Source organism: Kribbella voronezhensis (assembly GCF_004365175.1).
In the GTDB taxonomy this organism is placed as follows: Bacteria; Actinomycetota; Actinomycetes; order Propionibacteriales; family Kribbellaceae; genus Kribbella; species Kribbella voronezhensis.
Map to the genome: position 1 here is coordinate 2,803,658 of NZ_SOCE01000001.1, position 54,775 is coordinate 2,858,432.

The window sequence follows — 54,775 nt, forward strand, 5'->3', positions numbered from 1 at the left end:
TAGCCCTTCTTCACCAGTCGCTGGATCTCGGCGGTGTTCGCCCCGCGCGGGTCGTTCACCTCGGTGATCGCCGCGTCCGGCTCGCCCTCGGGACCGCGAGTGAAGACGGCCCGGCCCTCCAGGTTCGGCCGGCCCTCGCGGTACAGGTCGCGGATCTCGCCCGCACCGCCGTTGTCGAAGTAGAACATCACCTTGCCGCGGGCACTGGCCAGGCTGGGCCAGCCCTTGGTCAGCACCGACTGCTCCAGCGTCAGACCGTTCTTGCGGACGTCGTCCGGCGTGATCAGGTCGTCCGCGGCGAAGACCGAGCGGATCTCGGTGTCGACGCTGTTCAGGTTGGTCAGGTCCCACGGCGGTGCCTTCACGCCGCCGGCCGCGACCACGTTCGGGTCGGACTGCTTCAGCTCGAGGTTGATCGAGATCGGCGCGGCGTTCGGGTGCTGGTCGGTCCAGGTCTTGACCTGCTGCAGGCAGATCACGAACGTGCGGCAGTTGGTGTTGTAGTCGAAGTCCGGGATGTGCATCACCTTGATGCCGGGCTGGGCCAGCGCGGGGTCGGTGAGCGGACCCTGGCCGGTCAGCTTGCGGATCAGCGGGTACGTGTAGAGGCCACCGGCCGGGTCCGGGAACAGGTCGAACTCGAGCGTCCGGACGCGCTGGTCCTGCAACTGCTGCTGGATCGGGGCATGCGAGTACCACAGGTCCACCGAGCCCGGGTTCTGCTGCTTCTGCACTGCCTGCTCGGCCGGGCTGAGCTCGCGGTGGTAGGAGTTGTGCGAACCGATCTGCTGGACCTGGTTGATCCGCAGCCCCGAACTACTCGCGGTCCGCAGGGTGTCGGGCGTCTGCTTGGCGGGTGCCAGGGCCGAGCCGGCCAGGCCTCCCAGGGCGACGGTCGCGGACGCGAGTCCCGCGACCATCTTGGTGCCGATCTGCATCTGGATCTCCTTTAAAGATCTGGCGGTGGATCTGGGGGAAGAGTCTGGTCCAGACCGGTGTCACTGAGCTGGACGAAAGCTGTCATGGCAGGGACCAGCGGAGTTACACACAGGTTGATGACATCACCCGGTGTTTTGGCAACGTTGTCGCTTCCGCGGGGCACAATGAGGCCATGGTCACCACTTCAGCGAGCGCGGACCAGGCCTCGGGCGGCGAAACGGCGTATCCGTTGCGCCGGACCCCGACCCAGGACCGGGCCAGCCGCCAGGTCGAGCGGATCCTGGACGCCGCCTGCGCCGAGGTGGTCGAGCGCGGGTACGACGCGGCGTCGACCAGCAGCATCGCCAAACGCGCCGAGATCGCGGTCGGCAGCGTCTACCGGTACTTCCCGGACAAGCGCACCCTGATCCAGGCGATCGAGCGCCGTAATCAGCACCGCTACACCGAGGCTGTCCGGGAGCGCCTGGCCGTCGTCGAGGACTGGCGGCAGGCCGTCGACGTCACCTTGGACACCTTCCGGGAGATGCACCGCACGGATCCAGGCTTCCGGGCTGTCGTGCTGAGCGGGCTGGGCGATCCGGAACTGGAGGCCACGCCTGGCGAGTTCGACGACCAGCACGCGGGCGAATTCGCCGAGCTGCTGAGCACGCGGTTCGGAGCCCGGGACAGTCACGAGTTCCGGCTCAGCGTGACGCTGACGATCGCGATGGGCGAGGCGCTGGCTCACCTGGCGGACCGGCTGCCGGCCGAAGCTTCGGAGTACGTGCTGTCCCAGGGACGCCCGGCGCTGCACCGGCTGCTGGAGCCACACCTCCCGTAGCCGCGCTGCTCGAGCCAGGGAGGTCGGCTCGAGCAGATGGAGAACTACCGGATCAAGAACTAAAAGGCCCCCGCCACTCGGGCGAGGGATCGGTTGCACCGGCTTGTCGGAGGCCGGTTCCTGGGGATCGTCCGTCCCAGCCAGGCTTGAGCTAGGGCTGTGGAACAGGGTCCGATGACCGCGGCCCGAGCTGCGGCCAGTGACTGACCCGGCCCGCGATCCTGGCGCGACGGGGCGACCGTACGTCGTAGCTCACGATCACCCGGTCGTTCTTGGTGTAGACGAGCCTGCTGTTCACCGGCACCTTGCGCTGGACCTCGAACGGTCCCTCGCCGTGCCGCGTGTAGTACTCGACGGTGACCTCGACGTACTCCGCCGGCGCCCCGCCGACCAACTGACCCCGGATCGGGCCCCGGACCCGCACGACCCGCCCCGCCGTCTTCTCCTCGCCCGGATCGCGACGCCTCGCTCCCGCGACCACATCTGCCACGATGCATGCTGCGACCAGCAGCACCAGGCCGAACCCACCGAATACAACGATAGTCAACATGGCACTCACCCCCGACGCGCCGCCCGCAGCGGCGCGGTCGTCGTTGTCGATACAGCTGTGCGGCCTTCCCGCACGTCGGTTCTGACGCGGCCCGGAAGTGGCCGGTTCCCACCTTCTGGGAAAAGACTTCCAGTCGTCACCGAAGACCAGGGCAGCAGGCGATGGCCGGAACGCTACGAATCGCCCAACATGCTGAACTCGTACTGCGCGGGAACGGGCCGGTCCGTGCCCAGGCGACTCTGGATCTCCCGCCACAGCCCGGCCAGATCGTTCTCGCCCTCGCGAAGTCCGGGCAGTTCGATCCCCTCGTCCAGCAGCGCCTCTGCTCCCGACGGATCGCCGCTGAGCAGAAGCAGCCGGACCCGGGCAAGGCGGACTCTCGGATCCGCTCCGACCTGATCGGCTTGCTCGAAAATGCGTCGGGCCCGGTCAGCCTGACCGGCAGCGAGACAGGCGTTCATCGCCTCGGCGATCAACTCGGCCCGCGGCGGCGAACAGAGTTCCACCGCGCGTTCGTAGTACGAGTCGTCGCCGGTGGCGATCGCCAGGTTCCGCAGGGCCCAGGGGTTGTCCTGGGACTTGCGCCATGCGGTGATCGCGCCGTCCCGCTCGCCCGCGTACCAACGGGCGACGCCGCGGTGGTACCAAGTCAGCCAGTTGTCGTCCTCGACTACTTCGAGAAGGTCACGCCAGCCGACCAAGGTTCCGTCCGGTGCTCCGTCGCGCAATGGCATCCGCCCTTCGAGCACAGGCAACCAGGCCCGCTCGCGGTCCGACATGGTGTCGTCGGCGAACGGCGTACCGCTCGACACCTTCCAACCGGTACGGCGTAACTCGAGTGCTCCCCAACCGGAGCCGGCGAACAAGGTCTCCACCGGAGCCGCGTCCGCGACCGTCAGCCACCGGTCTTCCAGCCGCGTCAATTCGGTTGCGCTGAGCAACGACTCGACAGCTTCACCGACGCCCGTGCGAGCGGTCGCCCAGTCCTCCGCATGCGCCGCCCCCGGATCGACATCGAGCCGACCGTACGCTTCCAGCCAGTGCCAGTTTGTTGCGCCAGGCAACTTCAAGTGCTCGAGCTGGGTCCGCGCCAGGCCGGCCTGGATCTCGCAGTACCCATCGCCTTGTTTGCCCGGTGACAGCCACTCCTGCCAGCGGTGACCGCCGCGACTCTCGCCCCAGACGAACATCTTGCGACCCTGGAGCCGAGCGGTCGAGGCCTGCACCAACCCGTTGCCTTCAGCATCGAGTGCGGTGATCCAGGGCTGCTGCTCGGGTACCGGTTCGAAGAAGAAGTCGATCGCGCGCTTGTGCCGCATCGGATAGCTGAGGTCCACACCGTCCTCCAGCGGCACGTCGACCAGGTCCAGCCGGTTGCCGTAGCCGTGCTGCCAGGCCTGATTCGCGGGCACCAGGACCCGGGTCCGCGGCGTCTGCTCGACGGCGATGTTCGACCACCAGTACGCCGGGGCCGGGTCGCTCGACGGATTCTGGATCCGCGCGCCGACGTACAGGAACTCCGAGTCCTCCGGGAGCCAGAAGTCGAGCTGGGTGACGAGGTTGCGGGTGCGTTCCCACTCCCAGAGTCGCAAGATCGGCGTACCGTCCGGGCCTTCGACGCGGGCCGCGTGCATCGGTGAGCACGTGCCGGTCCAGTGCCCGGTGCTGCCGAGGTTCCACTCGACCCCGCCGGCGAACCAGGCGTCGCGGAGGGCGAGGTTGGCGGGCTGGAGCACCGGGTTGCGGTAGAGCAGTTCCTGGTCGCTCGGCTTGTGCACGAGCGAGTAGAGGCGACCGCCCAGCGACGGCAGGATCGTCGCGCGCAGGTGGTCGTTCTCCAGTACGAGTGTGGGGATCGGCCGGTCGACCAGGCGCCGGTCGTAGTTGTCCTGGAGAAGGCAGGGCAGCGGGTTGCTCAGCCCGCCGTACTGCGCGTTCTGCTGCAGCTCGGCGGGCAGCTCGGCCAGGTTGTCGAGCGGAGGGCGGCCTACCTGCTGGATCGGCGGAAGCGGATTCTCCGGTCCGAACGCGGCGGCAGGCAGGACCAGATCTTGCGCAGAAAGGATCGTCACCGCACTCATTCTGGCAACTTCGCGCAGGTGTAGTCCAGGGGTAGGCGGGGTCCGCTATACATAGGGGCACTGCGCGGGTTGCCGAACTCCCGTGCTCGCTGAGGGGTGGCACGTGGACGCTGATGTGATCGTCGTCGGAGCGGGGCTGGCCGGGCTGGCCGCCACCGCGGAACTGGCCGACGCGGGCAAGAAGGTGTTGCTGCTCGACCAGGAACCGGAGGCGTCACTGGGCGGCCAGGCGTTCTGGTCGTTCGGCGGACTGCTGTTCGTCGACTCCCCCGAGCAGCGCCGGATGGGCATCAAGGACTCCCGCGACCTGGCCTGGCAGGACTGGCTCGGTTCGGCCGGGTTCGACCGGCTGGACGACGAGGACAAGTGGGCCCGGCAGTGGGCCGAGGCGTACGTCGACTTCGCGGCCGGCGAGAAGCGGGCCTGGCTGCACGCCCAGGGCGTCCGGTTCTTCCCGGTGGTCGGCTGGGCCGAGCGCGGTGGGTACAACGCCGACGGCCACGGCAACTCGGTACCGCGGTTCCACATCACCTGGGGCACCGGACCGGGCCTGGTCGCGCCGTTCGAGCGGCGAGTGCGGGAGGCGGTCGCGAAGGGCCTGGTGGAGTTCCGGTTCCGGCACCGCGTCGACGAGCTGACGCTGACCGGCGGAGTGGTGGACGGCGTGAGCGGGAAGGTGCTGGAGCCGAGCGAGGTGGCCCGGGGCGTTTCCAGTTCGCGGGTCGAGGTGGAGGACTTCGCTCTGCGCGCGCAGGCGGTGATCGTCACCTCCGGTGGGATCGGCGGCAACCACGATCTCGTCCGTGAGCAGTGGCCGGCCCGGATGGGGAAGCCACCGGAGACCATGATCTCCGGCGTACCGGCGCACGTCGACGGCCGGATGCTCGCGATCACCGAAAAGGCCGGCGGCCGGTACGTCAACCGCGACCGGATGTGGCACTACACCGAAGGCATCCAGAACTGGGACCCGATCTGGCCGATGCACGGCATCCGGATCCTGCCCGGCCCGTCGTCGCTCTGGTTCGACGCCACCGGCAAGCGACTGCCGGTGCCACTGTTCCCCGGCTTCGACACCCTCGGAACGCTCGAACACATCATGACCACCGGCTACGACTACACCTGGTTCGTGCTGACCCAGAAGATCATCGAGAAGGAGTTCGCGCTGTCGGGCCAGGAGCAGAATCCTGACCTGACCGGCAAAGACATCCGGGGCGTGCTCGGCCGCGCCCGTGGCGGCGCGACTGCTCCGGTGCAGGCGTTCATGGACAAGGGCGCTGACTTCATCGTTCGGGACAACCTGAGCGATCTGGTCCGCGGCATGAACGAGGTCGCCGGTTCGAACCTGATCGAGTACGCCGAACTCGAGCGCCAGATCGTCGCGCGGGACCGGGAACTGGACAACACCTTCACCAAGGACCTGCAGGTCACCGCACTCCGTGGCGCCCGGAACTACCGCGGCGACAAGCTGATCCGGGTCGCCCCACCGCACAAGATCCTCGACCCGAAAGCCGGCCCACTGATCGCGGTGAAGCTGAACATCCTCACCCGCAAGTCGCTCGGCGGCCTCCAGACCGACCTCGACAGCCGCGTACTCCGAGCCGACGGCACCCCCCTCCCCGGCGTCTACGCAGCCGGCGAAGTCGCCGGCTTCGGCGGCGGCGGCATCCACGGCTACCGCTCCCTCGAAGGCACCTTCGTAGGCGGCTGCCTCTTCACCGGCCGCACCGCGGGCCGCGCTGCTGCTAAGGCGATTTCGTAGGTACATCCGCCCACGCAGGCTCCTGCGTCGCCTGCTCCCCACCCCCCAGCACGGACGCTCCTCCGTCGCGTCCTCGCTGCCTTTGGAAAGCGTCGACGACCCGCAAGTTCCCGGCGAGTCCTCTCGGTGTGATCCGGCGAGGCAAGGTTTGCCCTCGCGGGTGATCAGAGTGTCGTGGGTCTGCGAAGTGTCAGGTGGTCTTTCGCTGGAGAATGCGCTTTGCGTCTCGCCTGGTCAAGCTGTCGGGGTACTGTTTGCTGATAAGCGTGAACGACCCGGCGTCGGCGGGCTGCCAGAACCTGGCCACAATCTTCATCGCTTCGACGAATCGGTAATCGGTCCAGCGCCCCAGGTCCTCTGTGACGATCTTGCGACAGAAGGCCTCAACGTCAGGATCCTTGAGTTTTGCCAGCGAGCTGAACCAGTAGACGCGAAGATCTTCGACGTCTGCTGATTTCTTGGGCGCGAGGGTTGGGTCGCTGCACATCTCGAGCACGAAATGGAGGTCTTCTGGCATTACGCCGTGCCGGTACACCTGACTCACGTGACGCAGCAGATCGCGGTTAGGGAAGGCGCGTTCGCCGCCACGCCAGTTCTTGATCGCGTCACCAGCGATCTGAGTCAGCAGCACGTGTACGCGCTTAAGGTGGTACGAAGTGCGCAGTGCAGCGATCAGGACCTCAAGGACAACAGGTCCCGGCGAGGAGTCGACGAGCCGTTGACACCCGGCGAGGATCTCGTCGTTCGGCGTGAGCACCCAGGGATTCCCGAAGTGTTCACCCCTGCCAAGCTCAAGGCCCAGCGTGTTGGCTATATGGGCTTCTGCCTCCACCCACGTCCGCTCGTAGTCGAGGCTCGCCAGGAAGGCCTCAGTATCGCGAGATGATGACAAGGCCTCGGATCACCAATCCTCGGAGTCGACCATTTAGCTTTACACCGTAATTGACTCTGATCACGAAACGATGCCATTGGAGAGCCGGGCACAAGCGGCCGATCGGTCAAGGACCGACCGCCGTGCCAAGTCTCCGGCGATTCCTCGCCATCCGTGGTGGCGAGGGCCAGGGGTGGGACCTCGATCCGTCCATGGCAGTTGCTCGCTGATGGGTTGAATTCCGATGAGGGCGACAGGCGGAGTAGTCCGACTGCAGTTCCTTCCAGTTCGGCCAAGGCAGCAAAGGGTGCGACGGAGGAGCGACCGTCGCTGGGGGGTGGGGAGCAGGCGAGGAACGAGCCTGCGTGGGCGGGGTTCCTTTGCTCAGAAGACCATCGTCAGGAGGTCGGCGAAGAGTTCGTGTTCGTCTACTTCCAGGCCGCGGTTGGTGAACCAGGTGGACATGTTGTGGCAGTCGCGCATCAGGAAGTCCATGCCCTTGGGGTTGCCGACGATGTCGACGACCTGGGGGAGGTCGATCATGACGATGCGATCGCCTTGGGCCAGCACGTTGTAGGGCGAGAGGTCGCCGTGGGCGAGACCGGCTCGGGCCAGCTCGCGCATGCCGTCGCGGACTTGTTCGTAGTACGACGCGAGCAGGTCGCCTTTGGGGCGGACCTGGGCGAGCCGGGGTGCGGCGCCGCCGTTGCCGTCGTCGATGAACTCCATCAGGAGTTCGGTGCCGTCGACCTGCACCGGGTACGGCACCGGGACGCCGGCTTTCCAGAGCCGGCAGAGCGCGTCCCATTCGGCGTAGGCCCATTGACCGGCGGCGACACTTCGGCCGTGCGCGGTCTTCTTGGCCATGGCGCGGGTGTCACGGCTGTTCCTGGTCCGACGGCCTTCGACGTACGACGTACTTCGGTGGAAGGACCGGTGTTCTTCGGACCGGTACCGTTTGGCGGCCAGCAGGGACCGCTTCGCGGGGTTGTCGCCGATGGCCTGGACGGCCCGTTCGAGCAGGAAGACGTCGGCTTCCTTGCCGGTTTTGAGGATGCCGAGCTCGGTGTCGATCGCGGCCTGTTCCGTCACCACCCAGTCGGGTCGTGGATCCGGGCCGCGAGAACCGCGCTCGACATCCAGCCAGGTCGACCAGCGTTGATCGGGATCGAGCTGTTCGTCGACCGCGGCGAAGCGGAAGACGAACGCGTCGGCGACATCGGGTTCGGAGTCGTCGGCGGTCAGCGCGGCCCAGCGCGAGTCGAGGTCGGCGAAGTCGGAGTGGTCCTGCTCAGCGAATTCGGGAGTGGAGTCAGTGAATTCGGGGTTCGTGCGAAAGACGTCGGAAGACATCGGGTGTGCTCCTGAAGGAAGAGGTGAGGCTGACGCGGGCATGCCGCAGCACAGTGATGGACATCCGTTCAGCCCTCCTTCGATTCAGGCAGCACTCTTAGCTGCACAGGCGAGACCAGAATGCAGGCTCCTCCCGGACCCCGCAACCGAATTAATCTCGACTACTCAGCGGAACTGGGAGCGGGCGGTCGGGCGGAGCCGGAGCAACTGGGGCGCAGTGGTGCTCCGGCAGGTGAGTTCGGGCAGGAGTTTGGTCTGCCAGACGCGAGATCCGGCCAGCAGGCGACGATGTTCGGCGTACGCGCTGTCGCTCGGGAAGGTGGCGAGCCAGACGAAGACGGTTTCGTCTCGTAAGGGCAGCGCGGGGAAGTTGTTCTCCGCGTCGAGGGTCTCGAAGGTCGCGGTGAGGACGGCCCCGGTCCCGGCCAGGGCCGGCGCGAGCTGGTCGGTGAAGAACTCCACGAAGCCGTCGTCCACCGTACGGCGGTGGTACACGGCTCCGGCGACCACGGAGCCGGGGACCTCGGTCGCGCCGATCGGCGGGCGGGGTGCGTCGAGAGCCGGGAAGCCGGGACCGAGTTCGATCGGCTTCAGCAGCAGCGCGTTGTCCGAGTCGAGCATAGTCGCGTTTGCCTCGCCACCTCGTGCCTTCCAGACCGGGCCGTAATAGAAGCCGTTGAGCGCTTTCGCCCGGGCTTCGAGGTCGGTGAAGCCGCGTAACCAGACGAACCGGTCAGGGTCGTCGAGATCGCGGAACTGACCGCAGATGTGCATTCCCTCGACCTCCTGCCCTTCGACGAAGGCCTCGTCGAAGAGGTCGACCAAGGCATCCCGCTGCCCGGGCAGCAGCGTGTACTGCCGCAGGTCGAGCACCGCACAACATTCCGTCATCCGAACCTCCGCATCGCTGGTACGCCGTCAGTCAACCGGCGAAGGCTGACAACACCCGTCAGTCTTTGCCGCCGAGCCGGTCTGAAATCGCAGTCGTTGGGTACGGGGAAGTACTGCAGTCCGATCCAACGTGCGGGAGTGACGGATGATCGACGAAGGACGGCTCGGAAGCTATCTGCAGGACCACTACGCAGGATCGTCGGCGGGAATCGAGTTGTTCCGGCGGGCGGCCGATCAGCAGACCGATCCGGTAGCCCGGACGGCCCTGGCCACCATGGTCGAGCGGATCGAGGCCGAACAGACCGCGCTCGAACGGTATCTCGCCGCGGTCGGGTCGAAACCCGACCCGGTCAAGAACGCGGGGGCCTGGGTGGCCGAGAAACTCGGCCGGTTCAAACCGAACGGTGAACTGATCCGGCGGTCGCCGCTCAGCGATGTGGTCGAGCTGGAGGCGCTGCGGGTCGCGACAGAAGGCAAGGCGGCCGGCTGGCGGGTGCTGCGGAAGCTCGCCGAGGACGAGGACCGGTTCGAGGTCGCCGAGTTCGACGAGTTGCTGAAGGAGGCCGACAGTCAGCTCGACGAACTGGAACGCCTCCGAATGGCCGCAGCCCTACGGGTCTTCCGCCGACCAGGCTGATCGGAACGGCCGGGCTGAGGGAGCGACCGGGCTGACCAAAAGCTAGGTCCGCCAGACGCCACCGTGGGTGGCAGCCGTTGCCGGCTACCACCCACGGTTCGGTCTTTCAGGTCAGGTGAAAATGCTGACGCCACCGGGGCCGACCAAGAGGCCGACGACGATGAGTGCCGCGCCCATCAAGAGTTGGCCGCGGACGAGGGAGACAATCCCCGAGATGACGAGGATCGCCGCGATGATCCAGAGCACTAGGCCCATGGTCGTTTCCTTTCTCGACACACCGGACCGGCCAGCGGCCCGGCGATTGATTCCCCGTGTTCTCTGTGGCCCCTCTGGTGCCCGCTGCCCAAGACCCACAAACGGGGTCCGTCGCCGAAACTTCCGGCGCGGGCATTCAGCCGAGCATCGCGACGGCAGCGCGAAGGTCGTCCACGAACAGCCCGAAGTCCCGCCGATACTCTCGGGAACGGACCACGGCCGAAGGATGGACCGTCGCCATCGCCGGCGTCCCGTCCGCCAGTTCGACCGGCTGGCCCCGCTGCGCGGTGACCTTGAAGCCGGTTCCCAGTAAGGCCCGGGCCGCGGTCGCCCCGAGGACCACCACCAGTTCGGGCTTCACGATCGCCAGTTCCCGCGCCAGCCAGGGCTGACAGGCGACGATGTGGCCGACCGCCGGGGTCTTGTGGATCCGGCGCTTACCCCGCTCCTCGAAGCGGAAATGCTTGACCGCGTTGGTCAGATACACGTCCGCGCGATCGATCCCGGCCTCCACCAGCGCCTTGTCCAGCAACCGGCCGGCCGGTCCGACGAACGCCTTCCCGCGCTGGTCCTCGACGTCGCCCGGTTGTTCGCCGACCAGCATCATCCGCGCTTCCGCCGGGCCGTCACCAGGCACCACCTGATCGGCGTACTCCCAAAGGTCGCAGCCACGACAGTCGGGCAGGGCGTTGCGCACTCTGGGGAGGCCGCCGGTGTCCGGAACCCACTCTGCGGCGCCGGGGTAATGCTCCATGCGGGCCCGGTGCCCAGTGAGCGTGCTCACAACACATTCAAACGGTTGCAACACTCCAAAGGTTGATTCCGTGGCTTGGATTTGATCTGGTGGAAGCCAAGTGGTTCAGCCGTGACGCCACTCAGCGCAGGAACGAGCACGACGAGGTTTCTCACCGTGACCATCGCACCTGTTCAGACCCACGCCGACCCCCACGACGGGGTTGCCGAGGCCACCGAAAAGCTGCTCGCCGAGGCCGCTCAGGCGCCCGCATCGCGCCGCCGGGAACTCCTCGACGAGGTGATCATCCTCAACACGCCGGTCGCCCGCTCGATGGCGTCGCGTTATCGCCGCAAGGGCGTGGACGCCGACGACCTCGAACAGGTCGCCTATCTCGGCCTGGTCAAAGCCGTCAACGGATACCGAGCCGATGCGGCGACCGCCTTCCTTGCGTACGCCGTACCGACGATCCGGGGTGAGCTCAAGCGGTACTTCCGCGACTGTGCGTGGACCGTGCGGCCGCCGCGGCGGGTCCAGGAGATGCAGGGCAACATCGCGGCCGCTGAGCCCGAGCTGACTCAGCGGTTAGGTCATCTGCCTACCGATGAGGAGACTGCCGAGGCGCTGGGAACCGCTGCGACAGAGGTCGCCGAGGCGGCTTCCGTCCGAGGGTGTTTCAACACCTTGTCGCTGGATGCGCCCAGCGGGCTGGACAACGGCGCCAGCCTGATCGAGGCCGTGCCCGCCGACGAGGACGGCTACGAGTTGGTCGAGAACGTACAAACGCTGACTCCGGCGGTCGAAGGGCTCGGCGATCGCGACCGGCGCATTCTGGAACTGCGGTTCTGCTCCGGCTTCACCCAGGAGGAGATCGGCAACGAACTCGGCGTCAGCCAGATGCAGGTCTCCCGGCTGCTCCGCAACATCCTCGACCGCCTCCGCACCGAACTCACCAAGGGCGGCGGCGGTATCCCCCAACCCACCTGAGCCCCAGCGGTGCCGGACGCGCAAGCACGGGCACTCCCGCGGCGCCTGACCCGCAGGGACGGGCAGCGCGTCTGATTCGCAGCCGTTGGCCCACGGGTTCGGTGTAGCGTCGGGCGGGTGGACTTCGAAGAAGCAGCGAGCCGGTTGTACGCCGCGCCCGCGGCCGACTTCATTGCTACTCGCAACGAGCTGGCCAAGGAGCTCAAGACGGCCGGCGACCAGCTCGGATCGACCCGGCTGAAAGCGCTCCGGAAGCCGACCGTCGCCGCCTGGCTGGCCAACCTGGTCGCGCGCGAACTTCCCGACGACATCGACGACCTGCTTGCTCTCGGCGACGAGTTCCGCGAAGCGACGACCGATCTCGACGGCGAGCGGCTGCGCGATCTGACACCCCGGCGGCACAAGCTGATCGACCAGCTGACGAAGGCGGCGGCCAGGTTGTCGGAGCGCGAGGGTCAGAAGGTCAGCGCGGATGTCGGGCAGAAGCTGCGCGAGACTCTCGATGCCGCACTGGTGGATCCGGCCGCTGGGGAAGCGGTTCGCGAAGGCCGGCTGAGTAGTGCGCTGCGGCATGTCGGGTTCGGCGTCGTCGACGAGAGCGGCGAGCCCTCCAACGTGACAGCGTTGACCGATGAACGCCGGCAGCGCGCCGAGGAACGCCGCGCGAAGAAGGCCACCAAGGCCGAGCCCGAGCAGGCGGAGCCGGAGGTCGAGGAGACCGCGGCCGAGAAGAAGCAACGGGAGAAGGCCGAGCGGGAACGGGAAAAGGCAGAACGCGAGCAGGAAGAGCGTGAAGCCGCCGAGAAGGCCGCGGCCAAGAAGGAGTTCGAGGACGCGGTGGCTGCCGCCGAGTCGGCCGAAGCTGCGGTCGCCGATCTCGCCGGCCAGTTGGAGGCCGCACGCGAGGCGCTGGCCGATGCCCAGGAGGCCGTGCACCGGGTCGGTGACGAGCTCGACGAGGCGCGCAAGGCGGCCCGCGAGGCGCAGAAGGAGAGCCGCGAGGCGCGCAAACGGTACAACCGGCTCTGAGCTGGGTACCGGCTGGGACCAGACGGACCGGAGTACGGGTGACGACTGGGTCAGGCGGACCGGAGTACGGAAAGGGCTGGGCGATGGCGCGGGCGATCTGGACGGGATACATCAACTTCGGGCTGGTCTCGGTGCCGGTCGGGCTGTACAGCGCGACCGAGGAGCACGAGCTCGACTTCCACCAGTTCCAGCAGGGCACCTCGGACCGGATCCGGTACAAGCGGGTGAACGAACGGACCGGCCGCGAGGTCGACTACGACAAGATCGTCAAGGGCCATGACGTCGGCGGCGGCGAGTACGTGATCGTCGAGCAGGAGGAACTCGCCGACATCGCGCCCGGAAAGTCGCGGTCGCTGGAGATCGCCACCTTCGTGGACCTGGACGAGATCGACCCCATCCACTTCCAGAAGAGCTACTACCTGGCTCCGTCGGACAGCGAGAACGCCTCGTCGTACGCGCTGCTGCGGGACGCGCTGGCGAAGACGAACCGGGCCGGCATCGCGTCGTTCGTGATGCGGAGCAAGGAGTATCTGGCGACGATCCGGGCCGATGGCAAAGTTCTGGTGCTGGAGACGATGTTCTTCGCCGATGAGATCCGCGACCCGGCGAAGGAAGTGGGCTCGCTGCCGGCCAAGTCGAGCGCGGGCAAGCAGTTGTCGATGGCGGTGGACCTGATCGAGGCGATGAGTGGCGCCTGGCGGCCGACGGAGTACAAGGACTCCTACACCGAGCGGGTGAAGAAGCTGGTCGAGACCAAGCGCAAGGGTCAAGAGGTCGTGTTCACCGAGGAGGAGCCCGAGGCGACCCCGCGGACCGACCTCGTCTCCGCCCTGCGCGCCAGCGTCGAGGCCGCCCGTGCCCGCCGTGCCGGTACTGCGAAGAAGGCGACGACGAAGAAGAGCACCAAGAAGACCGCCGCTGCCAAGACGACCACCAAGAAGACAGCGGCCAAGAAGACGACTACGAAGAAAGCAGCAGCCAAGAAGGCTCCGGCAAAGAAGGCCACTGCAAAGAAGACAGCTGCGAAGAAGACGACCCAGAAGACAGCCAAGAAGAAGGCTGCCTGATCGCGGAGTTACTCGCCTGGCTCGGGCAGCAGATAGCTGCCGGGGTTGGCGGGGGCGCCGGCAGCGAGCCAGCGCTGGAAACCGGCCGGGTTGCGGCGCTCGAATTCGTCCAGGCAGATCCGGCGCACCTCGGCGACCGCCTGCCGGTCCCGTGCCCCGGCGCCTTCGGCCAGCGTGGTGGCCGTCTCGCACCACACTCCGCAGAGCTCCTCGATGCTGAGTGGACACTGCAGCGAGGCGATCAACCGCTCGTCTTCCTCCTGCTCACGCCGGCTCAGCTCTGCCAACGCCTTGTACGCCGGTTGCAACCGCCGCCTCGATCGGCCTCCCTTCGGCACCACCAGATCGAAGACGATGCCGATCACCGCGGCGATCAGCATGACGGCAAATCCGATCGCTCCCCACGCCAGCAGCCGCACCACCCCAGGCACGCACAGCACGGTCCCGGCCGCGCAGCACGCGACCATCATCGGTGACTGGAAGGGCGCGTCATCGGCGACGTGCCGGATCACCGCAGCCAGCGGCCAGATCAGCCCGAACACCACGACGAGCAGGATGGAAGCCGCGAGCGGTCCGAGCAGCAGCACTCCGGCCAGCAACCCGGCGGTGCCGATCCCCACGCCAGCAGCGATCGACAGCCGCTGAACCCTGGGAGAAACGTGCATCGGACTCGCTCATCCATCGTGAAGAAGACATCCAGTCGGGTACCCCCGCCGCCTGCCACCAAAACTGCTCTCACCCGGCCGACGACACCTTGAGAACGAACAATCCCCGGCCCCGGTTCCCACCGCGGGAAGCCTCGCAACGGGAACCGGGGCCGCCCCGCATGGCAGGGTGGCGGGGTGGAGATCAGACCCCGGACCGACGCCGACCTCGACCGCTGTACGGCCTTCCTGCGCACGGTTCACGACAAGGCCGGCTACCCGATCAACTGGCCGGACGACCCTCGGGGCTGGCTGACACCTCCTGGTGCGCTCGGCTGCTGGGTGATCACCGTCGGCGGCCGGGTGGCAGGGCACGTGGCCGTCACCCGCGGCGAGCCCGGCCAGGCCCTGGTCGAGCGCCTGTTCGTCGACCCGGCCGAAACGGGCGCCGGACTCGGCCGCCGCCTGCTCGACCACTGCCTGGCCGTCGCGACGGAGCACGACCTCGACCTCTCGCTCGAAGTCGCGGAGAACTGTCACGCCGCCATCGCGCTGTACGAGCGCGCGGGCTGGCGCGAAACCCGGCGTACGCCGATCGGCTGGGGCGGTGCGGTGGCTTCGGTTGTGATCGGGTTCGCGCCACCTCGCGGCTGACGGCCCGGTATCTCTGGAATTAGGCTCGTCGCCATGGCAAGGACGGGTTGTGACGAGTGAGCCAGGTCGACGAGTTGTTCGCCGAGCGGGTCGCCGCGCTCAAACCTGCGACCTGCGACCATCCCGCCGCCGTACTGCGGGAGCTGTACGACGCCCAGCTCGGTAGCCGGCACGCCGATCTGGCGGCTCGCTGGCTGCAGTCCAAGGGGCTCGGGTTCTACACGATCGGGTCGGCCGGCCACGAGGGAAACGCGGCGGTCGCCGCCGCGCTCAGGCCCACCGATCCCGCGCTCCTGCACTACCGCTCTGGTGCGTTCTACCTGGCTCGAGCGGCGCAGCACGGAGCACCAGACGGGATCCGGGACATCCTGCTCGGCGTCGCCGCCGCGACCACGGAACCGATCGCGGGCGGCCGGCACAAGGTGTTCGGGCGGCATGACCTGGCGATCATTCCGCAGACCTCGACGATCGCGTCGCACCTGCCCCGGGCGATGGGCGTCGCCTTCTCGATCGCGCGCGCGGCCAAGCTCGGCGTACCGTCACCGTGGCCCGCGGACGCTGTCGTGGTGACCAGCTTCGGCGACGCCTCGGCGAACCACTCGACGGCGACCGGGGCGATCAACGCGGCCCTGCACGCGTCGTACCAGGGGCTGCCGATGCCGTTGCTGCTGGTCTGCGAGGACAACGGGATCGGCATCAGCGTGCGCACCCCGGAGGGCTGGATCAAACAGGCCTACGGGCAACGCCCCGGCCTGCGGTACTTCGATGCCGACGGCACCGATCTCGCCGCGACCCTGACGATGGCGACGGAGGCCGCGACCTTCGTACGCCGGAATCACCGGCCCGCGTTCCTCAGGCTCCGCACTGTCCGGCTGATGGGTCACGCCGGGTCGGACGTGGAAGCCGCCTACCGGAGCCCGGCCGAACTGCTGGCCGAGGAGGAGCTGGATCCGTTGCTCGGCACGGCCCGGCTGCTGATCGGTTCGGGCTGTACGCCGGACGACGTGGTCGAGTTGTACGAGAACAAGCGTGCCGAGGTGATGCGGATAGCCCACGAGGTCGCGGGGTTGCCGCAACTCGAATCGGCCGCCGCCGTCGCGGCGCCGCTGCGTTATCCGGATACCGCGACGGTCGCGAAGGCGCTGCCCGGTCATCACGTCGAACAAGGTGGCCCGCTCACGCTGAGCCAGTCGATCAACCGGGCGCTGGCCGACGTACTGGCGTCGTACCCGGAAGCGATGGTGTTCGGCGAGGACGTCGGCCGCAAAGGCGGGGTGTACGGCGTCACGCGCGGGCTGCAGAAGATGTTCGGGGCCGCACGGGTGTTCGACACCTTGCTGGACGAGCAGTCGATCCTCGGGCTGGGGCTCGGGGCCGGGGTGTCCGGATTGCTGCCGATCCCGGAGGTGCAGTACCTCGCCTATCTGCACAACGCGGAGGATCAGTTGCGCGGCGAGGCGGCGTCGCTGAAGTTCTTCTCGCAAGGGCAGTACCGCAATCCGATGGTGCTGCGGATCGCCGGGTACGGCTACCAGAAAGGTTTCGGCGGCCACTTCCACAACGACGACGCGATCGGCGTACTGCGGGACATCCCGGGCATCGTGATCGCGTCACCGTCCCGTCCGGACGACGCGGCCGCCATGCTGCACACGTGCGCCGCGGCGGCTCGTAGCGACGGGACGGTCTGCGTCTTCCTCGAGCCGATCGCCCTGTACCACCGGCGCGATCTGCTCGAAGACGGTGACGACCGTTGGCTGGCCGAGTATCCGACCGCGTCGGTGCCGATCGGGAAGGGCCGAACGTACGGCGACGGGGACCGGCTCACGATCGTCACCTTCGGCAACGGTGTCCCGATGTGCTTGCGCGTGGCGGACCGGCTGCCCGGCGTACGGGTTCTCGACCTGCGCTGGCTGGCACCGTTACCGGTGGAGGATTTGTTGCGTGAGGCAACGGCTACTGGGAGGGTGCTGGTGGCGGACGAAACACGTCGCTCGGGTGGCGTGTCCGAGGGCGTGCTGGCCGCGCTGATCGACGCCGGGTACGCCGGGCGGCTGGCGCGGGTGAGCAGCGAGGACTCGTTCGTCCCGTTGGGCGACGCGGCCCGGCAGGTCCTGCTGAGCGAACAGACCATCGAATCCGCGGCCCGCGGACTCCTCGCGGACTAGCGCCTTCACGCCTGAAGAGGTCTTCCGGCCAGTCAGCTGAAGAGGCGTTGCCAGAAGGAGCGCTTCGGGGCGGGCTCCTGCTGGGGGGGCGCAGGCTCGGGCTGGGGCGCCTGGCCGGCTTCGCGGTCCTCGCGCCACTGCCGCAGTACGGCGTCCTCGTCGGTCTTGCCGACCGGGATCACCGGACCGGTGGCGTCGCGAACCTGAACCAGGATCCGCTGGTTCAGATCGTCCAGATACTCGCGAACCTCGGCCTCGGTCCGCATCTTCCGCACGTGCTCGCGGATCCGCGCCTTCTCCTTGCGCAGCAGCACGGTCGGCGGCAGCAGGACGTCGGCCTCGATCTTCTCCCGGCGCATGAAGTCCTTGACCCACCAGTCGGGGTCGTGCGGATCGGCCAGCTTGCCGATCGGCTTTCCCGCGCCGGCGAGATCGTCGAACTCCCCTGCGTTCTGGGCTCGCTGGATCTGCGCCTCGACCCAGTCGTCCATCTTCATCGAGGGCGGCTTGCGCTCGGTCATGTCCAACCTCCCGTGCCCGGCGACATGGTTGCTTGTACGAGCCGAGTCTAATAGCTTGTGAATGCAGTCACAAGGGCGGATCGGGGTCCACCACGACCACCGGCACGCTGCGCTCGGGCCAGAGCTCGGGCATCGCGATCGGTACCCGCCACATCCGGACGCCGGGCTCGACCAGGCCGTGCCGGATCGCGACGTACCGCATCAGACGCAGCGGACCGGCGATCAGCACGAAGGCGAGTGGCAGTTCCAGCAGTCCTGCACTGAGGATCGCCTGCAGGAGATCGTCACCGCGCTGGCTGGTCATCACGTCGAACCACGCGTCGCAGATCAGCAGGACGCCGGTCGCGAAGGCGAACGGGAACAACAACTGCCGCCGTCGCCAACCAGCGATCGCGGTCACCGTCAGCATGGTCAGCAGCAGGATGTCGAAGCCCACCCAGGTCGCGACCCAGTTCCGTGCCACGTAGTGACTCGGCAGGGTGTTGCCCAGATAGACGGTCCACGGGATCAGCACCGCCACCGCGAGCAGCAGCAACACCAGCCGCCACTTCCGGATCCGCTGCATGGTCCGCGGGCTCAGCATCAGCCCGGTCGGCGCGGGTGCCAGCCGGCGGACCAATTCCCGCCGCTCCGCCGCCGTCATCGCCTGGATCTCTTCGTCCGTCAGCCCCAAACCACTCACCCTTGAATGCTCACACGCCCACCAACCCCAACCCAGTACCCCGCGCCACTCTTCCCCTTTCCTCCACCTCCGCTCACCTGGGTTGAGGCAGCCGGCGGGGGTTGGCAAAGGGTCCGGTGGTGGCGGAGGCTGGGCGGACCGAATGTCGCGATCGAGAGGACCCACCTGTGTCGTCCGTCATCCTGTCCGTCGTCGCCGGAGAGCGGGTTCCCGACCCGGTCCGGACCACCCCGTCCACCAACCCGGCGAACACCGCCGACGTGGTCGGCACCATCGGCTCGGCCGGCGCCGACGTGTTCACCCGGGCAGCGGCGGCGGCCAAGACAGCGCAGTACGGATGGGCCGCCTTGCCCGCCCCGCAGCGCGGTCAGGTGGTCGCGAACGTCGGCCGGCTGATGACGGCGAACAAGACCCGCCTCGCCGCACTCGTCACCCGCGAGATCGGCAAACCGCTCGCCGAGGCGCTGGGCGAGGTGCAGGAGATCATCGACACCTGCGACTTCTTCATCGGCGAGGGCCGCCGGCTGTACGGCCAGACCGTGCCGTCGGAGATGCCGGACAAGCAACTGTTCACCTTTCGCCGGCCGGTCGGCGCCGTCGCGGTGATCTCGGCCGGCAACTTCCCGGTCGCCGTCCCGTCGTGGTACATCGTCCCGGCCCTGCTCTGCGGCAACACCGTGGTCTGGAAGCCGGCGGAGTACTCCGCGGTCGTCTCGGACGCGTTCTACGAGATCTTCGCCCATGCCGGCGTACCGGCGGGCGTGCTCAACGTCGTGTACGCCGACGGCGCGGACACCTTCGCCGGGCTCGAGCAGGCCCTCGCGGCCGGCCTGATCGACAAGGTCGGCTTCACCGGTTCCAGCGAGGTCGGCACCCGGATCGGCGAACTCTGCGGCCGCCACCTGCAGACCCCCTGCCTCGAACTCGGCGGCAAGAACCCGATGGTGATCACCGAGGACGCAGACCTCGACCTGGCGGTCGAAGGCGCGTTGTTCTCAGGCTTCGGTACTGCGGGTCAGCGGTGCACGTCGCTGGGAACGGTGATCGTGCACGAGTCGATCCACGACACCTTCATCGAGAAGTTCAGTACGGCGGTCCGCGAGGCCGCGATGGGCGATCCTCGGGAGGACGTGCTGTTCGGCCCGCTCCTGGACGAGAAGTTCGCCGCCGGCTTCGAGAAGTCGCTCGGCTGGATCGCTGCGCACCACCAGGTGATCGGGTCGACCGGCCGGGTCGGAGCGGACAACCCACGGGACGGCTTCGTCGGTGATCCCTCGGCCGGCTTGTTCTACCACCCGGTGATCGTGGACGGTGTCCGGCCGGACGACGAGCTGTTCCTGAACGAGACGTTCGGCCCGATCGTCGGCGTGACGACGTACTCAACCCTCGACGAGGCGATTGCTCTGGGCAACAAACCGGGGTACGGGCTGTCCAGTTCGATCTACACCACCGACCCGAACAAGGCGTTCCGGTTCGCCCAGGGCATCTCGGCCGGGATGGTGAGTGTGAACAACTCGACGTCGGGCGCCGAGGCGCATCTGCCGTTCGGCGGGAACGGCAAGTCGGGCAACGGCTCGCGGCAGAGCGGGATCTGGGTCCTCGACCAGTTCACCCGCTGGCAGTCGCTGAACTGGGACTACTCCGGCAAACTCCAGAAGGCCCAGATGGACACCGTCACGGTCGAGGCCGACGACGACTTCCTGCTGCCCGGCTGATGGCCGGGGCGATCCCGGGACCGGCGGCGGGCCCGCGCCGGCCGATTGCCCTGCCGGACGCCGCCGACGTGGTGATCGTCGGCGGCGGGGTGATGGGGACGAGCATCGCGTTCCACCTGGCCGAGGCCGGTGTACGGCGGATCGTGCTTCTGGAGCAGCAGGAACTCGGGTCGGGCTCGACGTCGAAGGCTGCCGGCGGCGTACGGGCGAACTTCTCCGACGAACTCAACATCGCGCTCGGTGCTCGTAGCCTGGAGGCCTTCGCGCGCTTCGGCGAACGACCTGGTCAGGAGATCGACCTGCACCGCGTCGGCTACCTGTTCCTGCTGTCCACCGCGGACCAGGTTGCCTTGTTCGAGGAGAGCACGCGACTGCAGAACGCGGCCGGTCAGCCGACCCGGATGATCTCTCCCGCCGAGGCCGCGTCGCTCGCCCCGATCATCTCTCCAGACGGCTTGGCGGGCGCCTGCTTCTCACCAGCCGACGGGCACTGTACGCCGGAATCGGTGGTACTCGGCTACGCCTCCGCGGCCCGCCGGCTCGGCGCGACCTTGATCACCGGCTGCACGGTCACCGATATCGATGCTGAAGGCAACAAGATCGTCGGCGTACGGACGGACCGCGGTGTCATCCGAACGTCGACGGTGATCTGCGTTGCCGGCGCTTGGTCGGCGGGCATCGGCGCGATGGTCGGCGTGGAGCTCCCGGTGACACCGCTTCGCCGTCAGATCGTCGTCACCGAAGCGATTCCGGACCTGCCGGAGATGCCGATGACGATCGACTTCAGCAGCACGTTCTACTTCCACTCCGAAGGGCCCGGACTGCTGGTCGGCATGTCCGATCCCGAGGAGCGGCCGGGCTTCCACCTGGATCGCTCCGAGGACTGGCTGCCACGGCTCACCGCCGCGATGGAGCAGCGGGCGCCGTCGCTGCTGGAGGTGGGCCTGGTCAGCGGCTGGGCCGGACTCTACGAGAACACGCCGGATCACAACGCGCTGATCGGCGAGGCCGCCGAGGTGAGCCGATTCCTTTATGCCACAGGGTTTTCCGGCCACGGCTTCCTCCAGGGCCCGGCCGTCGGCGAGATCATCCGCGACCTGTACCTCGATCGGACCCCGTTCGTCGACATCTCCCCTTTGCATGCCACCCGGTTCCGGACCGCCGGGCTTCGCGCCGAGCAGAACATCGTCTGACTGCGCAGCGATCTCGTCGACCGGCGATATAGGTCATGACATCGCCGATGCGCCAGCGACACGCCGAAGGACCGCGCCGGGAAAGTAGCTTTTCGGAGTACTGCTCGTTAGGGCAGTGTCAGGTTGATGTTCCGGTCCGGAGCAGCGGGGTGTTGATGCCCTGAGCGATCAACTAACCTGGGTCGGGTTTCTCGGCGACGTGGAGGATGCGTGAAGCGGTTCGTAGTACCGCCAAACTGGCCCACGCCGCCCCGTCGTAGCTGGATGCCGCCGAAGACGTGGCGCCCGGATCCGGCCTGGCCGGCCGCGCCCGAGGGCTGGAAGTTCTGGGTCGACGGCAAGGGCAACCCGGTCCGCGGACCCGTCGGCCGGTACGCCGGACCGTCGCGGCGGGCCGTCTTCGCCGGCGCCGGCGGGATCGCGTTGTTCCTGGCGCTGAACATCTGGGCGTTGTCGGCGATCGGCCTGTTCGACTCCGATCAGCCGGAGAGCCAGGCCGTCCGTGTCGTCGACGACAGCACGCCGACTCCGACACCGACACCCACTCCCCAGGCGCCGACCACGGTGCCCTCAGCGCCTCCGAAGGTCGAGAAGAGCTCGCTTCCCCCGCTTCCGCGGAAGACCCGGACGACGAAGAAGGTCGAAACGTCCGAGCGCACCACCCCGAAACCCACGAAGACCACCACCACGCCGAAGCCGCCCACCACGACCCCGTCCCACCGCCCCACCCGCGAAGAACTCCTCGCCGAATACTGCCGCCAACAAGGCTGGCCCCCAGAAGTCTGCGACCCCGACAACTGGAACCAGGACCCCCAGCACCCCTAACCCACCACACGCCACCCAGAACCTCCGAGGTACCGGGTGCCGCTCTCGGCGGATTCGTCGCAGGGTCAAGGAAGGTTGTTGGTCGTGCGCATGGCGGTGACGATGGGGCCGGCGCCTTCGGTTTCCAGGGTGGTGACGACTCCGGCGATGTCGGCGGTGGGGCGGTTCTGGGAGAGTTTGGCTTTGGCCTCGATGCGGGTGATGCGGAGTTCGAGGCCGACGATGGCGCGGAGTTGGCCGGCGACGTAGGCGGCCGGGGCGTCGTCCACGGACCAGGGGGCGGGGCGTGAAGACTCGTGCTTGCTGGTGAGGCGGCGGACGAGGCTGTCCAGCCAAGTGGCGTCGTCGTGGATCACGAGGTCGCCGTAGACGTGCGCGGTGACGTAGTTCCAGGTCGGGACCACCCGGCCGTGCTCAGCTTTCGATGCGTACGACGACGGGCTGATGTAGGCGTCCGGACCGGCCACGATCGCGAGCGCTTCGCCGAGGACCGGCGTCTTCCACTGTGGGTTGTTCCGGGCAACGTGGCCCAGCAGCGCACCCGCCTCGGCGTCGTACACGAGAGGCAGGAAGGTCGCCAGCAAGCCGTCGGCCGTGGCGGTGATCAGGTTCGCCGCGCCGTGGTTGGTCAGCAAGTCCTGCACCACGGCGTCATCCGCGGCGAAATGCGAAGGAACGTACATACAGCCAGTATCCAGCCGGGTCAGGGCTCCCAGAGCGACTGGCACAACTGGAGCTCCCGTTGCGGTGCTTGCTAACCTCGGTTGGCAAGCGCTTGCCGATGAGTGAGCGACCGCCACCCAGCAAGGGGTGAACCATTGTCTTTGCACCTCGATCGGCTGTCCTCCTTCCCCGTCACCGCGTTCGACGCGGACGGCAACCTCGCCCTCGGTCCGTACCGCGAGCACCTTCGCCACCAGATCGACGCCGACCCGGCCGCGATCTTCGCGTGCTGCGGGACCGGTGAGTTCTTCTCGCTCACCCTCGACGAGTACGCCGCCGCGGTGCGCGCCGCGGTGGCCGAGGCCGCCGGCGCCCTACCGGTGTTCGCGGGCACGGGGTACGGAACCGCGATGGCGGTCCAGTTCGCAGCGGCTGCCCGGGAGGCCGGCGCCGACGGGCTGCTGGTGCTACCGCCGTACCTGGTCAAGCCATCGCAGCAAGGCCTGCTCGACCATTTCAAGGCACTTGCGGCGCGGGCCGGGTTGCCGCTGATCGCCTACCAGCGGGACAACGCGATCTACACGCCCGAGACCGTCGCTGCCCTGGCCGCTGTTCCGGAGGTCATCGGGTTCAAGGACGGCCTCGGCGACCTGGACCTGCTCCAGCGCATCATGACCATCGCACCGGATCTCACCTATTTCAACGGACTCCCGACGGCCGAGGTCACCGCCCGGTCGTACGCGGCGATCGGCGTACGGGCGTATTCGTCGGCCGTGCACTGCTTCGCGCCGGAGATCGCGCATGCGTACGAGGGCGGTCTGGATGCGTTGCTCCCCGAGTTCTTTCTGCCCCTGGTCAAGCTGCGGGACAAGGGCGCCGGGTACGCCGTCTCGCTGGTCAAGGCGGCCGTCCGGCGCCGGTTCACCGACGTCGGATCCGTCCGCTCCCCGCTCACCGACCCACTGCCCGAACACCTGGAGGAACTGGACCAACTCCTGGACCAGGGCCTGACGATGGTACGGAAGGCGGCCGTCGCATGAAGCTCACCGACATCGTCATCACGCCGATCGCCATGAAGGACCCGCCGCTCCGCAACATCCAGGGCATCCACCAGCCCTACGCGCTGCGCTCGATCCTGCAGGTGCACACCGACGTCGGACTGACCGGACTGGGTGAGACGTACGGCGATCTGGCGATCCTCACCGCGTTGCGCAAGGTCGCGCCGCGACTGCGAGGACTCGACCCGTACGACCTGAACGGTCTCGAGCGGATCATCGACGAAACGCTCGGCCGCGCGGCCGGTCTCGCCACGCACGGCCTGGTCGGCGAGGCGAGTGACGAGAAGACGCTCGCCACTGTGCTGTCCGCCTTCGAAGTCGCCTGTTGGGACCTGCAGGGCAAGGCACTCGGTCGCCCGATGGTCGAACTGCTCGGCGGCAAGGTCCGCGACGCTGTCGCGTACAGCGGCTACCTGTTCTTCAAGCCGGCCGCGCACACCCCGTTGCCGGACTACCCGACCGATGACTGGGGTGAGGCGATGGATGCCGAGGGCATCGTTGCGCAGGCCCGGCGGATGGTCGACGGCTACGGCTTCAAGTCCCTCAAGCTCAAGGGTGGCGTGTTGCCTCCGGACGACGAGGCGGACGCGATCCTCGCCCTCAGGCAAGCCTTTCCGGACCATCCGCTGCGGCTGGATCCCAATGCGGGCTGGACTGTCGACACCAGCATCGCGGTCGGCAGGAAGCTCGACGGCGTGCTCGAGTACCTGGAGGATCCGACCGGCGGTATCGACGGGATGGCCGCGGTCGCCCGGGAAGTTTCGATGCCGTTGGCAACCAACATGTGCGTGACCGCCTTCAGTCACCTCAAGCCCGCAGTACTGGCCGATGCGGTCCAGGTGGTGCTGTCGGACCACCATTTCTGGGGCGGTCTGCGCCGGTCGCGCGACCTGGCCGCGATCTGCCGGACCTTCGGCATCGGGCTCTCCATGCACTCGAATTCGCATCTCGGCATCAGCCTGGCCGCGATGACCCACTTGGCCGGCGCGACTCCTGAGCTCACCTACGACTGCGACACGCATTACCCGTACTTGGTGGAGGACGTAGTACAGCCTGGCGCACTCGAGTTCGTCGATGGTGCGGTGGCTGTGCCGGACGGGCCTGGTCTCGGGGTGGAGCTGGACCTGGATTCGCTGGCGCGGCTCGCGGAGCAGTACGAGAAGTGCGGGTTCGACACCCGCGACGACATCACTCCGATGCGAGCCGTTCAGCCGGACTGGGATGCGGTGATCCCGCGATGGTGACGCACGGTCCGTTCGCCCCCAGCTGGGACCTGTCGGCGACCCGGCTGCGGCACAGCGCTGAAGCGTGCTGAGGGGCGGGCCGCCGCCATCCGGGCATGGATGGCGGCGGGCGCCGGGCGTTACTTGCGGTGTTTGCCGCCGGACTCGTCCTCGACGTCGATCTGCTCCTTGCGGACCGTGTCGCTGATCTGTTGTTCCTCGCGGACCTTCTCGGTCTCCAGGCCGACGCGTTCGACGGCGACGGTCTCCTTCGCGACGACCGGACGTTCCTCGTGCAGGACGACCTCGCGGTCCTCCTCGGCGATCTTGCCGCCGCGATCCGTGCCCTCGGCGACCGGCTCGCGGGTCACGTGGACCTCTTCGTGGCTGACCGGCACGGTGATCTGCTGTTCCTCGGTCACCACGTGCTTGCGCAGCCGGACGCGACCGGTCTCGACGGTTTCCGTGCCGGCCCGCAGCCGCTCCTCGGACCGAACCATCGACTCCTGCCCGGCGAGATCCTGATCGACCTCGCCACGCATGCCCTTACCCTGCATAGCGGCGTCCTGGCCGGCCATTCGGCCGTCGGCGTTCTGCGCGTTGCGGCCGGTCTGGTCGCGGCCCGGCATCGCCGCGGGCAGGCTGTAGTGCCGGTACAGCTCGGCCGCCTCGGCCTCCGACAGGTGCCCCTGATCGTCGATCCGCGGTGCGTCCTTGATCAGGTCCTTCGGCGCGCCGACGTGCAGGCCGTCCTGCTCGGTGTGCGCTCCGGTCAACGGGACAAAGGATTCCTTCGTCCCGAACAGCCCCGTCCGTACCGTCACCCACTCGGGCATCCCCGACAGATCCGAGGCGTAGAGGTTCGCCACCGTGCCGACCTTGTGGCCCTCGACATCGTAAACATCCTTGCCGATGGCCTGTTCCAGCTCCTGCGCGGTACTCATCAGTGCTCACATCCCCGTTCTGATTGTCGTCAGCAACTGTCTCTCCCGCCGAGTACCCGCAGTGACAGTCGACAAACAACCAGTGATCAGAGCAGTTTCGCGCTCAGCCGGTGCAGATCCACCCCGAACGGGCGATCCGCCTCGATCGGCGGCACGACAGCTGCGACCGAATCGAGAAACGCCTGCAATACAAGCGAAACAGGCCGCTTCGCCAGCGCAGTGGCTTGGAAGACAGCCAGCACTTCGCACGCCAGCACCTCACGCGCGAGCCGCACGGCGGCGGCCAATCCGCCCGCCGCCTCCCAGCTGAAAGACTGAACATCTTCCTGTCCGTTGGACGTCTCGACCGAACCGATTGCCGATGGCAACGAGAGCCGCCGCATCGCATGCACCAGCGCAACAGCCTTCTTGTGTACTGCGACCAGCCCCGCCTGTGGACCTGGCTCGTGAGCCAACTGGGCCGGCAGACCGGTCACCGCGGGATCGAGCAACCGATGAACCCGGGCAGCCGACACCTCCGCCGCATGAGTGAGCGCCGCCACCAGCTGATCGCAGTGCGCGGCGAGATCGATTCCGTGGAAGCCCGCCGTCCCGACGAACTCACCGTCGAGGAATGCCGGCGAGTCCGTCACTCCGGCAAAAGCCCGCTCGACCGCGTCGGCCAGGCGTCTGACGGATCGCTCGACGTTGGCGATCACCTGCCCTGCTACCCGGAACGACACCGGCGCTTGCAATGAGCGCGGTTCGTCTTCCGGCCCGGCGAGCTCCAGCAATCTGGTCAGTTCGGCGGTCAGCACGTCGTCTCCCCTTCCACACAAGGGGTTGTACGGATCGCGGCTGGCGCCGATGACGGCAATCCCTGCAGCGGCAGCGAAGCGCTGCTGCTCAAGCAGCTTCGCCGCCTGAGAGAGCTGTAACCACGCCCGTCCGGTAGCTCCCGGAATCCCTGCCAGCAGAGCGATTCCCTCCTTCGGACCCAGCTGGAACGAGGTCGGCGGAGCTGCAACCGCGTCTCCGCCACCGAGCACCGATCCAATCCCCACCAGCGGTCCGAACGCGTGTGCCAGCGGGATGATCTCCCCTGCCGAACCAGCGCCCTCGACAGGGATCGCGGGAACGACACCACTGTTGAGGAGTTCAACCAGTTGAAGGCACAGTTCGGCGGACACACCCGCGTCGCCGGTGAGAAAGGTACGCAAGCGAGCAACGACAACGGCTCGTGCTTCGTCGACCGGCAGCCAAGGCGGACCGCCGACTGCCCTGGCCAGCAAGAGATTCCGCTGGTGCACCGCCTGTTCCGGCTCACTCAGCCGAACCTTGCTCATGGCCCCCATCCCGGTGTTGACCCCGTAGACGGGATCTCCGGCGCGCAAGGCCGACAGCACGGCGTACCGGGTGGTGTTGAGGCGGTCGATCAGGTTGCGGGTGAGCTCGATCGGCGCGCGGTCCAGGGTCAGGTCCTCGGGTTGGTCGATCAGCATGTCAGTGGAACCTGAGCATCGTGCCGACGTCCGCCGTCTCGGCACGACGCAGGATCAGGTGGGCGATCGCCACGTCCAGCAAGGCGAGTCCGCGATGCCAGAAGAGGTTGCGCTCGGCATCGTTCTCCCGGCCGGGCTTGTGTCCCGCCACGATCTGCCCGAGTTCGGCGTACAGGGTGTCCGGTGAGAGCCGGCCGGTGTCGACGTGACGGCGCAGTGCCCCGAACCGGCCGGACTGCGCCTCACGCCAGTCGTCCACGACAACCTTGTCCATCACGTCGAGCAGGTCCAGCTCGACAGCGCTGACCGTGCCGTACGGGACTACGAAGGCGCCCGGCTTCACCGCAGCCGTTCGCAGCAAGGGCTCGGGCTCGGTCAGCCGCGTGGCCTCGACGATCACGTCGGCGCCGTCGAAGGCCTCCTCGGCGGTGGCGACCACCCGGACCGGCGTGGACAGTTCGGCGGACAACTCCGCCGCGAACTTCTCCCGCGACTCCGGCCGCCGCGACGTCACCCGGATCTCGTCGAGGTCGAACAGATCGTCGAGCATGGTGACGTTCCACCACGCCGTACCGCGGGATCCCGCGTGGCCGAGGATCTTGCTGTCCCGGCGGGCCAGCCGGCGCGCGCCGACCGTGGTCATCGCGCCCGTCCGCGCGGCCGTGATCATCGTGGCGTCGAGCACTGCCAGCGGGATGCCGGTGGTCGGATCGAACAGGGTGGCCATCGCCAGCTCGCTCGGAAGCCCGACTTTGTAGTTGGGGACGAAGTCGCCGACGACCTTCACTCCGCTGATGCCGTGATCGCCGAGCCGGTTGAGATGGCCGCGCAGCACGTTGAAGTGCCCGATACCGCCGTTGTCCGGCTGCAGGTGGACCCGCGGCTCGAAGCTCGTCTCCCCCTCGCCGTGATCGCGGACGGCCGCCTCCACCGCGTCGACGATCTCCGTGCGGGTCAGGCCGAGCGAGTCGATCTCCGGCCCGGACAGGAACCTCAACCAAATGCCCTCAGCCATCAGCCCTCCGCGCTAGTCGTCTCCCAGCATCGTGCCAGCAGCGACTTTCGTCTCTCCCAGGGCCTTGCGTGCCGACTTCGGTATCGGGCTTCGGCGGAACCGCTGATCGGAGCTTCTCGCGCTGTTACGTTCGCCGGACAGACGAGGAGGCACCAGCCATGAGCACGGACACGGCGACAGTGATCGGGCACTCGACGTCCGACAAGGCGGTGCTGTTCGGTGGGCTGCCGCTGGCCGGGGCGGCGTTCGGATTCTTCCTGCCGCTGATCGCCGACTGGGCCGCCGGGCAGAAGTGGGTCCCCTTCCGGCGTCCGCTCGAGCTGATCGCGTCTTGGGACAGCTGGTGGGCCGTGATCGCTTGCACGGCGGCAGGGCTGATCGCGGGGGTCGTGCTCGCCGGGATGGCGTTGGAGGACACCCTCAGGGTGACGATCACCAACAGCGGGATCGAGTTCTTGAAGAACCAGCGGACGGTGCGCGTACGGCGTGAGCAGGTAGCCGTGGTGTTTCTGGACGGCCGGGAGATCGTCGTGCAGGACACCTCGTCGCGGGAGCTCGCGCGCGAACGGCATGACCAATTGAAGTCCGCTGCGCAGCAGATCCCGGCTGCGTTTCGCGGGCACGGGTATCCGTGGTCGGAGGCGGGCGATCCACATGGGGACAAGTTCCGGCGCTGGGTGGAGGACGATCCCGAGTTGCCGCCGACGGTCAACGCCGTACTGCGGGCTCGATCGAAGGCGTTCGGTCAGGGCGACAAAGGCAAAGCCGATCTGCGCGAACTCCGCGACGAACTCGGCAAGCTGGGTTACGTCGTACGGGACAACAACAAGTCCCAGTACTGGCGGGCCGTCGCCTGAACTAGACAGCCGGCAAAGGCTCGCGGGTCAGTAAGGGGAGTTTGGCGGCGGTGGCTTCGTCGGAGGGGGAATAGGTGACTATGTGCGGGCTGGCGGAGTTGGGTTCGAGCCAGAGGTTGCTGGCGAGCATGTGGAGGTCGCCGACTTCGGGGTGGTGGTAGTGCTTGCGGGCGGTGGTCGGCGCCATCACCTCGTGCCGGTCCCAGAGTTCACGGAACTCGGCGGATTCCGCCTGCAGTCTGTTCAGCAGCGCCTTCCAGGCCGGCTCGCCCAGGTTGGCGGTCATCGACGCGCGGAACTTCGCCGTCATCAGCCGCAGCGTCAGGTCGAGATCGTTCATCGTCGCCCGCACCTGCTCGTGGGTGAACGCCAGCCAGATCATGTTGCGGTCCTCGTCCGGCACCGCGTCGAGATCGCAGAACAGCCGCCCGAAGCTGCGGTTGTAGGCGAGCAGGTCGAAGCGGGCGTTCTGCACGCTGGACGGGAACGGGTCGAGCTGGGCGATCATCAGCCGGACCGCCTCGCTGACCGGGCTGTAACTGTTCGCCGGGGTCGGATCGATGGATCCCGCCAGGCTGAACAGGTGGTTGCGCTCGGACCGGTCCAGCCGCAACGTCCGGGCGATCGCGTCGAGCACCTCGGCCGAGACCTGGATGTCGCGCGCCTGCTCGAGCCAGGTGTACCAGGTCACCCCGATGGCGGCCAGCTGCGCGACCTCCTCACGCCGCAGCCCCGGCGTACGGCGTCTGCGGCCGGCCGGCAGGCCGACGTCCTCAGGGGTGAGCCGCTCCCGCCGGCTGCGCAGGAAGCTTGCCAACTCGTCCCGCCGCGGGCTGTCGGTTGCGTCCATGACACCAGAATGGCACCGCCCTCAAACCGGTACCAGGTGCAATTTGTACCAGGATAAGGAGACTCTGGTACCAGGCTGAGCATCATCTCAGGGTGGTACGCATGACCACACAGCTGGAAGTGACCACCCGGCCCGCGGCCGCGGCCACCGGGCACCTGAGCGGGCTCGGTCTGCTGGCCTTGCTGCTGTCCGGGGCGCTGCCGATCCTCGACTTCTTCATCGTCAACGTGGCGCTCCCCGCGATCGACGCCGATCTCGACGCCGGCCCGGCGCTGCTCGAACTCGTCATCGCCGGCTACGGCGTCGCGTACGCCGTCCTGCTGGTCGTCGGCGGCCGGCTCGGGGACGCCCTCGGCCGGCGACGCATGCTGCTGATCGCCTTGACCGCCTTCATCCTGACCTCGCTGGCCTGCGGACTCGCGACGACCGCACTGCTGCTCGTCGTCGCCCGAATCGCCCAAGGCGCCTCCGCCGCACTCCTCAACCCGCAGGTCCTCGCGACCATCCAGACCGCCACCACCGCGGACCGACGGAACCGGGCCGTCGGCCTGTACGGCGCGGTCGCCGGCGTGGCGATGGTGATCGGCCAGGTTCTCGGTGGCTTGCTGGTCGCCGCCGACTTCGCGGGCTTCGGCTGGCGCACGGTCTTCCTGGTGAATGTGCCGATCGGCCTGGCGACCCTGCTGCTGGCTTCCCGGACGGTGCCGGCCACCCGCGCGGCCAAGCCGGCTCCGATCGACCGGGCGGGAACGATCTTGCTCAGCTTGTTGCTGATCCTGCTGCTCATCCCGTTGAGCGAAGGCCGTGCGGCCGGCTGGCCGATCTGGTCCTGGCTCAGTCTGGCCGCGGTGCCTGCGGCGGCGTACGCGCTGTTGCGGGTTGAACGCGCGAAGGAGCTCCGCGGGGTCCTTCCGCTCTTGCCCACCAGGCTGCTCAGCGTCCCCGCGGTACGGACCGGGCTGGTGCTGATCGTGCCGTTCTCGATCGGGTTCGGTGGGTTCATGTTCGTCTTCGCGATCGCGTTGCAGCAGGGGCTTCACCTCGGACCCGTCGAGGCCGGGGTCGCGTTGGCGCCGTTGGCCGTCTGCCATCTGACTGCCTCGCTGGTCGGCCCGCGCTTGGTCAACCGCTTCGGCACCCGGGTCCTGGTCGGCGGCGGGCTCACACAGATCGTGGGACTCGCGGTACTGGCGGCCGTCGTACTGCGGGAGTGGGAGCACCTGACACCGCTCATGCTCCTGCCGGGGATGGCGCTGTGCGGCTTCGGCACCGGCTCTCAGATCCCGGTGATGTTCCGGGTCGTGCTGTCCGGCGTACCGGCTGAGTTCGCCGGTGTCGGAAGCGGTCTGATGGTGACGATCCAGCAGGCGTCGCTCGCGGTCGGGGCCGCGCTGATCGGCACGGTGTTCCTGTCGCTGACCGGTCCCCTGCACGGATCCGGTGGCGCGCTGGCCGGAACCATCGCCGCGATCGCCGTCCTCATCGGCCTGACCGCGACGCTGGCGACCCGGGCCGAACTCGCCGGTTGATGCGGGACTTTGAGTGGGTGGGGAGGATGGAAGAGTGATCACGGTTGAGCAGGCGAGGCGGTTGCGCAAGGCCGGGGCGCTCTGGGTGCCGAGCGCCGGGGACCGGTTCGTGGTACCCGACCGGGAGATGGACGACGACGTGTTCGTGGTCAGCGACATGACCGTCGAGGTGCACGACTATCCCGGCGGCAAGGTGATCGGCTTCAACGGGACCACCGAATGGGCACTGGACAGCATCGAGCAGCGCGAGGTGATCTGGTTGCCGCGCGAGGAACAGCTGCGCGCGTTGCTCGGTGCGCGGTTCCGGCGGCTGGAGGCGGTCCCGGAGGGTTTTGCGGTGGTCACCGCCGACGGCACCTACGTCTCCCCCGATGCCGAGCAGGCGTACGCCGAGGCTCTCCTCGACCTGCTGGACGGCTGAAGGCTCCGATTCGACGGACCCGGGTCAGCGGATCAGGGCCTCGCGCAACTCGGCGGCACGGTGCGCGACCCGCTCCCGGGAACCAGCGGCGAACCGGTGCAACTGGGTGTCGAGGATCGCGGCGGCCTGCAGGTGCGTGACGTCGAGGAGCTCGCGCAACCGCAGTACGGCGACCTCCCGGTCGGGCGCGTCCGCGATCGCCTCGAGCACCTCGGTACGCCGGTCGAAGGCGCGCAGCAGGCCCTCGTAGATCTCCAACTGCGTGTACGCCGACCGGTCGGGCTCGATCGTTCCCGGGTGCACGCTTCGATCGTCCCCCTTCGAAGCGCTGTGGTCGAGAGACGCACCGCGAACGACCTGCCGCCACAACGCCGGTACTACGGGCCGGCGTGACCGGGTGGAACCACGGGTGATCATCGGGGCATAGGTCGTCATCGGTTTGCGCTCCTCGTTGTCATCTGGCGGGTGCGGTCTCGGTCAGGGTCCTGCTCGGCGGCCACCGGGATCAGCCGGCCTCGGCGGCGCCGCTGACCTGCAGCGCCGGGCAGTGCTTGCCCGGTGTGGTGAGCGCCTCGAAATGCCAGGGCTCGTTGTCGTAGCGGCGGCACAACCCGTACCGCCAGCCGTTCTTCTCCAGCCACGTCATCGCGCTCCGCGGGCCGATGTCGACGGCCTTGCCCTTCACGTGCGCGGACTTGTCCGGCGGCAGCACCCAGCGGATCGCTTCGCGGTACGAGCCGTACTTCGCGATCGCTGCCTTCAGCAACTGGTTCTGCTTCGCGACGCTGCGCCGGGCGGAGGTGATGCTGATGGTGATCCCGTCCGCCTTGGCGGCAGCCGTCGCCTTGCGCAGACGCGACCTCATCCTCGGGGTCAGCCCGAGATCGCTCTCCTCGGCGTACACCGGCCTGGTCGTCTTCACCGGTTCCGTCGGATCCGCGGTGGGCTTGGTCTTCGGAGGGTTGGTGGGCGTCTTCGTCGGCTCGCTCGCCGGCGGCAGGGTGGCACTGGTCTCGATCGCCGGCGGTTTGTTGCCGGCAGCACCTGAACCGGCGACGACCGGCTGCTTGTCGGCGGCCGAGTCCCCGTCGAGCAGGTCGCCCAGCCGGCCGTGCCAGATCACGAGTGACCCGATCACGAGGCCGGCCACGACCAGACCCGTCACGGACAGCAACCGGGTTCGCGCCTGGTTCGTCCGGCGCGGCGGCAGCTCGTTGGTCATGGGGTACAGCCTCTCGGTTCAGCACGGTCGATACATCGGCCCCAGGGACCGTCCTCAGCAGCCGGAAGTGGGACCTGGGTATGGGGTCGGACGCCCGGGCTCCTCCGAAAGTTGGAGTCGGCAGCCGTCCGGGCGCAGGAACCGCAGGCCGGCGCGCGCGACTACTCTGAGCAAGTAAGAGCGTCGAGTGAGCCGTCGAGAGGCATCCGGGTGTTGAACTTCTGGCGACGGTTACCGTCCGTGCAGCAGGACCTGCTGCTCGCGACGGTCATCGGCGTCGGGTGGTTCTTCGGGCTCGCCCTGATCAACGGCAGCGGGTTACGGCCGGCCAACCCGAGTGTCTCCGTGGTCGCCGGGATCTTCCTGGTGTTCACCGTGGCCCTGGTCCGGCGATTCCCCCGGGTCACCCTGGTGGTCGTCTCGGTGCTGTATCCGCTCTTCTACGCGGCGGCCGAGACCGGGCTCGCCGAGCAGATCGGGCTGGACATCTTCCGGGCCCCGGCGATCAGCGACGCGGCTCTGCAGTCCGAGCTGCATCTCGTCCCCTTGCTGGTGGTCGGCTACCTGGCCGCGTCGAGCGGCGTCCGCCGATTCACCACCTTGTTCTTCACGATGGGCAGTCTGTTCGCGTTGATGATCTGCCTGCCCGCGGTCGTCGCCATCGTGCTGAGCAACCGGCCGGACATCACCCGGTACGGCCCGCGGTACCAGAAACTTCCGACCGACATCTCCAGTCTCTACAGCTACATCGACGTGTCGCTGTTCGTCTTCGCCGAAGCCTTGATCTGCGGCATGGTGCTGCTCGGCGCCAACGCGCTGCGCCGCCGCAAGACGATGCTGGTCCTCGAGCAGCGCAACGCCGCGCTGGTCCGGCTCCGGGCGATCGAGGCCGAGCGAGCCGCGGCCGCCGAGCGGACCCGGATCGCCCGCGACCTGCACGATGTCGTCTCGCACCACATGAGCGCGGTGGTGATCCGCGCCCAGGCCGCCGACCGGGTGGCGGACCGCAACCCCGAGGCGCTGCGCGAGGCGGTCCGCTGGATCATTGCCAGCGGCAAGGAAGCGCTGACCGCGATGCGGGAGACCGTCCGAGTGCTGAACACCGCGACGTCCAGCAGCGGCGCCGAGACCGCCCCGGTTCCGGACCTGTCGGACGTCACGCGGATGGGTGAGCGGCTGAAGGCGGTCGGTGTCGAGGTGACGATGGACCTGCCGAGCCGCACCCAACTGGCCTCGGCCACCGACCTGACCGCAGTACGGATCATTCAGGAGGCGCTCACCAACGTGATGGTGCATGCCAAGGCCACGGCGGCGCAGGTCAGCTGGCAGAGCGGGCCGCAGGGTGACCTCCTGACCATCGACGACAACGGCACCGGCGGACCGCCGCCGGCGAACGCGCTGGAGACCGCCCGGCGGAACGAGAGCGGGCGGGGCAACGGATTGATCGGAATGCGCGAACGAGCGAACGCGGTCGGTGGCACCCTCGCCCTGGCCGCCGGACCACTGGGTGGATGGAGAGTGCAGGCATGGTTGCCGCCGCAGAGGTGAGCGAACAGATCCGGGTCCTGGTCGCCGACGACCAGGGCGTGATCCGGATGGGGCTGGCGATGATCCTGGATCACGAGCCGGACCTCACCACGGTCGCGCAGGCCGGCGACGGCGAGGAGGCGCTCCGGCTGATCGAGCAGTACGACCCCGACGTCGTGCTGATGGACATCCGGATGCCGGTGATGGACGGGCTGGTCGCCACCGAACGGATCACCCGGGCGAGCAAGGAGTCCGGCCGCAACCGGCCCGCTGTCCTGGTGCTGACGACTTTCGACGACGAGGCGTACGTGCTGAGCGCCGTACGGGCCGGGGCTTCCGGGTTCCTGTTGAAGGACACCGATCCGGACCTGCTGGTCTCCGCAGTACGGGCCGTGCATCGAGGTGACTCACTGGTCGACCCGGCGTCGACGCGGGTACTGCTGGAGCGTTGTGTCGAACTCGAGCGCCGGGTCGGCGGCGACGAGCCCGCACCGGCGGCGGCCCCGGACGCGCGATGGGCCGGGGCATTGGGGCAGTTGAGCGACCGCGAACGGGAGATCCTCGTCTGGATGGCCCGCGGCCTGTCGAACCGCGACCTGGCCGCGAAGCTGTTCGTGAGCGAGACGACGGTGAAAACCCACGTCAGCAACGTGCTCTCGAAGCTCGGCCTGTCCAGCCGGGTCCAGGCCGTCGTCGTCGCCTACGAAGCCGGCGTGGTCCGCCCCGGCGAAGCCGAGGTCAACTGGGACGCCTAGGTCAACGCGTAGACGGCCCCCACGGCCACGGCGATGATCAGCCCAACAGCCAACAACTGAACACGAATCGACGCCTGACGGCGCTGCGGCAAGAAGTCCCCGGTCATACCCCCAGCGTCCCTCGCGAAACCGTCCCACCCATCCTCCCCAGGAACGGTTCGGGCCTCATCCCTAGGAATGACAACTTCGTTGCCCAGAGCCCCTGTACGTCGAGCCCGCATCACGCCTCCTACGTCGGCCGCTCGACCCACCCACCCCCAACCGCCGGCTGCAGCTCGCTACCTGCCGCCGAACCGCACGCTGCGGAGCTGCACTGGGTCCATCAGTCCCCTGGCATTTGTCTGCTGGAGCACAAGTTGGTGCAACCGGCTGTCAGTTCCGCGGAGGTCTCGGTCAAGGACGTGCGAAATCAGCTGAGAGCCGGTGACTTCAGATGCGGATGGGCTGGGTTGATACGTGCGGCAGGAGGCGAGCTGCAGGTACGGCGAGCCGCGACGGAGGAGCGGCGGGGTGGGGCGGGTGGGTCGAGCGCCGACGCAGGAGGCGCGAAGCGGATCGTCGTACGGGTCACTCGCCGAAGTACTCGGCCGCTACTTTCTTGGGGACGCACAGGCGCCAGGCGTCGAGGATCAGTTCGCGGAGTTCGGTTCGGTCGATCGCGGCGAGGTTGACCTCGATCCACTGGTAGCGCTCGTCGGACTTGCTGGGTGGGAGGAACTTGTCCGGGTACGCCGCGATCGCGGCCGCCCGTTCCTCCTTCGGGAAACCGATGCCCATCTGCTTCTCGTCCCGCGACAGCGCGAGGTACACGATCTGCCCGACGCGGAACTTGATCCGGTCCCGGACCAGGACCTCGTAGCTGCGCGGCAACCCTTCGGTGACCGCCCGGATGTCAGCCAGCTCGACCATGTCCGCGACCCTACTTCTCAACCCTGACAACGGCTGTCAGTGTTCACAGATTTCCCACGTCCACTACACAGAGCGATCGATTCAGCACGTCGACACGCCTGTGATCTCGGCCTCGCGCGTACGCATAGGTTTTCGGGGAGCCGGGAGGGACGCCGTACGGTGGGCGGATGTCTGAGACAGCGGTGGTGAGTGCGGTGGAGGGGGCCGAGGTGGTGTTCCGCCTCGCGGACCCCGAGCACGCGCTGCACGGGGTGCGGCTCTGGGAGGAGTTGGGGATCGCCGCTGAGCTGCTGGAGTTCAAGCCGGTGGACTACGGCTGGGAGCTGCGGTTGCCGCGGCCGTCGGTGCACCGGATGGAGTACTTGTTCGACATCGCCGACGCCGGGATGCGGACCGACCCGACCAACCCGCGAGTCGTCGGCGGCGCGTTCGGTGAGCACTCCTGGCTGCCGCTGCCCGGGTACGTCGAACCGCGGTGGATCGACATCGAGCCGATCGCGGCCGACGTGACCGCGCTGCCGGTCGATCCGACGCCGGTGGGACAGGTCGATGTCGAGGTCTGGGCTCCGAGCGGGATCGCCCCGAGCTTCGAGCTGCCGCTGCTGGTCTCCCACGACGGCCCGGAGTTCGCGGCGTACGCGGGCCTGACGCACTACACCGGCGCGATGGTTGCCGACGGCACCCTGCCGCCGTTCCGGCTGGCGCTGGTCCGGCCGACCTCGCGAAACCTCTGGTACGCCGCCAACCCGCAGTACGCCGAGGCGTTGACCCAGAGCGTTCTGCCCGCCGTCACCTCGCAGTACAAGAGCAAGTTGCCCGTGCTGATGGGAGCGAGCCTCGGCGCGCTGGCAGCCCTGTACGCCGAGTGGAACCACCCGGGCACTTTCGCCGGGCTCTTCCTGCAGTCCGGGTCGTTCTTCACACTCAGCACGGATCCGCAGGAAGCGAAGTTCGAGTACTACGCCGAGGTCACCGCCTTCGTCAACCAGGTGCTCGCGGCAACCGAGCCTCCGAGCCGGCCCGCGATCGCGATGACCGCCGGGACGCCGGAGGAGAACGTGCACAACAACCGGGTGATGGCAGCGCACTTGACTGGCCTCGGTCTCCGCGTAGCCTTCGACGAAACGCCGGACATGCACAATTTCACCGCCTGGCGTGATGTGCTTGATCCCTGTCTGACGGGTCTACTGCGGCGCACCTGGAGTGAGGCTGATGGAACGTGAACAGGTCGAGCTGGAGGCACCTGGGCTGGACCGGCCGGGAACTCTGATCCGGTACGGGCACTACGGGCGACCGGTGCTGGTGTTCCCGAGTGAGCAAGGCCGGGCCTGGGATTACGAGAGCAACGGCATGGTCGGTGCCGTCGCGGACCTGATCGAAGCGGGCAGGATCAAGCTGTACTGCGTGGACTCCTACGACCACGTCAGCTGGTCGGACCGGAATCTGCCGCTGGAGGAGCGCGCCCGCCGGCACGGCGCGTACGAGTCGTGGATCCTCGACCAGGTCGTGCCGGCGATCGGCAGTGACACCCCGGGTGCCGCGGACATCATCACCACCGGCTGCAGCCTGGGCGCTTTCCACGCGCTCAACTTCGCGATGAAGCGCGCCGACCTGTTCCCGATCGCGATCTGCCAGTCCGGCAACTACGACGCGGCCAGCTGGCACCCGTGGGGCGAGCGCGGCGACGCGCTGTACTTCAACAACCCGGCGGACTACCTGCCCAACCTGGAGGGCGACCACCTCGAGTGGCTCCGCAACCGGGTGTTCCTGGTGCTCACCGTCGGCCAGGGCGACTGGGAGACCCACCCGACCGGTTCCTTGCCGTCGGCGCGCGCCATCAGCGCAGTACTGGCTGCCAAGGGCATCCCGCACGACCTGGACCTGTGGGGGTACGACGTCGCGCACGACTGGCCCTGGTGGCGCAAACAGATCGCCCACCACCTGCCTCGATTCTGTTAAGGAGCCTCGCACATGTCTGACCGCTCTCAGCATCTGATCGGCCTACTGCTCGGCGCCGAGGAGGACTGGCCGCAGGCGTTCGAAGCGCTCCTTCGCCAGGTCGGGCCGGTGACCGACACCGCGGGGACCACGCACGAGTTCAGCACCGAGCGGCTGTCCATCGAGCCGTTCGACCTGAACGATCCGGTCCGGGTCGGGCTGGTGATCGACCGGCTCGCGTACTGGTACTACCACCCGCGCGAGTGGCTGAAGAAGGCCGCGCTGATGAACGGCACCTACCTGCTGAACTCCCCGTTCACCTTCCAGTCGATGGAGAAACACAGCGCGTACTGCGCGATGCTCCGGCTCGGCCTGAAGATCCCGCGGACCGTCCTGGTGCCCTACAAGAACCCGGTCGACAACGTGCGCTGGGCGTACACGTCGGCGAAGTACAACAAGCCCTTCGACCTGGACGCGATCGCGGACGACCTCGGCTATCCGATGTACATGAAGCCGTTCGACGGCGGCGGCTGGCGCGGCGTCTCCCGGATCAACAACCCCGACGACCTGCACAAGGCCTACGACGAGTCCGGCGAGATGCTGATGCACCTGCAGGCGACGGTCGAGTACGAGAAGTTCGCCCGCGCGCTGTCGATCGGCGCCGAGACGATGGTGATGGACTTCCGCCCGGACGAGCCGATGCACAACCGGTACGCCGTCTCGCACGACTTCCTCAGTCCGTCGGCCGGCCACCAGGCGGTCGCGATCAGCCGGATCGTCAACGCGTTCTTCGGCTGGGAGTTCAACTCCTGCGAAATGCTCGTGCACGGCGATTCGGTGCACCCGATCGACTACGCGAACGCCTGCCCCGATGTCGCGATCACCTCACTGCACTACTACTTCCCGTGGGCGATCAGCGCGCTGGTGAAGTGGTCGGTGTTCTCGCTCGCGACCGGCCGGAGGACCAAGGTCGACCTGCACACCGAGCGGTACTTCGCGATCGCCGACGACGATTCGCTCGACTACGACGCGAAGATCGACGCGTACCTGGGCCTGGCCGACGAGTACTTCGAGACCGCGAAGTACCGCGAGTGGTGCGCCGAGAACCTCACCGACTTCGACGAGCGACTCGTCGACTGGGTCCGCGGCGACGACTTCGACCGCATCCTGCGCGAGACGGTCGCGGCCACCTACCCCGCCCACGAGCAGGAGAAGTTCCTGGCCCACTTCCGCGGCCTCACCGGTTTGTGGGTCGCGGACCAGTCAAAATAGAACGGCTATCAGGGCCGCGGCGATCGCCAGTTGGATCGTCACCGAGGTCGCGCGCCGCCCTGGCCTGCTGGCATCCGTCCAGCGCAGGTCTGGCCATGCCCACCCGGCCAGGACGACATCTACCGCCAGCAGGACGAGGCCGATCAGCCACAGCCACGGTGGGAACGCCTGCCAGTCCACAGTCGCGCGTGCGAAGAACAGGAAGAGGATCCCGGCCGCGACGATCAGTACGAGGTCCAGCCGGTCCCGCAGCTTGCGCCGGTGGATCTGCCACAGGGCGAGCAGCGGGTAGCCGATCGCCAGGACCAGCGCGAAGGCCGTTCTCATGACTGCTCCGCCAGCAGTTTGGTGCCGAAGTCGTCCACCGAAGCCGCCACATCGGACAGCACGACCACGGCCCGCTTCCGCTCCAGATCGAGACCGACGAACGAGCGGTAGCCGCCGGTACCTCCGTTGTGCCACACCATCGAGTGATCGGTTCCGGTCAGCGGGCTGGTGAGCCAGAACAGCCCGATCCGGTCGCCGTCGCCGAAGTCCTTCCTAGCAGCCAGTGCCTCGACGCCGGTGCCTCTCAGCAACGACTGCAGCATCAGTGCCATGTCGCCCGACGTGGACACAACCCCTCCGGCCGGACCGTACCCGTCCTGGACCCAAGGCGCTTCCTTCCGCCCGCCTGAGCTGTAGCCGACCGGCGCCGTCGCGGTCACCTGGGTCTCGTTCATCTGCAGCGGTTGGAGCACTCGTTCCGCCAGGACCTCCGAGTAGCTCTTCCCTGCTTTCCTGGCGAGCGCCTGACCGAGCAGCGCCGCGCCGAGATTCGAGTACGCCGGTTTGCCGCGACCGCCGGTGCCGGCTGCTTTGGCTTGGTCGATCACCTGCTTCACGTCGTACGGGTAGGGGTTGGCTGCGGACCAACTGGCGAGGAGTGACCGCGTGACGACCAAGGGCTGGTGTGAGGTGTTGGGCAGGCCCGATGTGTGCGTCGCCAGTTCCTCCAGCGTGGCGTTGGCGACGTCTGCTCCTTCGAGGGGAAGCATCGAGCCGACCTGCTGATCCAGCTTCACCTCGCCGCGGCGTACCGAGTCGGCGAGCAGCAAGCCGGTCAACGCCTTGCTGATCGAGCCGATCTCGAACCGGCTGTGTTCGTTGGCTCCCCGGCCGGCGAACACCATCGAATTGTCACCGATCACCGCGACGGCCAGCCGGTGTCCGGGCCCTTCGTAGTCCTTGTCGATGAAGGCCTGCAGTTTGTCGTCGCCGGTCCGCGCTGCCTCCAGGTCCAGACTGCGCGGCCGGACCAGCCAGCCCCCGGCCGTCACCGCGATCGCCAGCAGTACGGCGATGAGTTTCATGCTGACCTCTCCAAAGCAACCAAGATCGCCAGTAGTGCGTCCACCCGGTTCGGCGGTACGGCGAAGACGCCGCGGCTCGGGCTGTGCAGCCAGCCTTCGGCAGTCAACTGCCGCAGATGGTGGTAGATCTGCCCGCTCGTGCCAAGACCCTGGACCGCACTGAGCGCAATGACTGTGCTGGTCCCACCCAGGATCTGCTGCACCAGGGTCAGCCGCACCGGGTTCCCGAGTGCGGCGAGCGCCCCCGCCCACACCGTCCAGTCCAGCCCCAGGACGGCATCTTCTGTGGGCTCGATGTCGTGTGGACGAAGTCGGGTCGACGCGCCGGATTCCAGCGCGGCGATCCGCCGTTCCAGCTCGGCGAGCCGGTTATCCACAGCTTCTTCCACACTGTGGATAGTACGTAGTTACGTAGCTATTGCAACTACGCGAGACTCTAAAGTGGCGTGGTGCGCGATGACGAGGTACCGGCATGGTGGCAGCGGCTCGGGGTGGACGGATTGATGGATGTGCACGTCCACTTCCTGCCGGACGCGGTGATGGACGCGGTCTGGCGGTACTTCGACCAGGCAGAAGAGCACTACGGCAGGGCCTGGCCGATCACCTATCGAACGCCCGTGGCCGAGCGATTGGAGACGCTGCGCGCACTCGGCGTACGGCGCTTCCCGGCGCTCGTCTACCCGCACAAGCCGGACATGGCGGCGTGGCTGAACCAGTGGGCCCGGGACTTCGCGGCCGCGACACCCGGCTGCGTCCCGAGCGGAACGTTCTTCCCGGAACCAGGCGCAGCGCAGTACGTGAAAGAGGCTCTGGAGCTGGACACCCGGATCTTCAAGGTGCACGTCCAGGTCGGTGATTACGACCCGCGCGACGACGAGCTCGACGCGGTCTGGGGTCAGCTGGCCGAGGCCGGCGTACCGGTCGTGGTGCATTGCGGGTCAGGCCCGATTCCCGGCAGCCATACCGGCCCGGGGCCGTTCGGTGAGGTGCTGCGCAGGCACCCACGACTGACCGCGGTCATCGCGCACCTGGGCATGCCGGAGTACGCCGAGCATCTCGCGCTGGCCGAGACCTATCCCAACGTGCACCTGGACACGACGATGGCGTTCACGCCGTTCGCGGAGGCGATGATGCCGGTCGACCGCTCGCTGCTGCCGCGATTGGCAGCACTGCAGGAGCGGATCGTGCTCGGGTCGGACTTCCCGAACATCCCCTACGAGTACGCGGTCCAGCTGGAATCACTGGAACGCCTCGAGCTCGGCGACGACTGGCTCCGCGCCGTCTGTCACCACAACGGCGCGCGGCTACTCGGCGGGTAGCTCCTCAATCGGCAGCCGGGACGCGAACCAGGCAAGCGTGAGGCCGGTCAGCAGCGCGTCCCGGTCGAGGTCCAGGTTGACCAGTTGGGCGTTCCAGGCCAGAAGTGCGGTGCTGAGCACCAGCGCCGAGATCTGCTGGCTCTCGGTGAAGGCAGTCAGGTTCCCGTTGAACCAGCGCACCTCGGCGAGCTCGGCCGCGTCCAGTCCCCGCTGCTGGGCCTGCGCTTCGGTCACTTCCGTGTACGCCGGGGTCGCGTCGAGCCCGAACTGGTCATCGCCGACCTGGTAGTCGCCGTACCCCAGGCGGCGCATCAGCTCGTCCCAGCCGGCCGCGCTCCGCCGGCTCGGTGAACCCCCCGGAGGACCGGTCAGCGCCGTCCAGGCGATCGACGGGATGACCAGGTGGTGGTTGCCCGTCGCCTCCAACCGGCCGGCCGCCTCCAGCACGTCCATCACACCACTCGGCCAGGCATGGGTGAGCAGCGCCGGCCGGGCGTCGGGGTTGGCGGACCGCAGGTGCAGGAAATGCACGAACTGCCCGCTGATCTCGGTGCTGTAGTGGCTGTAGGCGTTCAGGCGGCGCTCGTGCACCCGCCAGTCGTAGCCGGTGACCCAGTAGTCGAGCAGGTCGTCGGCATAGACGGCCGGGACGATGCGGTCGAGGCCCGCTGCTATGTAGTCACCGCCCGCGCGGAACGTCCGGAGCCGCTGGTACAGCGACTCCAGTTCGGCCTGCGGCACCTGGAGCCGGAGCTCCCGGACCTCCGCAGTTCGCTCGATTCCCACCCGACGACCTCCACACATCTCCCCGTACCGACCGCATCTCCCCCAGCATGATGCGCCGAACCACGAGTTGGTTCGGTGCTGACTTCCTTTCTAACGAGGCTCGGCGCCGTTCGGTTGGTCCCGGGCCTGCAACTTGCTGCAATTCGAGGTTTCTCGAAAAGTATTGACAACGCTGTCTTCGCGGATGGTCAGCCCATTGCCGCCGGAATTCCAACGTTGTAGTGTCATCGCGACCGCGCACTCCACCGCATCGGAGGCCCTCGATGTCATCCACCCCGGTCCAGTCCGGACCACCCCGCCCCGAGCACCCCCGGCCGCAGTTCGTCCGGCCCGACTGGCTGACCCTGAACGGCGAGTGGCAGTTCGAGCTCGACCGCTCCGACTCCGGCCTCGAGCGCGGCGTCCGCGACCGCGACCTGCTGCAGCGGATCGTCGTCCCGTTCGCCCCCGAATCGCAGCTGTCCGGGATCGAGAACGTCGACTTCCTCGAAGCCGTCTGGTACCGGACCACGGTCATCGTCCCGGCTTCCTGGGACGGCCGGGAGGCGGTCCTGCACTTCCAGGCCGTCGACCACGACGCGACCGTCTGGGTGAACGGCGTCGAGGTTGTCCGCCATCGTGGCGGCTTCACCCCCTTCAGCGCTTCACTGGCCGGCGTGGCCGAGCCCGGCGAAGAGGCCGTGATCGTGGTGCGCGCACGGGACACACGGTACGGCGTACAGGCTCGCGGCAAGCAGAGTCAGCCGTACTTCAACGCCGACTGCCACTACACGCGGACGACCGGGATCTGGCAGACCGTCTGGCTCGAGGCCGTTCCGACCGTGCACCTGCTGCGGCCGCGAATCACCCCCGACGTGGCCGGCTCTTCGTTCCATCTCTCCGTTCCGATCTCGGCGAACAAGCCGGGCTGGAAGGTGCGCGCCGTCGTGTCCGACGACGCGGGCGAGGTGGTGAGCGCCGAGGTCCGGGCCGATCTCGACCTCGCACCGCGCCTCGTGCTGGCGATCCCCGCCGACCGGGTCAGGCTGTGGGACACGACCGACCCCCACCTGTACGGCGTACGGCTCGAACTGATCGATGCCTCCGGCAACATTGTCGACAGTGCCGGCAGCTATGCCGGACTGCGATCGGTGTCGATCAACGGGCAGGCCGTTCTGATCAACGGCAAGCACGTGTTCCAGCGGCTCGTACTGGACCAGGGCTACTGGCCCGAGAGCCTGATGACGGCTCCTTCGGAGGAAGCCTTGGTGGCGGACATCGAGTTGAGTCTCGCGGCCGGGTTCAACGGGGCACGGCTGCACCAGAAGGTCTTCGAGGAGCGGTTCCTGTACCACGCGGATCGGCTCGGTTATCTGGTCTGGGGCGAGTTCGGCGACTGGGGTGCGAGCGTCGCCGGGACCGGGGAGGGCAACCAGCAACCGACAGCGTCGTTCGTGACGCAGTGGCTCGAAGCGGTCGAGCGGGACTACAGCCACCCGTCGATCATCGGCTGGTGCCCGCTGAACGAGACGCATCAGTTGCTGCACGACCGGATCACGCAGCTCGACGACGTCACCCGGGCGATGTTCCTTGCCACGAAGGCCGCCGACACCTCACGGCCGGTGCTCGACGCGTCGGGCTACTCGCACCGGGTGCCGGAGACCGACATCTGGGATTCGCACAACTACGTACAGGATCCGGTGGAGTTCGGCAAGCAGATGGCCGGCCTTGCCGACGGAACGCCGTACGGGAACACCGGTGGCGCGGACGATCGGCCGATCTCGCTGGCCTATGCGGGCCAGCCCTATTTCTGCAGCGAGTTCGGCGGGATCTGGTGGAACCCGGAGGCGGCCGAGAGCTCGTCGGGGAACGACAACACCGAATCTTGGGGCTATGGGCAACGAGTCGCGGACGAGGAGGACTTCTACGACCGGTTCGCCGGTCTGGTGGACGTGCTGCTCGACAACCCGTTGATGTTCGGCTATTGCTACACGCAACTGACCGACGTCTTCCAGGAGGAGAACGGGATCTACCGCTTCGATCGCTCGGTCAAGCTCGACGTCGCCCGGATCCGCGCCGTTCAGCTTCGCCCCGCAGCCTTCGAGTCACGCGAGTAGCCGAAGGTCGCCGAGCAGCCGGAGATCGCCGAGCAGCCGGAGATCGCTCCGGCTGCTCGGGCGTACCGGTCAGAGAGTGTTCGTGAGGAGTTGGAGTAGCAGGCTGGTGGTGGCTACTGCGACCCAGAGGATCGCGCCGAGCAGGAGAGGACGGAGGCCGGCGGCGCGGAGTTCGGCGGGGCGGAGTGAGAGGCCGATCGCGGCGAGGGCGCAGGTGATCAGGAAGGTCCCGGTCAAGGTCAGCCCCGGCTGCCAGGCGTCGGGCACCAGCCCGGCACTCCTCAGTGCCGCGGCCGCGACGAAGCCGACCAGGAACAACGGCACCAGCTTCCGCCACGGCAGACCGCGCCGCTCCCCACCGACAACCTCTACGTGGCGCTGTCCCTCCGCCGTCGGCTCATCGGCGTTCGCGTTCCGGCCGACGCGCGTCGTACGGGCGTCCCGGCGGGACTTCAGAACGACGAGGGTGAGGACGATCGGGACGAGGGTGAGTGAGCGGGTGAGTTTGACGACCAGCGCCTGGTCGCCCGCCGACTGGGAGTAGGCGTAACCGGCTGCGACGACCGATGAGGTGTCGTTGATCGCAGTACCGGCCCACAAGCCGAATGCTTCCGGGCTCAGCCCGAGAAGATGGCCGAGCGGCGGAAACGCCAGCACAGCAACGACATTGAAGGTGAAGATCGTGGCGAGCGCGTAGGCCACCGAGGACCGCTTCGCCCCGATCGCGGCTGTTGCGGCGGCGATCGCCGACCCGCCGCAGATCGCAGTACCGACTCCGATCAACGTCTGCGTATCACCCCGTACGCCGAGCAGCCGGCCGAACACCCAGGCACCACCCAGTGCGACGGTCAGCGTGCCGAGCATCACCGGCAACGAGGACCCACCCACGCGCACCACTTGCTGCAGAGACAGCCCGGTGCCGAGGACGACGATCGACAACTGCAACAGATTCTTGGAGGCGAAGTCGTACCCCGGACGCAACCGCTCACGCCGCAACACCGGCACGACGACGCCGGCCAGCACCCCGAGCACGATCCCGAAGACCGGTCCCCCGACCACCGGCACCAACCGCCCCAGCACCACGGCAAGCGCCGCCAACACGACCACAACCCCGACCCCAGGCAATCGCCCCACCCACTTGGCAAGGGACCGGACAGGAGCGGCGGCGTCGTGGGGCGGGTCGATGGCGTCGGTGCTGGCGGCCTGCGCGGCGCTGGACGGGGTTGGGGTCGGGCGGTGCTTGGGTGACCTAACCTCGACGTGCAGCATGCGGCGGGCCTCTCCGGAGTAAATGTACGCACATTTACGCTAAGAGATGACCGGACATTTGGCAAGACGGTGCGCTGCGCCGTCCCTGGAGGAGTGGGAGCTGACGACCGGATGACCGAGCGCAGGCTCGACCGCAGTGGTGGTCAGACGCTGTGGAAGCAGTTGCAGCAGGACCTGGTCCGACGGCTCCGGGCCGGGGAGTTCGACGACCTCTTCCCCGGTGAACTCGCCTTGGTGGAGGACTACGCGGTCAGCCGGCACACCGTCCGCCAGGCGCTCGCCAAACTGCGCGCGGACGGGCTGATCGTCGCCGAACGCGGTCGCCAACCGCGCGTCGCGACGACCCCCGAGATCCGCCAGCCGATGGGCGCGCTGTACAGCTTGTTCTCCTCGGTCGAGGCGTCCGGCCTCGACCAGCACAGCGTCGTACGCGCCCTCGACGTCCGCGCCGACGGGGTGATCGCAAGCCGCCTCGACCTCGAAGCGTCGAGCCCGCTTGTCTATCTGGAACGCGTCCGCTTCGCAGGCGACGAACCGCTGGCGCTCGACCGAGTCTGGTTGCCGAAGGCACTGGCCGAGGGACTCCTCGATGCGGACTTCAGCCACACCAGCCTCTACAACGAACTGGCCGAGCGAACCGGCCTCCGCCTGGACCACGGCCGCGAAGACATCCGCGCGGTCAACCCGACCCCGGCCGAGCGCGCGCTCCTGCATTGCCCGGCCGACGCCGCCGCCTTCTCGATCAACCGGCTCGGGCACGCCCAAGGCCGCAAGATCGAATGGCGCCACACCGTCGTCCGCGGCGACCGCTTCGCCCTCGCCGCCGAGTTCTCCGCCCATCAGGGCTACCGGCTGACCCCCGCCACCACCGCCACCTCGCTCCCCTGACGGAGGGCCGGGGCCAGGTCGCCACCGCCAGCCGCGGACCCCTCGGTCAGAGGGTGGTGGACTGGAGGTGGTCGACCACGACGAATTCGGCACCGGCGGCGGCTACCGACGTACGGAGTTTGCTGAGGCCGCCCCAGTCGACGGCCGGCTTGTCCAGGGGTTGGTCGAAGTCGTCCCAGTGCGTGGCGATCACCGTCTTGACCGGCTTGAGCGTCGCCAGCAGCCGATCGGTCACACCCGGCTCACCACCCGGCGCAGCGAGCACGACGTCGACCTGGAGATCGCGCAGCGCCCCGGGATCGAAACCCGCAGTACTGAGACTCAGGATCCGCAGCCCACCGATCGTCAGTACGTAGGCCAACGTCCCGCCCTCGACCAGATCCGCGATCGTCCGCGGCCTGGCCGGTACTGCGCCCGGCCGCGTCCCCGGGAAGGCGAACTGATGCCGTTTCCCACCACACGAGTGCACCGACCGGAACACCTCGACGGTGAACCCCTCGAACGGCAGATATTCGCCACCCGACACCTGCGACAGCTGATCCGACGGCGCACGCAGAGCGCGGAGAAGGTTCAGGTGGGTCTCGTTGCCGAGCACGGTCGCGCTCGTCTTGCGCGCGACGTACGGCACGTCGGGGAGATGGTCGTAGTGACCGTGATGCACGAGGATCGCGTCGGCCGTGGTCACATACCGGTCGATGATCGCCGGCGAACTCACGATCCGCGTCCCCGGATCCGCACCCGCGGCCGAGTAGGTCCCGGTGTGAAAGCGCGTCAACCAGGGATCAGTCAGTACGACGTACTTCCCGCACCGGATCTGCCAAGCGTGATTCCCCCACCACGTGAACTCCACCGGCTCCCGCACCCCGACCCGAGCCGCCGCACCCGTTGCGGCATCGGCGCCTCCAGCAGCCCGTACTCCGGCCGCTCCGGCCACCGCCGCTGCCGTCGCCGCCGTGCCACCGAGCAGGACCCGTCTCCGACTGACCGACATTCTCGCCTCCTCCCGCCCACCGGCCTGCCCGGCAAGCGGTCCCTAGTCAAAGTCCCGGCGACTCGTCATGTCGAATAGGCTCTTGCACATGAACCGATCCGCTGGTGATATCGAGGCAGGTCAGCCGGGTCATGCTGACTGAGCGACACCTGCAGATCTTTGTGGCGATCGCCGACGAACGACACTTCGGCGACGCGGCCCGGGTCGTCGGCATCACCCAGCCACCGCTGTCCCAAGGCCTCCGCCGGCTGGAAGCTCTGGTCGGCGCCAAGCTGTTCGAGCGCGGTCCCGGCCAGGTCGAGCTCACCCCCGCCGGCGCCGCCCTCCTTCCCTTCGCCCGCCGCGCACTGAACTCGTTCGACGAGTTCCACCAAGCGGCGAGCGCCCAGGACCCGGAGGCACCCGAGCTACGCCTTGGCCTGACCCCTGAGGTCCCCGCGGCAGTCGGCGCTGCAGTAGCGGCCGCCTGCACCGAGGCCCTTCGCAGTACGCGAGTCTCCGTAGTCACGGCTCCGACAAGCTCGCTTGTAGCTGCCGTAGCGAGCGGGCGGCTCGGGCTGGCCGCAGTACTGCATCCCGCAGTGCTGGACGGCCTGCAAGCCGGGCCGGTCACGCTGCTGCCGACCTGGGCACTGGTGCCGACTTCGCTCGTTCCGGACAACGGCGAAGCGCTGCAGCTTGGAAAGCTCAACGGGCTCCCGGTAGCGGTCCGACCTCGCGCCGAGGCACCGGCAGCACGCGACCTGTTCCTCGACACACTCGCCCTGCACCGCCCGACGGGCGGCACAGTAGTGGTCACCGACGAACGCGCCGGACTGGCAATGGCCGCAGCCGGCCAGGCGATCCTCGTGACCCCGGACCCCCACCTGGAAGCAGCAGGCGTCGGCCGCCACCGCCTGGTCGACGATCCACTTCCAGTCCGACTCCGCCTGGTCTGGCCGCAATCCCGTACGCCGTCCGCGCTGCCCGCCGAGGTCATTCCGCACCTGACGAAGGCGTTGGCCGCCTCATGAACGCCTCCACCGGCCGGATCCGCGCGATCTTCGAGGACGCCGGCGTTCGCGGTTGGCTGCACGCGACCCCGCTCGACCGACCGGACGAAAGCATCGAGGTCGACTCCGACGCCGTAGTACCGCTGGCGTCGGTCTACAAGTTGCCCCTGCTCGTCGGCTTCTGCCAGCTCGTCGACCAGGGCCGGCTGGACCCCCGCGAACAGGTCACTCTGTTGCCTGAAGCAAGGACTCCTGGTCCGACCGGGCTTTCCTTGCTGGCCGATCCGATCACGATCTCGCGGCGCGACCTCGCTGTCTTGATGATGACGGTCTCCGACAACGCCGCGGCGGACGCGCTCCTCGACCACGTCGGCCTCGACCGGCTCGCGACCATCCTGCGCGAGCTCGGCCTGACCCGGACCCGGATCCGACGTGGAGCCGCCGACAACCTCCGGGCGCTGCAGCGCAGTACGGGCGCACCTGACGCCGACGCGGCGCTCGCAGTACTGGCGGACAACGACCGGACCGATCCGCCCGGTGTCTACGAAGCCGCGAACGCGTCGTCCGGCACCGCTCGCGAACTCACCCGACTCCTGAGCCGGCTGTGGACCGGCGACCTGCTGTCGGCCGGGCAAACCCAGTTCGCCAGAACCACGATGGAACGGCAGATCTTCCAGCACAGGATCGCCGCGGGCTTCCCGTACGACGGGGTGCGCGTCGCCGGGAAGACCGGGACCTTCGGGGCGCTCCGGCACGAGGCCGCCGTGGTGACCTTGCCCGGTGGGGACGCGTACGCCGTCGCCGTGCTCACCCTTGCCGCGCGAAGCGACAGCCGCCTCCCCCGGGTCGACGCCGCCATCGGCGAGGCCGCCCGGGTCGCGGTCGATCTGTTGCGCTAGTCGTTCACCACCGCGAAGGCCTCGATCTCGATGAGCGCCTCGGGGCTGAACAACGAGACCACCTGCACCGCAGTACTGGCCGGCGGATTCGCCGTGTCGATACGGGTATCGCGCACGGACCGGATGACCGGCAGGAACGCGATGTCGGTGACGAAGACGCCGAACTTCACCACGTCGGCGAAGGTCGCGCCGGCAGCGGCGAGACAGCGTTCCAGGTTGGTGAAGACCTGCTGCGCCTGCGCCGCCGGGTCGCCGTCGCCGACCAGGTTGCCGTCGGCATCCAGCGCGACCTGACCGGCGATCGCCACCCAGCGTCCCGGGCCGGTCACGACATGGCTATAACCGTTGCCCGGAGCAACAGCGTCGGGCAACGGGTACGAGAGATTCGTCAAGGATTCCTCCAGGGTCGATGCTGGACACCATCCTCGCCGACCGGCTCGAGTCGTACCACCGCATACTTCGCATACCCGGCATGCCGCTCAGGCATGGCCACAGACGCCGGCCGCGACCCGGGCTCGCGGCGTCTCGGTGCGGAACGACTCGCCGAGCTCCGGCCCGAGACCGAAGTAGTGCCGGAAGTTGTACACCAACGGCGACCAGGCACCGGGATCGACGTACGAAGTGCCCGGTACGACGACGCGCTCGTCCGCATGCACGCGCAGGACCTTCGCCTGCACGACGAAGAAGTTGCCCTCGGCATCCAGTCGTACGTCGATCGCGCGCGCCTCGAACTGCAAGGGACATTCGGCGACCCGCGGCGGCCGGACCAGCTCGGACGGGACCGGCGTCAGCCCGGCCGTCTCGAACTTGGCCGGTTCGTAGCGGAACCGCTCCTGCTTGGCGGCCGGCACCGGATCGCGCCCGGTGCAGCCGGCGATCCGCTCGACGTTGCGCCACAACTCGGGCGACGGGAAGTTGATCACCAGGTCGGGCCGTTGCCTCAGGTTGGCCGCTGTGTGACCCTCCTGACCCAGGCCGAGTACGACGACGTCACCGAGCGCCCACGCCGACGACATCGGCGCGAGGTTGAAGGTGCCGTCGGGGTTCTCCGTCGACAACAGTTCGACCGGCGTTCCGACGTACAGGATGGACGGTTCGATCGTGAGGTGAGTCATGCGTCCGACGCTAGGAGCCGGACGCTTCGGTGGGCGCCGAACCGACCGCGAGGCAGGATGGTGGGGTGAACATCGCCAGCGAAGGCCAGGAGCTTGCCGCCTGGGCACGGATGCTCGCCGACAGCACCCGGGCCACGGCGTGCCTCGCGCTGCTCGACGGACGAGCGTGGACGGCGACCGAACTCGCGCGACTGGCAGGCGTTTCGCGACCGACGATCAGCGAGCACCTGAATCTGCTGGTGTCCGGCGGCCTGCTCACCGAAGTACGGCAAGGACGGCACCGCTATGTGAAACTGGCCGGGCCCGAAACGGCTGAACTGCTGGAAGGACTGGCGGCGCTGGCGCCTCGGCGTACGGAGATTGCCACCAGCCTCGCCGCGGCGAGCAAGCGGGACGCGTTCGCCCGAGCCCGCACCTGCTACGACCACCTCGCCGGGAGACTCGGGGTGGCGTTGACCGATGCGATGACAGAGCGCGGCTTGCTCGACTGGTCCGACGGCGTCGCGTTGACGACGGAAGGCCAACGCTGGTTGGAGAACCTCGGCATCCAGGTCGACGCGGGCCGTGGCCGACCGTTGGTCCGGTCGTGCCTCGACGTGACCGAGCGACGGCCACACCTGGCCGGCCGGGTGGGTGCGGCGTTGTGCGAACACGCTTTGAAACAAGGGTGGGTGACGCACATCACTGGTGGCCGCGCACTCAAGGTGACTGGTTCGGTGCGCGATCTGGGGTTGCCCGCGGGCGTCGTACGGGACCTACTGTCCCGAGGCTGACGCGGGGAAAATCCGTCGTTCCTTCCAGTGCGTGAGATCGGTGTGACCTGGGACACGCATCGGATGGGCAATCCGGCCCGATTCGGCCTACCCTTCGGCCATGACTGGTTTCGAGCCCGACACCGAACTGGTGTCCCGCCTCTCCTTGCCCAGCCATGTGGTCGTCCTCGTGGACGGCCGCTGGTACCGCGGCTGGCTGATCGGCCGCGAGCACGAGGAGACGGGATGGACCGGCACGGTGCAGTACGAGGGCGACGACGGTACGGAACGGACGGAACGCCTGCCGGCGAACCGGATCGCACTGCCGGAGTCGCACCGACCGACTGAGCGAGCGTCGTAGGAGGAGGCACAGCGCGAAGGCCCCCTGGAGATCTCCAGGGGGCCTTCGCGCGTAACGACAAGGTCGGGGCGCCTCGAGCGACAGACGAGAACCCCGCCCCAGGCCCTTCGGGCGGTTGACCTGGGGCGGGATCCTCAGTGGCGTTACACACGGTGTATCGGTGATCACACCCCAGGTGTTACACGGATCAGGAAAGTTTCCTCGTCCGGATGAGCCGCTCGGCCACCTCACGCAACCGCACGTTGTTGTCCTGCGAATACCTGCGCAGTACTGCGAACGCTTGCTCGTCGGTGAGGCCGAACCGCTCCATCAAGATCCCCTGCGCCTGCCCGACCAGCCGCCGCGAGTCGATCGCCTCCCAGAGGCTGGACTCGCTGCGGGCATTCGCCACCGCGACCGCGGCATGGTCGGCGTACATCTGGGCCGTCACGTCGTCGGACTCCCCGAACCGATCGGTCGCCGGGTCGAAGAGGTTCAGTACGCCGACCGTCCGGGTGGGCGTCCGGAGCCGGACCGACAGCACGCTCCGCAGGGCGACCTCTGTCATCTCGGCCGACCATCGAGGCCAGCGCTCGTCGGCGGCCGCGTTGCCACTCACCACGCTCCGCTCCTCCTGGACCGCGTCGTACGTCGGGCCTTCGCCGAGCTCCACCTGCAGCCGGTCGGCCTCCTCGACCAGAGCGTCGGTACTGACGGCTGACTCCAGCCGGCCGGCACGCTGAGTCAGTACGACGCTGGCGTGGTTCGTGGCGAGCGCGGTCAGGACGAACTCGAGGAATCGCTCGGCAGTCTGCTCGACGTCAGGCTGTTCATGCAGGATCTGGGCCATCCGGGCCAGGTCCTGGGCAAAGCCGTCCTTCACGCTGCCTTGTCCGGGGAAGGCAGGGGCACTGCTGTCGTCACGGGTGTGGTCCTCAGGGGTTTCGGATCCGCTCGTGGCGGCATGCTCCGTCGCCGGCTGACTTCCCAACCGCGTTGAACTTTAACATCCGGGCCTCCGGGGTTGGGGCGCCCGGAAGCCGTCCGGAAACTGGTCTGAAAAGTGGTCTGGAAAGGGGCGATCCCGACGCACGTGTCTGGACGCCGGGACCTGGATTGAACGGCCTCTCGAGCGACCGTTCACTCCTGACCTCACTGGTGCCCTAAACGGTGGTCCCCATTCGTTGCCGCGGCCCCTGACTTCAGCGAATCCTCAGAAATGCACGGCCAGCAGGATCCGGCCGGTCTCCGAACTCCTGATGTCGAGCGCCCGGATCTCACCGCGATGCAGCTTGGTGGTGGCGGCCGGCTTCACCGTCGTACCGGGCGCGGCGGTCCAGCTGGCGATCAGCGTCGCCTTGCCGGAGCCGTCGGTCACGAACAGTTCGTACCCCCGAGCGCGCTCACTCGGCGTCGCCAGTTCGTCGTACCGGCAACTGATCTCGATCGTCGTGCCCCACCGCTCGTCGACCAGCCGCGCATCCGCCGACAACTTGCTCGCCACCGTCTGCGCCAGCACCACGTAGTCACCCGACGGATCCTGCCGGGCGAGCGGGACCGCCACCACCGCGCCGATCACGGCAGCGGTGGCGGCGGTCGCGGCGATCAACCCGGCGAGCCGTAGTCTGCGGCGCCGGCGGTCCTTCTGCACGGCTCGGGTCAGGCCGGGCAGCAGGTTCGGCGGAGTGACGGCGATCGTCGCGAGCGCCCGGTCGTCCGGCAACACCTTGAGCGTGCCCGGTACGCCGGCCAGCGCCGCCACCTCTTTTGCGCAATCCGGGCAGGTCCGCAGATGCTCCTCGTACTGGCGTCTCTCCGGCGCCGACAACGCCCCGAGCAGGTACGCCGCATCCCACTCGCGGTACGGATCGCTCATTCCTTCGTCACCCCCCTCTCCAGCAACGCCAGCTTCAGCGCCCGCAACCCGTAGTGCAACCGCGA

General features: G+C 68.0%; 58 protein-coding genes (2 of these 58 cut by a window edge). 28 read left to right on the plus strand and 30 right to left on the minus strand.

The genetic code is table 11. The annotated features are described in order from the left end of the window. Positions 1-938 carry the 5' portion of a phosphatidylinositol-specific phospholipase C1-like protein gene (locus tag EV138_RS12715; RefSeq protein WP_133978931.1) on the minus strand. It extends 235 nt beyond the left edge of the window, so 938 of the gene's 1,173 nt are visible here — the first part of the coding sequence; its start codon is at positions 936-938; the stop codon falls past the left edge of the window. A gap of 173 nt (positions 939-1,111) precedes the next feature. Between EV138_RS12715 and EV138_RS12720 the strand changes: the two genes are divergently transcribed. Continuing rightward, a complete protein-coding gene (locus EV138_RS12720) occupies positions 1,112-1,759 on the plus strand; it encodes a TetR/AcrR family transcriptional regulator (RefSeq protein WP_133978933.1) in 648 nt (215 codons plus the stop codon). A gap of 151 nt (positions 1,760-1,910) precedes the next feature. On the opposite strand, the gene EV138_RS12725 is transcribed toward EV138_RS12720, so the two are convergent. Next, positions 1,911-2,309 carry a DUF3592 domain-containing protein gene (locus EV138_RS12725; protein ID WP_238158092.1) on the minus strand — a complete coding sequence of 133 codons (399 nt, stop codon included), beginning with the start codon at positions 2,307-2,309 and terminating at the stop codon, positions 1,911-1,913. A gap of 173 nt (positions 2,310-2,482) precedes the next feature. Then, positions 2,483-4,381, minus strand: coding sequence for a DUF5107 domain-containing protein (locus EV138_RS12730; RefSeq protein WP_238158093.1), 1,899 nt, complete (start codon positions 4,379-4,381; stop codon positions 2,483-2,485). Positions 4,382-4,493: 112 nt separating this feature from the next. On the opposite strand from EV138_RS12730, the gene EV138_RS12735 reads away from it, so the two are divergent. Next, the gene (locus EV138_RS12735) at positions 4,494-6,149 is read left to right on the plus strand and encodes an FAD-binding dehydrogenase (protein ID WP_133978937.1); all 1,656 of its coding nucleotides are present in this window, start codon (positions 4,494-4,496) and stop codon (positions 6,147-6,149) included. Between the two features lie 190 nt (positions 6,150-6,339). Here the strand turns inward: EV138_RS12735 and EV138_RS12740 are convergent, their stop codons facing one another. From EV138_RS12740 to EV138_RS12750, 3 genes are all read right to left on the minus strand, one after another. After that, positions 6,340-6,981 carry a hypothetical protein gene (locus tag EV138_RS12740; protein ID WP_133978939.1) on the minus strand — a complete coding sequence of 214 codons (642 nt, stop codon included), beginning with the start codon at positions 6,979-6,981 and terminating at the stop codon, positions 6,340-6,342. A gap of 423 nt (positions 6,982-7,404) precedes the next feature. Next, entirely contained in the window at positions 7,405-8,373 is a 969-nt protein-coding gene (locus EV138_RS12745; protein WP_133978941.1) for a serine protein kinase RIO, read from the minus strand. 165 nt (positions 8,374-8,538) lie between these two features. Continuing rightward, positions 8,539-9,264, minus strand: coding sequence for a putative quinol monooxygenase (locus EV138_RS12750; RefSeq protein ID WP_238158095.1), 726 nt, complete (start codon positions 9,262-9,264; stop codon positions 8,539-8,541). Between the two features lie 145 nt (positions 9,265-9,409). On the opposite strand from EV138_RS12750, the gene EV138_RS12755 reads away from it, so the two are divergent. Continuing rightward, positions 9,410-9,901: a DUF892 family protein gene (locus tag EV138_RS12755; protein WP_133978943.1), complete on the plus strand. Its 492-nt coding sequence runs from the start codon at positions 9,410-9,412 to the stop codon at positions 9,899-9,901. Positions 9,902-10,012: 111 nt separating this feature from the next. Here the strand turns inward: EV138_RS12755 and EV138_RS37250 are convergent, their stop codons facing one another. After that, positions 10,013-10,156, minus strand: coding sequence for a GPGG-motif small membrane protein (locus EV138_RS37250; RefSeq protein WP_012918574.1), 144 nt, complete (start codon positions 10,154-10,156; stop codon positions 10,013-10,015). Between the two features lie 136 nt (positions 10,157-10,292). Beyond that, positions 10,293-10,940 carry a UdgX family uracil-DNA binding protein gene (locus tag EV138_RS12760; RefSeq protein WP_238158096.1) on the minus strand — a complete coding sequence of 216 codons (648 nt, stop codon included), beginning with the start codon at positions 10,938-10,940 and terminating at the stop codon, positions 10,293-10,295. 126 nt (positions 10,941-11,066) lie between these two features. Here EV138_RS12760 and EV138_RS12765 point away from each other — a divergent pair, with 126 nt between their 5' ends. The 3 genes from EV138_RS12765 to ku all read left to right on the plus strand — a co-directional run bounded on the left by EV138_RS12765 (position 11,067) and on the right by ku (position 13,972). Then, a complete protein-coding gene (locus tag EV138_RS12765; RefSeq protein WP_238158097.1) occupies positions 11,067-11,876 on the plus strand; it encodes a sigma-70 family RNA polymerase sigma factor in 810 nt (269 codons plus the stop codon). A 117-nt stretch (positions 11,877-11,993) separates the two neighbouring features. Continuing rightward, complete coding sequence (locus EV138_RS12770) at positions 11,994-12,905, plus strand: hypothetical protein (protein ID WP_133978947.1); 912 nt, start codon at positions 11,994-11,996, stop codon at positions 12,903-12,905. A 38-nt stretch (positions 12,906-12,943) separates the two neighbouring features. Continuing rightward, on the plus strand, positions 12,944-13,972 hold the full coding sequence (gene ku, locus EV138_RS12775) for a non-homologous end joining protein Ku (RefSeq protein ID WP_238158098.1): 1,029 nt from the start codon (positions 12,944-12,946) through the stop codon (positions 13,970-13,972). A gap of 8 nt (positions 13,973-13,980) precedes the next feature. On the opposite strand, the gene EV138_RS12780 is transcribed toward ku, so the two are convergent. After that, entirely contained in the window at positions 13,981-14,637 is a 657-nt protein-coding gene (locus EV138_RS12780; RefSeq protein ID WP_133978949.1) for a hypothetical protein, read from the minus strand. A gap of 177 nt (positions 14,638-14,814) precedes the next feature. Between EV138_RS12780 and EV138_RS12785 the strand changes: the two genes are divergently transcribed. Both EV138_RS12785 and EV138_RS12790 read left to right on the plus strand, forming a co-directional pair. Next, complete coding sequence (locus tag EV138_RS12785; RefSeq protein WP_133978951.1) at positions 14,815-15,270, plus strand: GNAT family N-acetyltransferase; 456 nt, start codon at positions 14,815-14,817, stop codon at positions 15,268-15,270. A gap of 56 nt (positions 15,271-15,326) precedes the next feature. Then, entirely contained in the window at positions 15,327-17,435 is a 2,109-nt protein-coding gene (locus EV138_RS12790; protein WP_133978953.1) for a thiamine pyrophosphate-dependent enzyme, read from the plus strand. 32 nt (positions 17,436-17,467) lie between these two features. Here the strand turns inward: EV138_RS12790 and EV138_RS12795 are convergent, their stop codons facing one another. Beyond that, the gene (locus EV138_RS12795; protein WP_133978955.1) at positions 17,468-17,956 is read right to left on the minus strand and encodes a DnaJ family domain-containing protein; all 489 of its coding nucleotides are present in this window, start codon (positions 17,954-17,956) and stop codon (positions 17,468-17,470) included. Positions 17,957-18,023: 67 nt separating this feature from the next. Next, positions 18,024-18,638 (minus strand): hypothetical protein, encoded by a 615-nt coding sequence (locus EV138_RS12800; RefSeq protein WP_133978957.1) that lies wholly within the window; start codon positions 18,636-18,638, stop codon positions 18,024-18,026. Between the two features lie 167 nt (positions 18,639-18,805). On the opposite strand from EV138_RS12800, the gene EV138_RS12805 reads away from it, so the two are divergent. The 3 genes from EV138_RS12805 to EV138_RS12815 all read left to right on the plus strand — a co-directional run bounded on the left by EV138_RS12805 (position 18,806) and on the right by EV138_RS12815 (position 22,371). After that, on the plus strand, positions 18,806-20,353 hold the full coding sequence (locus EV138_RS12805) for an aldehyde dehydrogenase family protein (protein WP_133978959.1): 1,548 nt from the start codon (positions 18,806-18,808) through the stop codon (positions 20,351-20,353). Continuing rightward, positions 20,353-21,546, plus strand: a complete 1,194-nt coding sequence (locus EV138_RS12810) for an NAD(P)/FAD-dependent oxidoreductase (protein ID WP_133978961.1) — start codon at positions 20,353-20,355, stop codon at positions 21,544-21,546. The genes EV138_RS12805 and EV138_RS12810 overlap by 1 nt, the downstream gene beginning before the upstream one ends. 264 nt (positions 21,547-21,810) lie before the next feature. Then, positions 21,811-22,371 carry a hypothetical protein gene (locus EV138_RS12815; RefSeq protein ID WP_166678569.1) on the plus strand — a complete coding sequence of 187 codons (561 nt, stop codon included), beginning with the start codon at positions 21,811-21,813 and terminating at the stop codon, positions 22,369-22,371. A 65-nt stretch (positions 22,372-22,436) separates the two neighbouring features. Here the strand turns inward: EV138_RS12815 and EV138_RS12820 are convergent, their stop codons facing one another. Further along, complete coding sequence (locus EV138_RS12820) at positions 22,437-23,054, minus strand: FMN-binding negative transcriptional regulator (RefSeq protein WP_133978965.1); 618 nt, start codon at positions 23,052-23,054, stop codon at positions 22,437-22,439. Positions 23,055-23,189: 135 nt separating this feature from the next. On the opposite strand from EV138_RS12820, the gene EV138_RS12825 reads away from it, so the two are divergent. Together EV138_RS12825 and EV138_RS12830 are read left to right on the plus strand one after the other, a co-directional pair. Next, the gene (locus EV138_RS12825; protein WP_202866704.1) at positions 23,190-24,074 is read left to right on the plus strand and encodes a 5-dehydro-4-deoxyglucarate dehydratase; all 885 of its coding nucleotides are present in this window, start codon (positions 23,190-23,192) and stop codon (positions 24,072-24,074) included. Continuing rightward, positions 24,071-25,336 (plus strand): glucarate dehydratase family protein, encoded by a 1,266-nt coding sequence (locus EV138_RS12830; RefSeq protein WP_133978969.1) that lies wholly within the window; start codon positions 24,071-24,073, stop codon positions 25,334-25,336. Before EV138_RS12825 ends, EV138_RS12830 begins: the two co-directional genes overlap by 4 nt. 119 nt (positions 25,337-25,455) lie before the next feature. Here EV138_RS12830 and EV138_RS12835 read toward each other — a convergent pair whose 3' ends face one another. The 3 genes from EV138_RS12835 to EV138_RS12845 all read right to left on the minus strand — a co-directional run bounded on the left by EV138_RS12835 (position 25,456) and on the right by EV138_RS12845 (position 28,755). Beyond that, positions 25,456-26,259, minus strand: a complete 804-nt coding sequence (locus EV138_RS12835; protein WP_133978971.1) for a DUF2382 domain-containing protein — start codon at positions 26,257-26,259, stop codon at positions 25,456-25,458. 86 nt (positions 26,260-26,345) lie between these two features. After that, positions 26,346-27,740, minus strand: coding sequence for an aromatic amino acid lyase (locus EV138_RS12840; RefSeq protein WP_133978973.1), 1,395 nt, complete (start codon positions 27,738-27,740; stop codon positions 26,346-26,348). Position 27,741: 1 nt separating this feature from the next. Next, positions 27,742-28,755: an ornithine cyclodeaminase family protein gene (locus EV138_RS12845; RefSeq protein ID WP_133978975.1), complete on the minus strand. Its 1,014-nt coding sequence runs from the start codon at positions 28,753-28,755 to the stop codon at positions 27,742-27,744. A gap of 158 nt (positions 28,756-28,913) precedes the next feature. Between EV138_RS12845 and EV138_RS12850 the strand changes: the two genes are divergently transcribed. After that, positions 28,914-29,612, plus strand: a complete 699-nt coding sequence (locus tag EV138_RS12850; RefSeq protein WP_133978977.1) for a YqeB family protein — start codon at positions 28,914-28,916, stop codon at positions 29,610-29,612. A gap of 1 nt (position 29,613) precedes the next feature. On the opposite strand, the gene EV138_RS12855 is transcribed toward EV138_RS12850, so the two are convergent. Then, positions 29,614-30,462: a helix-turn-helix transcriptional regulator gene (locus EV138_RS12855; protein WP_133978979.1), complete on the minus strand. Its 849-nt coding sequence runs from the start codon at positions 30,460-30,462 to the stop codon at positions 29,614-29,616. A gap of 101 nt (positions 30,463-30,563) precedes the next feature. On the opposite strand from EV138_RS12855, the gene EV138_RS12860 reads away from it, so the two are divergent. Next, positions 30,564-31,991, plus strand: a complete 1,428-nt coding sequence (locus EV138_RS12860; protein WP_133978981.1) for an MFS transporter — start codon at positions 30,564-30,566, stop codon at positions 31,989-31,991. Positions 31,992-32,025: 34 nt separating this feature from the next. Then, on the plus strand, positions 32,026-32,412 hold the full coding sequence (locus tag EV138_RS12865) for a pilus assembly protein CpaE (RefSeq protein WP_133978983.1): 387 nt from the start codon (positions 32,026-32,028) through the stop codon (positions 32,410-32,412). Between the two features lie 24 nt (positions 32,413-32,436). Here EV138_RS12865 and EV138_RS12870 read toward each other — a convergent pair whose 3' ends face one another. After that, entirely contained in the window at positions 32,437-32,847 is a 411-nt protein-coding gene (locus EV138_RS12870) for a hypothetical protein (RefSeq protein WP_133978985.1), read from the minus strand. Between the two features lie 70 nt (positions 32,848-32,917). After that, positions 32,918-33,634 carry a M15 family metallopeptidase gene (locus EV138_RS12875; RefSeq protein WP_133978987.1) on the minus strand — a complete coding sequence of 239 codons (717 nt, stop codon included), beginning with the start codon at positions 33,632-33,634 and terminating at the stop codon, positions 32,918-32,920. Between the two features lie 240 nt (positions 33,635-33,874). On the opposite strand from EV138_RS12875, the gene EV138_RS12880 reads away from it, so the two are divergent. Continuing rightward, a complete protein-coding gene (locus EV138_RS12880; protein WP_238158099.1) occupies positions 33,875-35,182 on the plus strand; it encodes a sensor histidine kinase in 1,308 nt (435 codons plus the stop codon). Beyond that, positions 35,179-35,916, plus strand: a complete 738-nt coding sequence (locus tag EV138_RS12885; protein WP_238158414.1) for a response regulator — start codon at positions 35,179-35,181, stop codon at positions 35,914-35,916. The genes EV138_RS12880 and EV138_RS12885 overlap by 4 nt, the downstream gene beginning before the upstream one ends. 567 nt (positions 35,917-36,483) lie before the next feature. On the opposite strand, the gene EV138_RS12890 is transcribed toward EV138_RS12885, so the two are convergent. After that, positions 36,484-36,825 (minus strand): MmcQ/YjbR family DNA-binding protein, encoded by a 342-nt coding sequence (locus tag EV138_RS12890; protein WP_133978991.1) that lies wholly within the window; start codon positions 36,823-36,825, stop codon positions 36,484-36,486. A 167-nt stretch (positions 36,826-36,992) separates the two neighbouring features. Between EV138_RS12890 and EV138_RS12895 the strand changes: the two genes are divergently transcribed. The 3 genes from EV138_RS12895 to EV138_RS12905 are packed head-to-tail and all read left to right on the plus strand — an operon-like array spanning position 36,993 to position 40,035. Continuing rightward, positions 36,993-38,048: an alpha/beta hydrolase gene (locus EV138_RS12895; protein WP_133978993.1), complete on the plus strand. Its 1,056-nt coding sequence runs from the start codon at positions 36,993-36,995 to the stop codon at positions 38,046-38,048. Then, complete coding sequence (locus tag EV138_RS12900) at positions 38,038-38,784, plus strand: esterase family protein (RefSeq protein WP_133978995.1); 747 nt, start codon at positions 38,038-38,040, stop codon at positions 38,782-38,784. Before EV138_RS12895 ends, EV138_RS12900 begins: the two co-directional genes overlap by 11 nt. A 12-nt stretch (positions 38,785-38,796) precedes the next feature. Further along, the gene (locus EV138_RS12905) at positions 38,797-40,035 is read left to right on the plus strand and encodes an ATP-grasp domain-containing protein (RefSeq protein WP_133978997.1); all 1,239 of its coding nucleotides are present in this window, start codon (positions 38,797-38,799) and stop codon (positions 40,033-40,035) included. Here EV138_RS12905 and EV138_RS12910 read toward each other — a convergent pair. Genes EV138_RS12910 through EV138_RS12920 form a run of 3 tightly spaced genes read right to left on the minus strand, consistent with a single transcriptional unit; the run spans position 40,027 to position 41,776 of the window. Then, entirely contained in the window at positions 40,027-40,362 is a 336-nt protein-coding gene (locus EV138_RS12910; RefSeq protein WP_133978999.1) for a hypothetical protein, read from the minus strand. The two genes, EV138_RS12905 and EV138_RS12910, sit on opposite strands and share 9 nt — an antisense overlap. Continuing rightward, the gene (locus tag EV138_RS12915; protein WP_133979001.1) at positions 40,359-41,387 is read right to left on the minus strand and encodes a serine hydrolase domain-containing protein; all 1,029 of its coding nucleotides are present in this window, start codon (positions 41,385-41,387) and stop codon (positions 40,359-40,361) included. Before EV138_RS12915 ends, EV138_RS12910 begins: the two co-directional genes overlap by 4 nt. Beyond that, positions 41,384-41,776: an ArsR family transcriptional regulator gene (locus tag EV138_RS12920; protein WP_238158100.1), complete on the minus strand. Its 393-nt coding sequence runs from the start codon at positions 41,774-41,776 to the stop codon at positions 41,384-41,386. The genes EV138_RS12915 and EV138_RS12920 overlap by 4 nt, the downstream gene beginning before the upstream one ends. Before the next feature lie 60 nt (positions 41,777-41,836). Between EV138_RS12920 and EV138_RS12925 the strand changes: the two genes are divergently transcribed. Beyond that, entirely contained in the window at positions 41,837-42,706 is an 870-nt protein-coding gene (locus tag EV138_RS12925; RefSeq protein ID WP_238158101.1) for an amidohydrolase family protein, read from the plus strand. Here EV138_RS12925 and EV138_RS12930 read toward each other — a convergent pair. Next, the gene (locus tag EV138_RS12930; RefSeq protein ID WP_133979003.1) at positions 42,692-43,492 is read right to left on the minus strand and encodes an epoxide hydrolase N-terminal domain-containing protein; all 801 of its coding nucleotides are present in this window, start codon (positions 43,490-43,492) and stop codon (positions 42,692-42,694) included. The two genes, EV138_RS12925 and EV138_RS12930, sit on opposite strands and share 15 nt — an antisense overlap. Positions 43,493-43,755: 263 nt before the next feature. Here EV138_RS12930 and EV138_RS12935 point away from each other — a divergent pair, with 263 nt between their 5' ends. Further along, positions 43,756-45,588, plus strand: coding sequence for a glycoside hydrolase family 2 protein (locus EV138_RS12935; RefSeq protein ID WP_133979005.1), 1,833 nt, complete (start codon positions 43,756-43,758; stop codon positions 45,586-45,588). Between the two features lie 69 nt (positions 45,589-45,657). Here EV138_RS12935 and EV138_RS12940 read toward each other — a convergent pair whose 3' ends face one another. Beyond that, positions 45,658-46,857 carry a YeiH family protein gene (locus EV138_RS12940; RefSeq protein ID WP_133979007.1) on the minus strand — a complete coding sequence of 400 codons (1,200 nt, stop codon included), beginning with the start codon at positions 46,855-46,857 and terminating at the stop codon, positions 45,658-45,660. 111 nt (positions 46,858-46,968) lie between these two features. Between EV138_RS12940 and EV138_RS12945 the strand changes: the two genes are divergently transcribed. After that, positions 46,969-47,745 carry a GntR family transcriptional regulator gene (locus EV138_RS12945; protein WP_133979009.1) on the plus strand — a complete coding sequence of 259 codons (777 nt, stop codon included), beginning with the start codon at positions 46,969-46,971 and terminating at the stop codon, positions 47,743-47,745. A 46-nt stretch (positions 47,746-47,791) separates the two neighbouring features. Here EV138_RS12945 and EV138_RS12950 read toward each other — a convergent pair whose 3' ends face one another. After that, the gene (locus EV138_RS12950; RefSeq protein ID WP_133979011.1) at positions 47,792-48,736 is read right to left on the minus strand and encodes an MBL fold metallo-hydrolase; all 945 of its coding nucleotides are present in this window, start codon (positions 48,734-48,736) and stop codon (positions 47,792-47,794) included. 131 nt (positions 48,737-48,867) lie between these two features. Here EV138_RS12950 and EV138_RS12955 point away from each other — a divergent pair, with 131 nt between their 5' ends. Both EV138_RS12955 and EV138_RS12960 read left to right on the plus strand, forming a co-directional pair. Further along, complete coding sequence (locus EV138_RS12955) at positions 48,868-49,749, plus strand: LysR family transcriptional regulator (RefSeq protein WP_133979013.1); 882 nt, start codon at positions 48,868-48,870, stop codon at positions 49,747-49,749. After that, on the plus strand, positions 49,746-50,627 hold the full coding sequence (locus EV138_RS12960) for a serine hydrolase (protein ID WP_133979015.1): 882 nt from the start codon (positions 49,746-49,748) through the stop codon (positions 50,625-50,627). Before EV138_RS12955 ends, EV138_RS12960 begins: the two co-directional genes overlap by 4 nt. On the opposite strand, the gene EV138_RS12965 is transcribed toward EV138_RS12960, so the two are convergent. Further along, a complete protein-coding gene (locus tag EV138_RS12965; RefSeq protein WP_133979017.1) occupies positions 50,624-51,019 on the minus strand; it encodes a RidA family protein in 396 nt (131 codons plus the stop codon). The two genes, EV138_RS12960 and EV138_RS12965, sit on opposite strands and share 4 nt — an antisense overlap. 87 nt (positions 51,020-51,106) lie before the next feature. Further along, positions 51,107-51,742 carry a flavin reductase family protein gene (locus EV138_RS12970; protein WP_133979020.1) on the minus strand — a complete coding sequence of 212 codons (636 nt, stop codon included), beginning with the start codon at positions 51,740-51,742 and terminating at the stop codon, positions 51,107-51,109. A 65-nt stretch (positions 51,743-51,807) separates the two neighbouring features. Between EV138_RS12970 and EV138_RS12975 the strand changes: the two genes are divergently transcribed. Then, a complete protein-coding gene (locus EV138_RS12975) occupies positions 51,808-52,515 on the plus strand; it encodes an ArsR/SmtB family transcription factor (protein ID WP_133979022.1) in 708 nt (235 codons plus the stop codon). Positions 52,516-52,615: 100 nt separating this feature from the next. Then, complete coding sequence (locus EV138_RS12980) at positions 52,616-52,855, plus strand: hypothetical protein (RefSeq protein WP_133979024.1); 240 nt, start codon at positions 52,616-52,618, stop codon at positions 52,853-52,855. A gap of 187 nt (positions 52,856-53,042) precedes the next feature. Here the strand turns inward: EV138_RS12980 and EV138_RS12985 are convergent, their stop codons facing one another. The 3 genes from EV138_RS12985 to EV138_RS12995 form a co-directional block, all read right to left on the minus strand. Further along, entirely contained in the window at positions 53,043-53,717 is a 675-nt protein-coding gene (locus EV138_RS12985; protein ID WP_133979026.1) for a GAF and ANTAR domain-containing protein, read from the minus strand. Between the two features lie 330 nt (positions 53,718-54,047). Then, entirely contained in the window at positions 54,048-54,710 is a 663-nt protein-coding gene (locus EV138_RS12990; RefSeq protein WP_133979028.1) for an anti-sigma factor family protein, read from the minus strand. After that, positions 54,707-54,775, minus strand: partial view of a sigma-70 family RNA polymerase sigma factor gene (locus EV138_RS12995; protein ID WP_166678570.1) — the end only. Its footprint extends 462 nt past the window's final position; only the last 69 of its 531 coding nucleotides appear in the window; the start codon falls outside the window, past its right edge; the stop codon is at positions 54,707-54,709. The genes EV138_RS12990 and EV138_RS12995 overlap by 4 nt, the downstream gene beginning before the upstream one ends.

What these genes read in the sequence shown, in the direction of transcription:
- EV138_RS12720 (WP_133978933.1), top strand. Translation starts at nt 1,112, where the DNA reads ATGGTCACCACTTCAGCGAGCGCGGACCAGGCCTCGGGCGGCGAAACG.
- EV138_RS12725 (WP_238158092.1), bottom strand. Translation starts at nt 2,309, where the DNA reads ATGTTGACTATCGTTGTATTCGGTGGGTTCGGCCTGGTGCTGCTGGTC.
- EV138_RS12745 (WP_133978941.1), bottom strand. Translation starts at nt 8,373, where the DNA reads ATGTCTTCCGACGTCTTTCGCACGAACCCCGAATTCACTGACTCCACT.
- EV138_RS12750 (WP_238158095.1), bottom strand. Translation starts at nt 9,264, where the DNA reads ATGACGGAATGTTGTGCGGTGCTCGACCTGCGGCAGTACACGCTGCTG.
- EV138_RS12755 (WP_133978943.1), top strand. Translation starts at nt 9,410, where the DNA reads ATGATCGACGAAGGACGGCTCGGAAGCTATCTGCAGGACCACTACGCA.
- EV138_RS37250 (WP_012918574.1), bottom strand. Translation starts at nt 10,156, where the DNA reads ATGGGCCTAGTGCTCTGGATCATCGCGGCGATCCTCGTCATCTCGGGG.
- EV138_RS12780 (WP_133978949.1), bottom strand. Translation starts at nt 14,637, where the DNA reads ATGCACGTTTCTCCCAGGGTTCAGCGGCTGTCGATCGCTGCTGGCGTG.
- EV138_RS12795 (WP_133978955.1), bottom strand. Translation starts at nt 17,956, where the DNA reads ATGACCGAGCGCAAGCCGCCCTCGATGAAGATGGACGACTGGGTCGAG.
- EV138_RS12810 (WP_133978961.1), top strand. Translation starts at nt 20,353, where the DNA reads ATGGCCGGGGCGATCCCGGGACCGGCGGCGGGCCCGCGCCGGCCGATT.
- EV138_RS12815 (WP_166678569.1), top strand. Translation starts at nt 21,811, where the DNA reads ATGCCGCCGAAGACGTGGCGCCCGGATCCGGCCTGGCCGGCCGCGCCC.
- EV138_RS12820 (WP_133978965.1), bottom strand. Translation starts at nt 23,054, where the DNA reads ATGTACGTTCCTTCGCATTTCGCCGCGGATGACGCCGTGGTGCAGGAC.
- EV138_RS12830 (WP_133978969.1), top strand. Translation starts at nt 24,071, where the DNA reads ATGAAGCTCACCGACATCGTCATCACGCCGATCGCCATGAAGGACCCG.
- EV138_RS12835 (WP_133978971.1), bottom strand. Translation starts at nt 26,259, where the DNA reads ATGAGTACCGCGCAGGAGCTGGAACAGGCCATCGGCAAGGATGTTTAC.
- EV138_RS12840 (WP_133978973.1), bottom strand. Translation starts at nt 27,740, where the DNA reads ATGCTGATCGACCAACCCGAGGACCTGACCCTGGACCGCGCGCCGATC.
- EV138_RS12845 (WP_133978975.1), bottom strand. Translation starts at nt 28,755, where the DNA reads ATGGCTGAGGGCATTTGGTTGAGGTTCCTGTCCGGGCCGGAGATCGAC.
- EV138_RS12850 (WP_133978977.1), top strand. Translation starts at nt 28,914, where the DNA reads ATGAGCACGGACACGGCGACAGTGATCGGGCACTCGACGTCCGACAAG.
- EV138_RS12855 (WP_133978979.1), bottom strand. Translation starts at nt 30,462, where the DNA reads ATGGACGCAACCGACAGCCCGCGGCGGGACGAGTTGGCAAGCTTCCTG.
- EV138_RS12860 (WP_133978981.1), top strand. Translation starts at nt 30,564, where the DNA reads ATGACCACACAGCTGGAAGTGACCACCCGGCCCGCGGCCGCGGCCACC.
- EV138_RS12870 (WP_133978985.1), bottom strand. Translation starts at nt 32,847, where the DNA reads ATGACGACCTATGCCCCGATGATCACCCGTGGTTCCACCCGGTCACGC.
- EV138_RS12875 (WP_133978987.1), bottom strand. Translation starts at nt 33,634, where the DNA reads ATGACCAACGAGCTGCCGCCGCGCCGGACGAACCAGGCGCGAACCCGG.
- EV138_RS12890 (WP_133978991.1), bottom strand. Translation starts at nt 36,825, where the DNA reads ATGGTCGAGCTGGCTGACATCCGGGCGGTCACCGAAGGGTTGCCGCGC.
- EV138_RS12895 (WP_133978993.1), top strand. Translation starts at nt 36,993, where the DNA reads ATGTCTGAGACAGCGGTGGTGAGTGCGGTGGAGGGGGCCGAGGTGGTG.
- EV138_RS12900 (WP_133978995.1), top strand. Translation starts at nt 38,038, where the DNA reads ATGGAACGTGAACAGGTCGAGCTGGAGGCACCTGGGCTGGACCGGCCG.
- EV138_RS12905 (WP_133978997.1), top strand. Translation starts at nt 38,797, where the DNA reads ATGTCTGACCGCTCTCAGCATCTGATCGGCCTACTGCTCGGCGCCGAG.
- EV138_RS12910 (WP_133978999.1), bottom strand. Translation starts at nt 40,362, where the DNA reads ATGAGAACGGCCTTCGCGCTGGTCCTGGCGATCGGCTACCCGCTGCTC.
- EV138_RS12915 (WP_133979001.1), bottom strand. Translation starts at nt 41,387, where the DNA reads ATGAAACTCATCGCCGTACTGCTGGCGATCGCGGTGACGGCCGGGGGC.
- EV138_RS12935 (WP_133979005.1), top strand. Translation starts at nt 43,756, where the DNA reads ATGTCATCCACCCCGGTCCAGTCCGGACCACCCCGCCCCGAGCACCCC.
- EV138_RS12940 (WP_133979007.1), bottom strand. Translation starts at nt 46,857, where the DNA reads ATGCTGCACGTCGAGGTTAGGTCACCCAAGCACCGCCCGACCCCAACC.
- EV138_RS12945 (WP_133979009.1), top strand. Translation starts at nt 46,969, where the DNA reads ATGACCGAGCGCAGGCTCGACCGCAGTGGTGGTCAGACGCTGTGGAAG.
- EV138_RS12950 (WP_133979011.1), bottom strand. Translation starts at nt 48,736, where the DNA reads ATGTCGGTCAGTCGGAGACGGGTCCTGCTCGGTGGCACGGCGGCGACG.
- EV138_RS12955 (WP_133979013.1), top strand. Translation starts at nt 48,868, where the DNA reads ATGCTGACTGAGCGACACCTGCAGATCTTTGTGGCGATCGCCGACGAA.
- EV138_RS12960 (WP_133979015.1), top strand. Translation starts at nt 49,746, where the DNA reads ATGAACGCCTCCACCGGCCGGATCCGCGCGATCTTCGAGGACGCCGGC.
- EV138_RS12970 (WP_133979020.1), bottom strand. Translation starts at nt 51,742, where the DNA reads ATGACTCACCTCACGATCGAACCGTCCATCCTGTACGTCGGAACGCCG.
- EV138_RS12980 (WP_133979024.1), top strand. Translation starts at nt 52,616, where the DNA reads ATGACTGGTTTCGAGCCCGACACCGAACTGGTGTCCCGCCTCTCCTTG.
- EV138_RS12990 (WP_133979028.1), bottom strand. Translation starts at nt 54,710, where the DNA reads ATGAGCGATCCGTACCGCGAGTGGGATGCGGCGTACCTGCTCGGGGCG.